General features: G+C 37.2%; 56 protein-coding genes, 2 tRNA genes and 1 riboswitch (2 of these 59 cut by a window edge). Of the genes, 32 read left to right on the forward strand and 26 right to left on the reverse strand.

The features are described from left to right. The 5 genes in view from DCS32_RS05140 to msrA are tightly spaced (at most 37 nt apart) and all read left to right on the forward strand, a layout consistent with a single transcriptional unit that may run on beyond the window. Positions 1-258: the 3' end of a cryptochrome/photolyase family protein gene (locus DCS32_RS05140; protein ID WP_108877292.1), read on the forward strand. The gene continues 1278 nt to the left of window position 1, outside the view; the window shows 258 of its 1536 coding nt (coding positions 1279-1536); the start codon falls outside the window, past its left edge; its stop codon occupies positions 256-258. Further along, a complete protein-coding gene (locus DCS32_RS05145; RefSeq protein ID WP_108877293.1) occupies positions 212-1753 on the forward strand; it encodes a cryptochrome/deoxyribodipyrimidine photo-lyase family protein in 1542 nt (513 codons plus the stop codon). Before DCS32_RS05140 ends, DCS32_RS05145 begins: the two co-directional genes overlap by 47 nt. Before the next feature lie 6 nt (positions 1754-1759). Next, positions 1760-2059: a TIGR03643 family protein gene (locus tag DCS32_RS05150; protein WP_108877294.1), complete on the forward strand. Its 300-nt coding sequence runs from the start codon at positions 1760-1762 to the stop codon at positions 2057-2059. A 37-nt stretch (positions 2060-2096) separates the two neighbouring features. Then, a complete protein-coding gene (locus DCS32_RS05155; protein WP_108877295.1) occupies positions 2097-2531 on the forward strand; it encodes a DUF2452 domain-containing protein in 435 nt (144 codons plus the stop codon). After that, on the forward strand, positions 2521-3060 hold the full coding sequence (gene msrA / locus DCS32_RS05160) for a peptide-methionine (S)-S-oxide reductase MsrA (RefSeq protein WP_108877296.1): 540 nt from the start codon (positions 2521-2523) through the stop codon (positions 3058-3060). Before DCS32_RS05155 ends, msrA begins: the two co-directional genes overlap by 11 nt. A 105-nt stretch (positions 3061-3165) precedes the next feature. Here msrA and DCS32_RS05165 read toward each other — a convergent pair whose 3' ends face one another. After that, the gene (locus DCS32_RS05165; protein WP_108877297.1) at positions 3166-4497 is read right to left on the reverse strand and encodes a M20/M25/M40 family metallo-hydrolase; all 1332 of its coding nucleotides are present in this window, start codon (positions 4495-4497) and stop codon (positions 3166-3168) included. Positions 4498-4943: 446 nt separating this feature from the next. Between DCS32_RS05165 and DCS32_RS05170 the strand changes: the two genes are divergently transcribed. Continuing rightward, positions 4944-5017 (forward strand) — tRNA-Asn (locus DCS32_RS05170). 493 nt (positions 5018-5510) lie between these two features. Here DCS32_RS05170 and DCS32_RS05175 read toward each other — a convergent pair. The 9 genes from DCS32_RS05175 to DCS32_RS05215 all read right to left on the reverse strand — a co-directional run bounded on the left by DCS32_RS05175 (position 5511) and on the right by DCS32_RS05215 (position 15006). After that, a tRNA-Asp gene (locus tag DCS32_RS05175) sits at positions 5511-5584 on the reverse strand. Positions 5585-5736: 152 nt separating this feature from the next. Beyond that, positions 5737-6672 (reverse strand): DUF58 domain-containing protein, encoded by a 936-nt coding sequence (locus DCS32_RS05180; protein WP_108877298.1) that lies wholly within the window; start codon positions 6670-6672, stop codon positions 5737-5739. Between the two features lie 103 nt (positions 6673-6775). Next, positions 6776-7324, reverse strand: coding sequence for a ClpP family protease (locus DCS32_RS05185; protein WP_035338043.1), 549 nt, complete (start codon positions 7322-7324; stop codon positions 6776-6778). A gap of 200 nt (positions 7325-7524) precedes the next feature. Continuing rightward, positions 7525-7842, reverse strand: coding sequence for a thioredoxin (gene trxA, locus DCS32_RS05190; RefSeq protein WP_013750844.1), 318 nt, complete (start codon positions 7840-7842; stop codon positions 7525-7527). A gap of 146 nt (positions 7843-7988) precedes the next feature. Continuing rightward, on the reverse strand, positions 7989-8690 hold the full coding sequence (locus tag DCS32_RS05195; RefSeq protein ID WP_013750843.1) for a zinc metallopeptidase: 702 nt from the start codon (positions 8688-8690) through the stop codon (positions 7989-7991). A gap of 190 nt (positions 8691-8880) precedes the next feature. Continuing rightward, a complete protein-coding gene (gene ald, locus DCS32_RS05200) occupies positions 8881-9987 on the reverse strand; it encodes an alanine dehydrogenase (RefSeq protein WP_108877299.1) in 1107 nt (368 codons plus the stop codon). A 125-nt stretch (positions 9988-10112) separates the two neighbouring features. After that, positions 10113-10382, reverse strand: a complete 270-nt coding sequence (locus tag DCS32_RS05205) for a SemiSWEET family sugar transporter (protein WP_204161802.1) — start codon at positions 10380-10382, stop codon at positions 10113-10115. Between the two features lie 89 nt (positions 10383-10471). Further along, a complete protein-coding gene (locus DCS32_RS05210; RefSeq protein ID WP_108877300.1) occupies positions 10472-13900 on the reverse strand; it encodes a leucine--tRNA ligase in 3429 nt (1142 codons plus the stop codon). A 182-nt stretch (positions 13901-14082) separates the two neighbouring features. Beyond that, a complete protein-coding gene (locus DCS32_RS05215; protein ID WP_108877301.1) occupies positions 14083-15006 on the reverse strand; it encodes a ketopantoate reductase family protein in 924 nt (307 codons plus the stop codon). A gap of 111 nt (positions 15007-15117) precedes the next feature. Beyond that, a riboswitch (TPP riboswitch) is annotated at positions 15118-15209 on the forward strand. Positions 15210-15367: 158 nt separating this feature from the next. Between DCS32_RS05215 and DCS32_RS05220 the strand changes: the two genes are divergently transcribed. Further along, positions 15368-17545, forward strand: a complete 2178-nt coding sequence (locus DCS32_RS05220) for a TonB-dependent receptor (protein WP_239057567.1) — start codon at positions 15368-15370, stop codon at positions 17543-17545. Positions 17546-17681: 136 nt separating this feature from the next. Here DCS32_RS05220 and DCS32_RS05225 read toward each other — a convergent pair whose 3' ends face one another. Continuing rightward, positions 17682-18104, reverse strand: coding sequence for a hypothetical protein (locus tag DCS32_RS05225; protein WP_162533596.1), 423 nt, complete (start codon positions 18102-18104; stop codon positions 17682-17684). Between the two features lie 190 nt (positions 18105-18294). Here DCS32_RS05225 and greA point away from each other — a divergent pair, with 190 nt between their 5' ends. From greA to DCS32_RS05275, 10 genes are all read left to right on the forward strand, one after another. Beyond that, a complete protein-coding gene (gene greA / locus DCS32_RS05230; RefSeq protein ID WP_013750836.1) occupies positions 18295-18771 on the forward strand; it encodes a transcription elongation factor GreA in 477 nt (158 codons plus the stop codon). A 145-nt stretch (positions 18772-18916) separates the two neighbouring features. Further along, positions 18917-19306, forward strand: coding sequence for an HIT family protein (locus DCS32_RS05235; RefSeq protein ID WP_108877303.1), 390 nt, complete (start codon positions 18917-18919; stop codon positions 19304-19306). A gap of 438 nt (positions 19307-19744) precedes the next feature. Continuing rightward, positions 19745-20464, forward strand: coding sequence for a GLPGLI family protein (locus tag DCS32_RS05240; RefSeq protein WP_108877304.1), 720 nt, complete (start codon positions 19745-19747; stop codon positions 20462-20464). 433 nt (positions 20465-20897) lie between these two features. Next, the gene (locus DCS32_RS05245; protein WP_108877305.1) at positions 20898-21629 is read left to right on the forward strand and encodes a GLPGLI family protein; all 732 of its coding nucleotides are present in this window, start codon (positions 20898-20900) and stop codon (positions 21627-21629) included. Between the two features lie 368 nt (positions 21630-21997). Continuing rightward, a complete protein-coding gene (locus DCS32_RS05250; protein ID WP_108877306.1) occupies positions 21998-22729 on the forward strand; it encodes a GLPGLI family protein in 732 nt (243 codons plus the stop codon). Positions 22730-22993: 264 nt separating this feature from the next. After that, positions 22994-23185 (forward strand): hypothetical protein, encoded by a 192-nt coding sequence (locus DCS32_RS05255; RefSeq protein WP_108877307.1) that lies wholly within the window; start codon positions 22994-22996, stop codon positions 23183-23185. Between the two features lie 72 nt (positions 23186-23257). Beyond that, the gene (locus DCS32_RS05260; RefSeq protein ID WP_108877308.1) at positions 23258-24004 is read left to right on the forward strand and encodes a GLPGLI family protein; all 747 of its coding nucleotides are present in this window, start codon (positions 23258-23260) and stop codon (positions 24002-24004) included. A 550-nt stretch (positions 24005-24554) separates the two neighbouring features. Next, positions 24555-24776, forward strand: coding sequence for a hypothetical protein (locus DCS32_RS05265; RefSeq protein WP_108877309.1), 222 nt, complete (start codon positions 24555-24557; stop codon positions 24774-24776). After that, the gene (locus DCS32_RS05270; protein ID WP_108877310.1) at positions 24777-25520 is read left to right on the forward strand and encodes a GLPGLI family protein; all 744 of its coding nucleotides are present in this window, start codon (positions 24777-24779) and stop codon (positions 25518-25520) included. 88 nt (positions 25521-25608) lie between these two features. After that, positions 25609-28302, forward strand: coding sequence for an outer membrane beta-barrel protein (locus DCS32_RS05275; protein ID WP_108877311.1), 2694 nt, complete (start codon positions 25609-25611; stop codon positions 28300-28302). Between the two features lie 2 nt (positions 28303-28304). On the opposite strand, the gene DCS32_RS05280 is transcribed toward DCS32_RS05275, so the two are convergent. From DCS32_RS05280 to DCS32_RS05310, 7 genes are all read right to left on the reverse strand, one after another. Beyond that, on the reverse strand, positions 28305-28649 hold the full coding sequence (locus DCS32_RS05280) for a hypothetical protein (protein ID WP_108877312.1): 345 nt from the start codon (positions 28647-28649) through the stop codon (positions 28305-28307). A 22-nt stretch (positions 28650-28671) separates the two neighbouring features. After that, a complete protein-coding gene (locus tag DCS32_RS05285; RefSeq protein WP_108877313.1) occupies positions 28672-29259 on the reverse strand; it encodes an NUDIX domain-containing protein in 588 nt (195 codons plus the stop codon). Beyond that, positions 29256-30449, reverse strand: coding sequence for a sensor histidine kinase (locus DCS32_RS05290; RefSeq protein WP_108877314.1), 1194 nt, complete (start codon positions 30447-30449; stop codon positions 29256-29258). Before DCS32_RS05290 ends, DCS32_RS05285 begins: the two co-directional genes overlap by 4 nt. Before the next feature lie 81 nt (positions 30450-30530). Beyond that, positions 30531-31259 (reverse strand): metallophosphoesterase, encoded by a 729-nt coding sequence (locus DCS32_RS05295; RefSeq protein WP_108877315.1) that lies wholly within the window; start codon positions 31257-31259, stop codon positions 30531-30533. Between the two features lie 18 nt (positions 31260-31277). Continuing rightward, positions 31278-32414, reverse strand: coding sequence for an ATP-binding protein (locus DCS32_RS05300; RefSeq protein ID WP_108877316.1), 1137 nt, complete (start codon positions 32412-32414; stop codon positions 31278-31280). Positions 32415-32441: 27 nt separating this feature from the next. Continuing rightward, entirely contained in the window at positions 32442-33191 is a 750-nt protein-coding gene (locus tag DCS32_RS05305) for an SDR family NAD(P)-dependent oxidoreductase (RefSeq protein ID WP_108877317.1), read from the reverse strand. Between the two features lie 26 nt (positions 33192-33217). Next, a complete protein-coding gene (locus tag DCS32_RS05310) occupies positions 33218-34084 on the reverse strand; it encodes an aldo/keto reductase family oxidoreductase (protein ID WP_108877318.1) in 867 nt (288 codons plus the stop codon). Between the two features lie 168 nt (positions 34085-34252). Between DCS32_RS05310 and DCS32_RS05315 the strand changes: the two genes are divergently transcribed. The 12 genes from DCS32_RS05315 (at position 34253) to DCS32_RS05370 (ending at position 48384) form a co-directional block, all read left to right on the forward strand. Then, positions 34253-35257, forward strand: coding sequence for an AAA family ATPase (locus DCS32_RS05315; protein WP_108877319.1), 1005 nt, complete (start codon positions 34253-34255; stop codon positions 35255-35257). A 62-nt stretch (positions 35258-35319) separates the two neighbouring features. Beyond that, positions 35320-36186 (forward strand): DUF58 domain-containing protein, encoded by an 867-nt coding sequence (locus DCS32_RS05320; RefSeq protein ID WP_108877320.1) that lies wholly within the window; start codon positions 35320-35322, stop codon positions 36184-36186. Between the two features lie 32 nt (positions 36187-36218). Next, positions 36219-37883: a hypothetical protein gene (locus tag DCS32_RS05325; RefSeq protein WP_108877321.1), complete on the forward strand. Its 1665-nt coding sequence runs from the start codon at positions 36219-36221 to the stop codon at positions 37881-37883. Next, complete coding sequence (locus tag DCS32_RS05330; RefSeq protein ID WP_108877322.1) at positions 37883-38887, forward strand: vWA domain-containing protein; 1005 nt, start codon at positions 37883-37885, stop codon at positions 38885-38887. The genes DCS32_RS05325 and DCS32_RS05330 overlap by 1 nt, the downstream gene beginning before the upstream one ends. 28 nt (positions 38888-38915) lie before the next feature. Continuing rightward, positions 38916-39950, forward strand: coding sequence for a vWA domain-containing protein (locus tag DCS32_RS05335; RefSeq protein WP_108877323.1), 1035 nt, complete (start codon positions 38916-38918; stop codon positions 39948-39950). An 89-nt stretch (positions 39951-40039) separates the two neighbouring features. Beyond that, on the forward strand, positions 40040-40942 hold the full coding sequence (locus DCS32_RS05340; RefSeq protein ID WP_239057568.1) for a tetratricopeptide repeat protein: 903 nt from the start codon (positions 40040-40042) through the stop codon (positions 40940-40942). After that, positions 40942-42705 carry a BatD family protein gene (locus DCS32_RS05345; protein WP_108877325.1) on the forward strand — a complete coding sequence of 588 codons (1764 nt, stop codon included), beginning with the start codon at positions 40942-40944 and terminating at the stop codon, positions 42703-42705. The genes DCS32_RS05340 and DCS32_RS05345 overlap by 1 nt, the downstream gene beginning before the upstream one ends. A 1-nt stretch (position 42706) precedes the next feature. Beyond that, positions 42707-43471: a tetratricopeptide repeat protein gene (locus DCS32_RS05350; RefSeq protein WP_108877326.1), complete on the forward strand. Its 765-nt coding sequence runs from the start codon at positions 42707-42709 to the stop codon at positions 43469-43471. A gap of 257 nt (positions 43472-43728) precedes the next feature. Continuing rightward, positions 43729-44028, forward strand: coding sequence for a hypothetical protein (locus DCS32_RS05355; protein ID WP_108877327.1), 300 nt, complete (start codon positions 43729-43731; stop codon positions 44026-44028). A 124-nt stretch (positions 44029-44152) separates the two neighbouring features. Further along, positions 44153-45730 (forward strand): SulP family inorganic anion transporter, encoded by a 1578-nt coding sequence (locus DCS32_RS05360; RefSeq protein WP_108877328.1) that lies wholly within the window; start codon positions 44153-44155, stop codon positions 45728-45730. Between the two features lie 3 nt (positions 45731-45733). After that, complete coding sequence (locus DCS32_RS05365) at positions 45734-46360, forward strand: carbonic anhydrase family protein (protein WP_108877329.1); 627 nt, start codon at positions 45734-45736, stop codon at positions 46358-46360. A gap of 146 nt (positions 46361-46506) precedes the next feature. Further along, entirely contained in the window at positions 46507-48384 is a 1878-nt protein-coding gene (locus DCS32_RS05370; protein ID WP_108877330.1) for a SulP family inorganic anion transporter, read from the forward strand. Between the two features lie 54 nt (positions 48385-48438). Here the strand turns inward: DCS32_RS05370 and DCS32_RS05375 are convergent, their stop codons facing one another. Further along, on the reverse strand, positions 48439-48993 hold the full coding sequence (locus tag DCS32_RS05375) for a CvpA family protein (RefSeq protein WP_108877331.1): 555 nt from the start codon (positions 48991-48993) through the stop codon (positions 48439-48441). Between the two features lie 142 nt (positions 48994-49135). Between DCS32_RS05375 and DCS32_RS05380 the strand changes: the two genes are divergently transcribed. The 3 genes from DCS32_RS05380 to DCS32_RS05390 all read left to right on the forward strand — a co-directional run bounded on the left by DCS32_RS05380 (position 49136) and on the right by DCS32_RS05390 (position 51114). Continuing rightward, positions 49136-49498: a hypothetical protein gene (locus tag DCS32_RS05380; RefSeq protein WP_013750813.1), complete on the forward strand. Its 363-nt coding sequence runs from the start codon at positions 49136-49138 to the stop codon at positions 49496-49498. 117 nt (positions 49499-49615) lie between these two features. Continuing rightward, positions 49616-50632 (forward strand): phenylalanine--tRNA ligase subunit alpha, encoded by a 1017-nt coding sequence (gene pheS, locus DCS32_RS05385; RefSeq protein ID WP_013750812.1) that lies wholly within the window; start codon positions 49616-49618, stop codon positions 50630-50632. A gap of 86 nt (positions 50633-50718) precedes the next feature. Next, positions 50719-51114: a hypothetical protein gene (locus DCS32_RS05390; protein ID WP_108877332.1), complete on the forward strand. Its 396-nt coding sequence runs from the start codon at positions 50719-50721 to the stop codon at positions 51112-51114. 44 nt (positions 51115-51158) lie between these two features. Here the strand turns inward: DCS32_RS05390 and DCS32_RS05395 are convergent, their stop codons facing one another. The 7 genes from DCS32_RS05395 to mscL all read right to left on the reverse strand — a co-directional run. Continuing rightward, positions 51159-51962, reverse strand: a complete 804-nt coding sequence (locus DCS32_RS05395) for a DUF3667 domain-containing protein (protein ID WP_108877333.1) — start codon at positions 51960-51962, stop codon at positions 51159-51161. A 3-nt stretch (positions 51963-51965) separates the two neighbouring features. Further along, a complete protein-coding gene (locus DCS32_RS05400; protein ID WP_108877334.1) occupies positions 51966-52964 on the reverse strand; it encodes an NAD(P)H-dependent glycerol-3-phosphate dehydrogenase in 999 nt (332 codons plus the stop codon). Between the two features lie 21 nt (positions 52965-52985). Further along, positions 52986-55154 (reverse strand): prolyl oligopeptidase family serine peptidase, encoded by a 2169-nt coding sequence (locus DCS32_RS05405; RefSeq protein WP_108877335.1) that lies wholly within the window; start codon positions 55152-55154, stop codon positions 52986-52988. 109 nt (positions 55155-55263) lie between these two features. Then, on the reverse strand, positions 55264-55641 hold the full coding sequence (locus DCS32_RS05410) for a DoxX family membrane protein (RefSeq protein ID WP_108877336.1): 378 nt from the start codon (positions 55639-55641) through the stop codon (positions 55264-55266). A gap of 58 nt (positions 55642-55699) precedes the next feature. Continuing rightward, positions 55700-56332: a CatA-like O-acetyltransferase gene (locus DCS32_RS05415; RefSeq protein ID WP_162533597.1), complete on the reverse strand. Its 633-nt coding sequence runs from the start codon at positions 56330-56332 to the stop codon at positions 55700-55702. A gap of 90 nt (positions 56333-56422) precedes the next feature. Beyond that, a complete protein-coding gene (locus DCS32_RS05420; protein ID WP_108877338.1) occupies positions 56423-57412 on the reverse strand; it encodes an aspartate-semialdehyde dehydrogenase in 990 nt (329 codons plus the stop codon). A 230-nt stretch (positions 57413-57642) separates the two neighbouring features. Further along, positions 57643-57671 carry the 3' portion of a large conductance mechanosensitive channel protein MscL gene (gene mscL, locus DCS32_RS05425; protein WP_108877339.1) on the reverse strand. 376 nt of this gene lie beyond the right edge of the window, so only the last 29 of its 405 coding nucleotides appear in the window; its start codon lies off the right edge, out of view — the gene reads right to left on this strand; its stop codon occupies positions 57643-57645.

Consider the following 57671-nt stretch of genomic DNA (forward strand, 5'->3'; position numbering starts at 1 on the left):
GTTTCTAGCGGAAGTTACATCAACAAGATGTCTAATTACTGTAAAGGATGTCACTATAAGGTGAGTAAAAAGACAGGCGAAGATGCATGTCCTTTCAACTCATTATATTGGAATTTCTTGAATGAAAAACAAGAATATTTTAAAGGAAACAATCGCATGAGTATGATGCTAAGTCTTTTAAATAAAATGGATAAGAAGACATTACAAGCACATCAAGAACGCGCAGAAGACATCATTAAAAATCCATCAAATTATTAAAAGAGAGGTAAACATAGTATGGTTTAAAAGGGACTTGCGCTTGCATGACCACCTACCCTTGTACAATGCTTTGCAAGAGGGTAAGCCGCTGCTTTTACTTTACATTTTAGAACCTTCACTAGAAGCAGATCCTCACTATAGTAACCGTCACTTTAACTTTATTAAAGAGTCATTGCAAGATTTACAGCGTGAATTACAAGCATTTAATTCTAAGATTTTGATTGTTCATGATGAAGTGGTTTCTGCATTCAAAGAACTCATTAAACATTATAAAATCCACACCGTTTTCTCACATCAAGAAACAGGCTTGCGTATAACTTATGATAGAGATCTTGTTCTAGAGGCATATGCAAATGATCTAAAAATAGTGTCACTAGAAAATAAGTTTGGATGGGTAGAATTTGCAAATAATGGAGTGCAACGCAAACTTAAAAATCGTGTAGGATGGAGCGAAGACTGGGAGTGGTTTATGAAACAACCGCAGATTCCTTTTCAGCCCAAAAACAATCAATTACTATCAATAGATGATATTAATGATCTAGAAGATAATTTTAAAAAAGTCTCTTTACAAACACCTGCATCTAGTCCTTTTCAAAAGGGAGGGACGACGACAGCGATGCGTTATCTGGCGTCATTTTTGCATGATAATCGATACCTCAATTATGCAAAACATATTTCAAAGCCTAGCTTAGCTCGAAAGAGCTGTTCTAGGTTATCACCTTACATCGCTTGGGGAAATGTGAGTATACGCCAAGTGTATCAGGAGGCAAAACATTTTCGCGAAAGCTGTAAAAACAAACGCGCCATAGATGGATTTACTTCACGATTGCGATGGCAAGCACATTTCGTCCAAAAGTTTGAAATGGAGGATTCTATGGAATTTGTAAGTGTAAACAAAGGATACCATAACCTCTCAAAAAGTGTGAATGTTGAGTTTCAAAAAGCTTGGAAACAAGGTAAAACGGGATATCCACTAGTAGACGCATGTATGCGATGTCTATGTGAGACCGGCTACCTCAATTTTAGAATGCGTGCTATGACGCTATCTTTTTTTACACATAACTTATGGCAACCTTGGCAAGATGCAACCTATCACCTAGCCCAGCAGTTTCTAGATTTTGAACCAGGTATTCACTACCCTCAAATACAAATGCAAGCGGGTGAAACAGGTATAAATATGCTGCGCATATACAACCCGGTTAAGAATAGTTACGAGCATGACGAAAATGGTGAGTTTATAAAAAAATGGATTCCAGAATTGGTAAACGTACCCGTCGCATACATCCATGAACCGTGGACGATGAGTGTTCTTGAACAGCAATTTTGTAATACAGTGATAGGTGAAGATTATCCTGCACCTATAATTGACATTAAGAAAACAGCAAAGTATGCAGGAGACATATTGTGGAAGCTTAAGGATGATAATATTGTAAAGCGAGATGCGTATCGTATCTTAAGACGACACACGCTCGCAAACAGAAATAATTTTGATTAAAAGACTATGAAAAAGCAAGAAATACCAGAATTTACAGAACGCGAACTAGACCGTATTATAGAAATGGCTTGGGAAGATAGAACTACCTTTGACGCTATAGAAATGCAGTTCGGCATCAAGGAACAACTTGTAATCGAAGTGATGCGTCGTGAGATGAAGGAAAGTAGTTTCCGCATGTGGCGTAAGCGAGTACAAGGACGTAAGACCAAACATGAAGCAAAACGTGCTTATGGCATGGATGATGCCCGCTTTAAATGCAGTCGTCAAAAACAGATTACACATAACAAAATTTCAAAAAGGAGGTAATATTATACTAATTACTTTTAGGTAAGAAATCACCACTATGACAAAGAAAAAACCAGACCAGGTTGTTTATAATGAGGAGAAAGGCAAGTATGATGCTGCACTTACTCCTTATGCAACAAACTTAGGAGCGCCAGCTATTGTGACTGATGATGTAACTACATGGAAAAACTCAAACATCAGTAAGGTTAACCATCAATTTAAGACTGAATATGAGGAGTTAAAGGCGCAGTATGAGGTGATGATGAAAAAGTTTGAATATAATAATCTCATTTATGCTGCAAAGTTCTCTTTCGAACCGATTGTAGGTGCCATTTATCATCTATATCGTTCTAAAAGTGGAGAACCTTTCTTGTCTCTAATTTCGCCAGATGAATGTAATTGGGATTTTGCCGGAACCTTCGAATTAAAGGCCGATAAAATCTGGAACCGACTAGACACTCCTAAAGAGGAAGAAGAAGAAAATGAAAAATAATTTACAACAAGCAACCATAGGTGGAGGATGTTTCTGGTGTGTAGAAGCCGTTATACAACGCTTAAAAGGTATTTCTAATGTGGTTTCTGGATATGCTGGAGGGCAAGTTCCTGGACACCCTACCTATAGAGAAATTTGCTCCGGACTTACGGGACATGCAGAGGTGATACAATTTGATTTTGACCCTGCAATAATTACGTATGCAGAGATACTCACCGTATTTCTCACTACTCATGACCCTACGACCCTCAATAGACAAGGAGCAGATCGTGGGACGCAATATCGATCTGTGATTTTTTATCACAATGAAGAACAAAAAGCGCAAGCAGAACAAGTGATTCAGGTAGTACAAGAATATTATGAGGATCCTATAGTTACTGAGGTTTCAGAGCTACCTACATTTTATGATGCTACGCAGGAGCATCAAGATTACTATAATGAAAACAGACAGCAAGGATATTGCCGTGTTGTCATAGACCCCAAAGTAGCTAAGCTCAAAAAGTTTTATGAGCACTTGCTCGCTTCTTAGTACTGCTATAACAGATTAAAAAAAGCCACATTACTCATAAACATAGAGCAATGTGGCTTTTTAAGTTGTGGAGTGATTAGTGCGCTTTCGCGAAAGCGTACCTCATTATCTTTCCATATTAATCAATCTGTAAATAAGAATTGCCGTACGCTTTGTGAGCATCTCTATAGTTTTAATATTTACCGTCTCACTAGGAGTATGCGCTCCCGTTCCCATAGTCCCTAGACCATCTAGGCAAGCCACATACGCCGCTACAAACGAAGTATCTGCAGCACCGCGCTTTCCTGGATCATAAGCTGCTACAGCAGGACCTCCCATATCTTGACTCACTTGGCTTAAAATTTCTAATACCTCATAATTTTGAGGAGTAGGCTGCATTGCTGGATAACTATCTTCAAACTCAACTACGGCACTTGTATGCGGCAGATTATTTGCTACTATCTGACGCATTTTTGTACGTGCTTCCTCCTTCTGTTCTTCGGAGATAAAGCGGAGTCCTCCTTGCACATATGCTGTTTGTGCAACTACATTTCCTTTTCCAAAAATGCTTCCTTTGCTCTCCTCTGGGTTGAGCTCCATTGTGGTACCTCCCAGCATCATCCCTGGATTAAAAGATAATAATTCTGGACCTCTTACTTCATTATAGAAACCGTTGAGAATACGTGCAAGTTCAAAATTTGCTCCTGCTCCTACGCTTTCGCGAAAAATACCGCTAGAGTGCGCTCTCTTTCCAGTAACTGTTACTTTCCAGTTAGAGGATCCTCGTCTTGCCACGGTAGCATTATCAAAACCTGTAGAGGTTTCGAAACCTAAAGCGATATCTGAGTTTTTTGCTGCATCTATCAAATCTTTCCTGCTTATTGTAAGCGGCTTTCCGGTGCTTTCTTCATCTCCTGTAAAGGCTACGGTGATTTGCGCATCATCAAGTAATCCTGCTTCTCTAAGAGCCTTAAGTGCATATAGCACTACTACGTTACCACCTTTCATATCATTTGCGCCAGGACCTTTTGCAATAGAATCATTCACCATTTCAAATTGCTGAAACTCGCTATCGTCCTCAAAAACGGTATCTAGGTGTCCTATAAGAAGCAATCGCTTGCCTTTTTTTCCTTCTGTATTAGCAAATAGATGCCCTGCTCTATTCATCTCGGCAGGCATATCAATCCAATTTGTAGTAAAACCTATATCTGTAAATGACGCAGAGAATACATCGCCCACTTCTTTCACGCCTTTTGTATTGAGGGTACCACTATTAATATTTACCACGTTTTCGAGAAATTCAATACTTTCCTCTGTATGTGTTTCTACAAGGCTTATAATTTGTAGCTCCTCTTTTGACAATTGTTGTGTAGAAGATTGCGCATGGAGTGTTCCAGTTTTTGCGCAAGCAATCATTAAACTGATTACAATTAGAAATAATATCTGATGGCTCTTCATAGGTTTTTATAATTAAGAGGTGATTATCTCAAAGATAATCAATGCTCAATAATTGAATTCTTGCGTTATTTTTCTTTTTTTTCAAATGGAGGGTAGGAGTTTTTATAATTGGACGGTTATATAACAAAGAATTGATCCTACTAAAAACAATGTTCCCCCACTTTTTTGGATTAGTGAAAACTACATTTGAGTACAATTTCAAAAAAAAGTTGAAAAAACCTTGAGAAATAATTTTCTTGAGGTTTTCTCTTTTTAATTGCTCTTTTGTTTGAAAACACTTGATTCTGAACACATAAGAATCACGACGATTTTATAAGCTCAAGAAAAGCATTACTCATAGTGACGCATGATGAAAAAAAAGTCAAAAAAAAGTCAAAAAAATGCTTGATTTTTTTGGACGAGTGTAAAAAAGTTTTATATTTGCATCCGCTTACAAAAAGTAACACTCCTCAATAGCTCAGTTGGTTAGAGCATCTGACTGTTAATCAGAGGGTCCTAAGTTCGAGTCTTAGTTGAGGAGCTAGTAAGTAAAAGCCATACAGTCCGTATGGCTTTTTTTTGTGCCCTATTTTAAATTTGTTAAATGACAAGTATTAATAAATGCTCACTATATTAATTCCGCAAAAGAACTAGCTTGCAGCATAGCACATCCAACCTCTCAAGGAAATTAGAGCGGTTTTACCGCATCATCCGCCCTGCCGAAAGCAGCTTACTAGAAATATTAAAAAAGATAACCAAGAGCTCTTGTAATTGCTAACACAATACTCACCCAAATACTTAAAGAGTATATCAAGAGTTGTCGTGAAAATCGGGAAACTATAAAGAGAGTTTTATTTCTAGTCTAAGCATCTAAGATTGCTCTAAAACAAAAAAAGCCTTTCCTACAGGAAAAGCTCTTCATCGGATTCAACTACAAATCCTACCACATGTGATGTGGCCAACACAACATCGTTAAAAGTAATCAATTACTTCTATAAACCAAAAAAAGCCCACGGACTGTGAGCTTTTTGTTGCGGTCTGGACGGGACTCGAACCCGCGACCCCCTGCGTGACAGGCAGATATTCTAACCAGCTGAACTACCAGACCGTTACTCCACTTTTTGAGACTTTGAGTATGTCTTAAATTTTTCAGTTTTTCAATCTCTAACTTTTTAATTAGAGAAGCAACATTGCTTTTGCTTCGTTGCGGGTGCAAATATACACTCGTTTTTTGATTACACAAACAAAAAATTAAAATTTTTAAATAAATTTTTGACGCTCCACTAAAAACGTGGTGAGTATAGGTGCAAAACCTTTTTCAATCACCGCTGGAATATACTTGATACGATACTGAGCACAACGTAGTTGCAAGTTTTTAAAGTACGTTTCTACCGCGCTTGTATAAATATCTCTAATATTATCTGCATATAAATTAATTGATGATCCACTCTCTACATCTACAAATTTACGCGGGCTATTATCAAATTTAAAGTCATATTCCTTCTCTTGGCTATACGTATGAAAAAGAATCACCTCGTGTTTATTGTATTTAAGATGTTGCAACGCTTCAAATAATTGTTCTTGCTCTACATCATCTTGTAACATGTCTGAAAATAAAAACACCAAAGATCTACGTTTTAGCTTTTCGGCAATGAGATGTAAGTGTTTGTATGTGGCTGTTTTCTTTTCTGCCTTTGCAAGAGCTGGATCTAGCACACCATTTAATTGATCTAATAACATGTGGTGATGCCTATCACTTCCCTTCTCTCCCGTGTAGAATTCATAGTCGTCACTGTAAATACTCATTCCCACAGCATCACGCTGCTTTTTCATAAGATTCATAATCGCGGCACTCGCAAGTGTAGAGAAGCTTATCTTATTAAGATTTAAAACGCTGTGCTCCTTTACAGCGGGATAATGCATAGAACTACTATTGTCTAATATAAGATGGCAGCGTAGATTAGTTTCTTCCTCATAGCGCTTTGCATACAGTCTATCAGTCTTGGCATAAAGTTTCCAGTCTATATGTTTTGTGCTCTCTCCAGGATTATAGATTTTATGCTCTGCAAACTCTGCCGAAAATCCATGAAACGGACTTTTATGCATCCCAGAAATAAAACCTTCTACTACCTGACGCGCCAGCAACTCTAAGTTACCGAAGCCCGAAGTTTTGTTAAGTTCTGATTTGATATCCATTATGGGTACAATTTAAGGAGGTAAGATATATGTTTTGATACATTAAACACAAAGTGCGGAATAAATTCCGCACTTTGTGTTACTCATAAAATTATAAAGGAAATTATCCTTCATAAACACCATCTGCAATCCCGTAAGCTACAGACTCCTCTGCACCCATCCAGTGATCACGCTGGAAATCTTTCATTATTTTTTCAAAAGTTTGACCACAATTATCCGCAAGGATTTGCGCGCTCAATTCTTTTGTTTTTACGATTTCTTGTGCTGTAATCTCAATATCAGAAGCTTGACCACGTGCTCCACCAGATGGCTGGTGTATCATTACACGTGCGTGTGGCTGTATAAAACGACGCCCTTTCTCACCTACAGATAGTAGTAATGAACCCATACTTGCCGCTAGACCTGTACAGATAGTAGAAACTGGACTTTTAATCATTTTAATAGTGTCATACATTGCAAAACCAGATGTTACATAACCTCCTGGGCTATTAATAAACAGTTGGATCTCACCATGACCTTGTGCATCTAGGTATAAAAGACGATCTATTACGTGCTTTGCACTTTTATCATCTACCATTCCCCAGAGGAATATCTTTCTATCATCAAGCAACTGACTGTCAATTGCGTCTTGTACTTTCATTTTCTTTTCCATAAACATATGCCGCGATTACGGCTATTTATCGTTCCTACCTAAACAGAAACCTCATCATTTTTTTCTTATTGTACTCTTGACTGCTACATGGAGCATTATTTTGCTTTCGCGAAAGAGTACTCTAGTAACAGCGCTCTAAAAATACAAAAAGGCTTGGCACAGTGCCAAACCTTTCTGATAATCTTATAAAAAGCTTGGGCTTATAAAAGTCCGTCGATAGCTTCTGTGTAAGTTGCCTTAGGGGCAACGCCTACTTGACGCCCTACTACCTCACCGTTCTTAAACATAAGAACTGTAGGGATGTTACGTACTCCGTATTTTGCTGCAAATTCTTGGTTTGCATCTACGTCTACTTTACCTATTACGGCTTTACCTTCGTATTCTCCTGCGATCTCCTCGATAACTGGTCCTACCATACGGCAAGGTCCACACCAAGCAGCCCAAAAGTCTACTAATACAGGCTTATCGCTGTTTAATACTTGCTCTTCAAATGTCGCATCTGTGATTTCTAATGCCATAACTATATATTTTAATTGTAATTCTATTTAATTGAACTATGCAAACTTAGTCAATAATTAATCCAAACCTTACAACGCTTATATCAGCTTTGATTATAGCGTCATTGTGACAGTTTATCATGAGCTACTTGACAGTATAACACATCCTATCGCCTGTTACCAAAAACTTGCAAAGCAAAGTATAACAAGGTTGCTAGTGATCCTATAGCGGCAACAAGATATGTTCTTGCAGCCCACTTTAACGCATCTTCTGCTCCATCATACTCTTGTGGTGTTACCATATTTTCTGCCTTAAGCCATGCTAAAGCACGGTTACTTGCGTCATACTCTACTGGCAAAGTGATGAGACTAAATATAGTTCCCATTGCGTATAGTGCAAGACCTATAATTGCCACAGTACCACCTATTGCGGTAGAAGCCATTAATGCGACACCACCCATAATAACCCACATACTCATTTTTGAAGCTATGTTTACTATAGGTACAAGCTTAGATCTCATTTGCAACCAACTATAAGCCGTAGCGTGCTGTACAGCATGACCTACTTCATGTGCAGCAACCGCTGCTGCCGAAGCATTACGTTGTCCATAAACTACATCACTAAGATTTACCGTCTTATCTCTAGGGTTATAGTGATCTGTAAGTTGGCCAGCTACAGAAATTACTTTTACATCTGTAATTCCATTATCGGCTAGCATTTTTTCGGCAATCTCTGCTCCAGACATCCCGTTGCGCAGCTGCACTTCTGAATAATGTTTAAATTTACTCTTGAGCTTGTTGCTTACTAGCATACTCACAAGCCCGATAGCTCCTACAATAATATAGTAGCCCATATATCCTCCTAACATAGTCGTTTATTTTAAAGTTGTTTTAGGTTTCTAAAGTTACAAAAGTATTGTGCACAAATTAAGCCAAGATTACAATTCATCTATTTACCATCAAGAACCCTAAATACTCGTTGTAATAACAACTACATAAGATTATGGAATACATATGTTGTTTTTAAAAGTTCGCTTTCGCGAAAGCGTAACCCACAACCTATATCGCTAGCGGAACATATGGCACGTCAAAAACCTCCGAAATTTCTTGATACACGACATCACCTCCTACGATATTAACTCCTTTTTTAAGAGTAGTATCTTTAAGACATGCAGCTTTCCAACCTTGATCTGCAATCTTTAATACATAAGGAAGGGTGACATTGGTAAGTGCTACGGTGGAAGTATAAGGCACTGCACCAGGCATATTTGCCACGCAATAATGCACCACATCATCTATAATAAAGACTGGGTCTTCGTGCGTAGTAGGTTTTGAGGTTTCCACGCAGCCACCTTGATCTACAGCAACATCTACAATTACGGTACCTGGACGCATCTCCTTGAGCATGTCTCGAGTAATAAGTTTTGGCGCTTTTGCGCCAGGAATAAGAACACCACCTATAACAAGGTCGTGCGTTTTTATATGTTTACGGATATTAAATTCATTTGAAAACTCTGTCACCACGTGTGGCGGCATGATGTCATTTACATGACGTAGTCGCTTCATGCTAATATCAAGAATGGTTACATGAGCACCTAGTCCCGCAGCCATTTTTGCTGCTTGAATTCCTACCACTCCTGCTCCTAAGACTAACACCTTACCAGGACTCACTCCAGGAACTCCACCTAGAAGTACGCCTCGCCCTTTTACAGGCTTCTCAAGATATCGCGCTCCCTGCTGTATAGACATACGACCAGCTACTTCGCTCATAGGAGTAAGCAACGGGAGCGATCGGTCTTCTTCTTCAACCGTTTCGTAAGCTATACATATAGATTTACTCGCAATCATCGCTCTGGTGAGCGGCTCACTAGAGGCAAAGTGAAAATAAGTAAATACGATTTGATCTTTCTTAATGAGCTTATATTCTGGCTCGATAGGCTCTTTTACCTTCACAATCATCTCTGCGCTTGCATAGATTTCCTCAATCGTATCAAGGATTGTTGCACCCGCATCTATATAATGTTGATCTATAAAACCGCTATTGAAACCAGCTCCTTTTTGAAGATGTACACTATGACCTCTCTTTACGAGTTCATAGACTCCGCCAGGTGTGATACCCACCCTGTTTTCATTGTTTTTAATCTCTGTAGGAACACCTATTACCATTGCTTAAATTTTGGCTTGAAGGTAACAGAAACATCAAAAACTGCTGATTATAAAATATTAAAAATCAGGGGCTCTCATAATGATATCATTAAAAATACCTGTGGATTTCTAGCAATCTGAAAATGCTATTTTTTGTCGTATTTGATTTTAAAATAGAGTAGTAAGAAAGAAGAGACCACAGTAATAGCATTTGCTAATATGATGGCGAGACTTTCTTTAAGAACACCATAAACGAGCCAGAATACAATCCCTATAAAAAACATACTAAACATAGGAAGACTCAAACCAGAGACATCCTTAGTTTTCCAGGTTTGATACACCTGAGGCAAGAAAGCCGCCGTAGTAAGTGTGGCTGCAACCAGACCTATAATTTCTATGTTATCAATTCCTGCCATAGCAACAACGTATTATTAATGTAATTACAAAACAAAAGCCTGCTCGTGAGCTATTAGAACACAAGCAAGCTTTATATTTTAACTAGGTGTTACCCCACTATATTTACAATCTTACCTGGCACGATAATCACCTTCTTAGGTGTGCGACCATCTAGATACATTTGAGTTTTCTCATTTGCCATGACTACTTTTTCTATCTCATCTTTAGATAGATCAAGTGGTAATTCTAAGGTAAACTTCATCTTCCCATTAAAGGAAATAGGATAGTTCTTTGCACTCTCTACTAGATGACTTGCATCAAAAATTGGAAAAGCAGCCTCAGAAATGCTTTCTGAGTGACCAAGCTTGTTCCATAATTCCTCTGCGATATGCGGAGCATAAGGAGCGATGAGTATTACCAGAGACTCAAGCACTTCACGAGAAGTACACTTTTGAGCTCCTAGCTCATTTACAGCAATCATAAATGTAGATACAGACGTGTTGAAACTAAAGTTCTCTATATCTTCTTCTACCTTTTTAATTGTTTTGTGAAGTGTTTTAAGGCTGTCTTTACTTGGCGCCTCATCAGTTATATTAAAAGCTTCGTCTACTCCATTATGGTAAAGCTTCCAGAATTTCTTTAAAAAGTTATGTACTCCCGTAATTCCTGCCGTGTTCCAAGGTTTTGCTTGCTCAAGCGGCCCTAAGAACATCTCGTACATACGTAATGTGTCTGCTCCGTACTGCTCACAGATTTGATCTGGATTTACGACGTTGTATTTAGACTTGGACATTTTTTCAACCTCGCGACCTACTTTGTAAACGCCATCTTCTAAGATAAACTCAGCGTTTTTAAATTCTGGTCGCCAGTTTTTAAAAGCTTCTACATCTAACTCATCTGATGCGTTAACAAATTCCACGGGTGCATGTACCAAATGAACATGATTTAAACTAGGATTGAAATTAACTAGCTTATTTCCAAATATCTTCTTTAATTCTTCGAGTTGGTTTTTCTTGAAATTCTCAAAAGCAGACTTATCTTCCTTGAGAGAATCTAATGTACTCTTAGAAATAAAAAGAGGATGATTTTTAACTAAATCAATAAAATCTTCACCCTTTCCATCAAAACCTAATAAGCCAGTCGCGTCTAATCTATACACAAAAGCACTCGTCCCCAAAATCATCCCTTGATTGATCATTTTTTGGAACGGCTCATCTACACCTACGTGTCCTCTATCTTTTAAGAACTTCACCCAGAAACGTGAGTACAATAAGTGCCCAGTTCCATGCTCAGATCCTCCTATATATAAATCTACATTACCCCAGTAATCCATTGCTTTCTTTGAAGCAAAGACTTCATCACGCTGTGCTTTCTCCATATATCTAAAGAAATACCAGCTACTTCCTGCCCATCCTGGCATGGTGTTGAGTTCTAGCGGGTAAATTCCATTATCCTCGGAGTTCTCGACTGCGCTCGAACGGACAAGGTCGTTAGATACTACTTTGTTATTCTTGGTATCCCATGCCCATACATCTGCACGGCCTAATGGTGGTTCACCTTCTTCTGTAGGTAGGTATTTTTCTACTTCTGGAAGTTTGATAGGTAAATGAGCAACGTCAATCATCTTTGGGATTCCGTTCTCATAATACACTGGAAAAGGCTCTCCCCAATAACGTTGACGGCTAAAGACCGCATCACGCAATCTATAATTTGTTTTACCAGCTCCTGCGCCTATTTTTTCTAACTCGTAAATCGCAAGTTTAACGGCTTTCTTATATTTTAATCCGTTTAAGAAATCTGAATTTGTGATGACCGTAGTTGCCTTGTCTGAAAAAGCTTCTTCTGAGATATCTACGCCTTCAAAAACATTAGGAATTGCTATGTCAAATTTCTTAGCAAAGTCATAATCACGTTGATCACCACAAGGAACTGCCATCACGGCTCCTGTTCCATAACCAGCAAGCACATAATCACCTATCCATACTGGGATAGGTTCCTTTGTAAAAGGATGCTCTGCATAAGCTCCAGTAAATACACCAGAGATGGTTTTTACATCTGCCATACGCTCACGCTCAGAACGCTTTGCTGTTTTTTCAATGTATGCTTCTACTGCTTCTTTTTGTTCTGGAGTTGTGATCTGAGCCACTAACTCATGCTCTGGAGCCAATGTCATGAAGGACACTCCAAAAATAGTATCAGGGCGTGTCGTAAAGACATCAATCCCCCTAGCCCCCGAAGGGGGAACAATTTTATTATTCAATTCGGTTGTAATCGTCTCAAGAACCTGTTCCAGATTTGCTAAAACTTCCTCATTTCTAAATCTCAATACGGTATACCCTAAGTCTTCTAAAATAGCCGTTCTTTCTTCATCTTGATCTACTTGTGTATCATGAATACCTCCATCAACCTCAATGATTAACTTTTTTGAAAGACACACAAAATCAGGGATAAATGCATCAATAGGATGCTGTCTTCTAAATTTATCACCAAGATTCTTACTTTTTAATGATTCCCATAAGGCTGCTTCTGCAGGAGTGGGATTCTCTCTCATCTCCTTTGCTCTCTCTAAGAGTAACGCCGCATTATTCCCTCCGGTCAAGTATCCCGCTCGAGTTCCCCCTTTGGGGGCTAGGGGGAATGTAACCATCGCTCCAACAGATTTCCCTATCCAGTTGCGCTGTGTTTCTTTTATTGATTCGCTCCAGTCTATTCCTTCAAGTCCTTGTATTAAACGCTCTGCATAAGCAGAGATTCGCATAGACCACTGTGTCATTTTCTTACGTATCACCGTGTGACCACCACGCTCAGAAACGCCGTTTACAATCTCATCATTTGCAAGTACGGTTCCAAGTGCTGGACACCAGTTTACTTCCGTTTCGGCAAGATAGGTCAGGCGATATTGTAATAATATATCTTGTTGTTCTTTTTCTGTAAACGCATTCCACTGCTCTGCAGTGAATGGTGTGATATTATCATCACAAGCAGCGTTTACCTCTGCATTTCCAGTTTTCGCGAAAGCGGAAACCAACGTTTCTATCGCCTCTGCTTTATCTGTATCCTTATTATACCATGAGTTAAAAAGCTCTGTAAAAATCCACTGCGTCCATTTATAGTACTCAGGATTTGAGGTACGCACCTCACGACTCCAATCAAAAGAAAAGCCAATTTTATCCAGCTGTTTTCTATAACCGGCAATCACATTACCTTGGTTATCTACACCACCCTCAATATTGACCTTTGTAGTCACAGCAGGATGCTGCCCTGTCTGGATTGCATATTGCTCTGCAGGCAATCCAAAAGAATCATATCCCTGTGGATGCAGCACATTAAACCCCTTTAAACGCTTGTAACGCGAGTACACATCACTAGCAATATACCCAAGCGGGTGTCCCACATGAAGCCCTGCACCAGAAGGATAAGGAAACATATCAAGCACATAATATTTAGGCTTGTCACTGCTATTTGACGCGTGAAAAGTGCCTTTATCTGCCCAGTATTGTTGCCATCTGGCTTCTATCTCGTTAAAGTGGTATTTCATGGTATATGTATTATTTATACGCTTTCGCGAAAGCGTGCTCATCCTAATTTAAGGGGGCAAATTTACAATTAATTATGGGGAATTAGATAGTAGCCAATGACATGCTTTGGTTATCATTATAATGCGCACTCTAGCGTGCTTACTGCAATGTGATTTCTCGTCGCTACGCGCTGTCGAAATGACTATTGTCTTGCCTGTTGTTCTTGCGGCAATAACAACTCATAAATCATCTCGTTTATTGGTGTAGGCACTCCGAGTCTTTTGCCTTCCTTCACGATATAACCATTAAAGTTTTCTAGTTCGCTAGGTTTTCCTGCCATGATATCGCGTTGTGTCGAAGCTGTGGTCTCATGCGCTTGCTTGCTAATGGCTTCAAACATATTTTCAATTGTTTTCTCTGGGAGTATAATTCCTTTTGCTTTTGCCACCTCAAATACTTCTTGCGCGGTTTTGCGCATCAATTCTTTTATATATGGCTGCTCTCTCATCACTCCTATAGGAACTCTTGTTAGTCCGCCTATAGCACTTATGGTTGTTATAAAAAGGAATTTTTGCCAGATGGCTACTTGAATATTATCTGGTACAGCTGCGTTAATTCCTGCATCTGTAAATACAGACAACATCCTTTCTAAACGTTCCGTCTTACTATTATCCTGCTCACCAAATAATATTGCGGGTGCTATATCTGGATTAGAAATCACTCCTGGTGCTTCTATAAAACTTATCATACGGCAAAGTCCTGCCAGTACTTGTGACTTAGGCACCACCGCATTAAGGACCTCCACATTGCTTGCTCCGTTTTGTAAAGGCAGATATAATGTATTTTCATCACAATATTGCAATATGTCTTTTACAGTCCTCTCTATTTGATATGACTTCACTCCAAAGATGACTAGGTCTGGCGTTTCAATCTTACTAAGATCATCTGTTGCCAGATACGGAGTCGCTTTAAAGTTTCCTGTTATGCTTTTTACCTCAATACCGTTTTCTTGTATGGCTGTAAGGTGTGCTCCTCTAGCAATCATGGTCACTTTATTTCCAGTAAGTGCGAGTTTCCCTCCAAAGAATCCTCCCACGCCACCGGCTCCGTAAATCAAAATATGCATCGTTTTTATAATTTTATAAGAACTAGAAAATGCTAGTCAGCTTAAAAGTACAGTAAGTTGATTTATTTTTTCTTTATAATATCTTAATTAAAAACTCTAGTATATCTTTGCAAAATCTCAAAGGGGTGCTTTTTACGAAGCTGAGATTATACCCATTGAACCTAGAACAGGTAATGCTGTTTAGGAATGAGGAACATGTCTTTCCAGATAACGCTATACAAATTAGCTTTTCTAGTGTCACCATATTTCTCTTGAGAAGCACCACGGTGCACCCTCTTCAATATGTGCTTATCGCACAGGTATATTAATGATAACTTATCGGAATATTTGCCCTTTGTATTCGTAACTAAACCATATACGGATGAAAAAGATCCTATTGAGTATGATTGCGCTTGCAGGAATTACAGCTAGTGCACAAGAGAAAACAGTGGTAGACACTACAAAAGTAGAATCCCTAGATGAAGTTTTAGTACGCTCTGTAAGAGTAAAAGCCGACTCACCAATTACGCATTCCAACCTTACAAAAAAACAAATTGCAGAGCGCAACTTAGGACAAGACATTGCCACGCAGCTCAACTTTTTACCAAGTGTAGTTACAACCTCAGATGCCGGTGCGGGAATAGGTTACACAGGTTTTAGAGTGCGCGGTACGGGTAATCAAGGTATCAATGTTACTATAAATGGAATCCCATATAATGATGCAGAGAGTGCAACTACATTCTTTGTAAACCTACAAGATTTTAGCTCTTCTGTTGAGAGTTTACAGTTACAACGTGGTGTAGGATCTTCTACTAATGGACCTGGAGCTTTTGGAGCAAGTCTTAATATTCTTACTGATGCAATTTCTAATGAAGCATATGGTGAGATTTCTAACTCTTTTGGGTCTTTTGGGACGCGACGTCACAATGTGAAATTTAGTACAGGTTTGCTTAATGATCACATAGAGATATCTGGTCGTTTATCACAGATTAAATCTGACGGTTACATCGACCGTGCGTCATCTGATCTTAAATCGTATTTTTTACAAGCAGCATACAAGGATGATAATACACTTATCAAACTTATCAACTTTGCAGGATCTGAGGTTACATACCAATCTTGGTTTGGGATAGATGCAGAGACACTTGAGGAAGATAGAACCTTTAACCCTGCTGGACAGTTTACAGATGAGAATGGTGAGACACGCTTTCACGAGAATCAAGTAGATGATTACAAGCAAGATCATTACCAACTGCATTGGAACCAGCGTTATGACAATAACTGGAGCACACAGCTTAGTTTAAACTACACCTACGGGAGAGGATTTTTTGAAGAATATAAAGAGGATGAAGATCTTGCATTTTACAGTATTGCCCCTGTAGTTATAGGTAGTGAGACCATAGAAACATCAGATATTATAAGACGTCGCTGGCTAGACAATGACTTCTATGTGGCAAGTGCAACGGCAAATTACAAGGACAACAAAATCGACTTTGTAGGTGGTGCTTACGGTAGTATTTATGATGGAGACCATTTTGGCGAAGTGATTTGGGCGCGTTTTGCTAGTGATAGTGAGACTGGTGACAACTACTACTTCGGGACTGGAAAGAAAAAAGAATTTTCTGCTTTCGCGAAAGCGAACTACCGCTTCAATTCAAAATGGAGTGGATACTTAGACCTACAGCAGCGCTTTATCTCATACACTACAGACGGAATCAACTCTGACGTTGCCGAATTTATTGTAGATGAAGACTATAGTTTCTTTAACCCAAAAGCAGGTCTTTCTTATAAAATAGACAGCGAAAACCAATTATATGCATCTTTTGCAAGAGCAAATCGCGAACCTAACCGTACAGATTTTGAAAACGGAGCTCCGCGTCCAGAGCGTCTTAATGATTGGGAATTAGGATGGAGATACAATACAAGCCGCGTGTCGCTTAATGTAAATGGATATTATATGGGATATCGTGACCAGCTAGTTCTCACTGGAGCGCTAGATGACGTAGGGGCACCTATACGTGCAAATAGTGGTGAGAGTTATAGAGCAGGTATCGAAATAGATGCTGCAATTGCTATTACTGATAAGTTGATGATACAACCTAACCTAGCACTAAGCACAAATAAAAACAAAGACTTCGTTTTTGAAAGAGATGGTGTGTTAACAAATCTAGGCAATACAAATATCTCTTATTCTCCAGATGTAGTAGTGGGTAACACCATAAGCTACAAACCTGCAGAAAATCTAAGGTTAAGCTTCCTGTCTAAATACGTGGGAGAGCAATATCTAGGGAACATCGATAGCGACTTTTCAAAGCTAGATAGCTACTTTACAAATGACCTCAACATAAGTTATGAGATAAAGGATGTGTCTGTTTTTAAATCTATTATCCTTAACGGATTAGTAAACAACATCTTTGATATAGACTATGTGTCAAATGGATATTTCTTTACCTATGATGATGATTTTTCAGTACCAAATGAGATCACTACCATTGAAGGAGCGGGCTATTATCCGCAGGCGGGAATTAACTTCTTAGTAGGTGCTACGCTTAAATTTTAAGGGATAAAACGCCTTATTATTTAATTTTCGCTATATTTAAGTCGCTAAAAATAAACAATGTGTAATCAGTTGGGGGACTGAACTACAAATTGTAAGTGAGAAGCCGCCTCTTTTGAGTCGGCTTCTTTTTTTTCTTTTAGTTAAATACGGTGATGCTATTACCAGAAGCATTTACTCGGTAATTAAGCATTGTGTATTCTAGCACCTCATTATTAGACTGCCCAGTAAAAAGATTGTAACTATTATCATCATCACACTGACATTTTACATTAATACCGTCTATAACCATGAGCGAGCAATCATTGGGTGCATGGTTAGGGTCTGATGCTTCCCACGCAACAATGCTGCTGCCTGTATTAATAACAAAAAGACCACGTAAACCACCATTCTGAACATAGATAGGATTACTTGGAATTTCTAAATCTAATACCTGGATAGCACTCAACTGTGTAGAAAAGTTCACATCTAGTAAGAAAGGATTACGCTGGTTTCCATCATCACTATTTGTGCATGAAAAGCAAAGAGTAGTAAGAAGGACAAAGGTCAATATCTGACGCATAGAAATATTTTTTTTTACGCTTTCGCGAAAGCGTGATTTCAATAATTTAGGCTCGCAAGGTACCATAAAACGGTAAAGGATTTAAAATATTTTGTATATTCGTGAGACACGTCCCGAAGAGGGACTTTTTTTATGTGTATGCATAAAATGACACCATTTTTAAACTAATTATACTTAAACCGGATCTATTATGAGTAAGGTAAATTATTATACACCAGAGGGCTTAAAAAAGCTCAAGGATGAACTCAATCACCTACGCGATGTGGAGCGCCCTAAGGCATCACAAGATATTGCAGATGCTCGTGACAAAGGAGATTTAAGTGAGAACGCTGAATATGATGCTGCAAAGGAAGCACAAGGTATGCTTGAAATGCGTATTGCAAAATTAGAAAACCTAGCCTCAAATGCACGTATCATTGACGAGTCACAACTAGACACTTCTAAAGTGCTTGTGCACTCTACAGTAAAGATTAAAAATCAAATTAATGGCGCAACCATGACCTACAAACTTGTAGCTCAAAATGAAGCCGACATTAAAAAAGGTCTTATCTCTGTAGACTCACCTATAGGTAAAGGACTGCTAGGTAAGGAAGTAGGTGAAGTAGCTGAAATTCAAGTGCCAAGTGGCGTGATGAAATTTGACGTTGTTTCTATCTCAAGAGACTAAGTTGAACTCGAAATTGAAGTTGAAATTGAAGTTGAAATTGAAAGCTCTATGCTTCTTTAACTACATTAAAAGACTAAAAGTTACCATGTAATTTTTAGTCTTTTTACTTAATAGATTTACCTATCCATTTCATAAACACATTCATATGCCAAGCATTTTTACCAAGATTATAAATAAAGAAATTCCAGGACACATCGTTGCAGAAGATGATAAGCACATCGCCATTCTAGATGTAAATCCTAATGCAAAAGGACATACACTCTGTATCCCTAAAAAGGAGGTAAATAAAGTATTTGATCTTGAGGAACAAGAATACCTCGACCTGATGCTATTCTCTCGCAAGGTTGCAATTGCTCTAGAAAAAGCAGTGCCTTGTAAACGCGTAGGCGTTTCTGTAATAGGTCTTGAAGTTCCTCACGTACATGTACATCTTGTACCGCTACAAACTATGGAAGATATCCAGTTTAAGAAAAAAGTGACACTTACCGATGGAGAGTTTAAAGAGCTTGTAGAGGTTATAAAAAGTGAGTTTTAGAAACATAAACACCTGCTATTCAATCAAAAATATTTCTAACTTCGTAAACTATTTGTAAGATTTTTCTTTGTTGGTTTGTTTTTTTAGGTTTGAACTTATTGATCTAAAAACTAACAAATTATAATAAAATCATCAGCTCATCATTTGTTGCATTACTTATAGTAGCTTCTACTAATTTAAACGCTAATATTGTTAGTGAGGAGTTTTTTGATGCAGATTGTTTTACTGTTGCATCTCAAACAGAACAAGATTTCCTTGATAATATGGCAAATCAACATGCAATACCCTCTGCTGAAATTTCTTTTCGTGTTTTCGCAGCTGCATTTGACGCCTGTTATGAAACTCAAAACTAATACTTGAGACTTTACATTTTTCAAAACCAGATACTAACATTACTATTAGTTCTGACAGTATCTGGTTTATTAAACATTGACAGCTATGAAATCAAAGTGCCTTATAGGACTTCTATTCTTTTGTGTAACATCCTTAACTGCCCAATCTGGCAAAGCTATCTATAGTAAAGAATTAACATCGCTCAACAACGATATATCAAATCTTAGCCTTAAACAAAAATCATATAGAAAACAGATTTTGAAGAATCTTCAAAATTGGAATTATCAATTAGATTTTAATGATAAAAAAGCTAGCTACGCAAAACAAGAATCCCTCAATATAAAAACTAATCCGGTAATAGATGCTATGACCTTGGGTTTTGCTAATTTTTCAGGTAGTATTTATTTCGACACCGCACAGGACATTGTATTAAACATTAAAGAATTTGATGGAGAAAAATATATTATAAAAAAAAATAAAATCAATTGGACACTGTCAAAAGATACTCTTCAAATTGACAATTACCTTTGTTATAAGGCCACAACTATTGAAAACATATCTTATTTAGGAAAGGAGCAACAAATAAAGATTATTGCATGGTATTCTCCTGAAATATCATTGTCATTTGGACCCGACGGTTATGGAGGATTGCCTGGAATCATTATGAAATTAGAAAAAAATGGCACTACAACCACACTAAAAGAAATCCTGTTTTCTAAAAAAAATACCGAAGCAATAATTAAACCATCTAATGGAAAAGTGGTTACTGAGGATGAATTTAACAAAATAACTTCTTTAGCTTATAATAACATAAAAAACAAGTAACACTTGACAAATAAAACACGTACACACCTGTACTTCAATCAATAATATTTCTAACTTCGTAAACTATTTGTAAGATTTTTCTTTGTTGGTTTGTTTTTTTTTTAGGTTTGAACTTATTGATCTAAAAACTAAACAATTAAGAGAAAATCACTGTCAATTTTAAGTTTTGCATTTATATTTACAAATGCTCTTGCCAAAGAAAATCCGAACTATATAATAGAGCCTGATTGTGTTGGAGCTGCCATTGCTGCTGGTGATTTAGCCGAAAGCCTTGGAAGCTCTTATGAAGATGCTTATAATACAGCTAATGACGTTTACGACGCTTGTATGTCTGGACGGGCAATTACATTAACAACTGCAATGGAATAGACAAAAGTAATTTTAAGTGAAGATGGATTTTATTTAAGGTCCATCTTTTTTAATCAAGAAAAAAATGAAATTATTACTTTTAATATATACTCTATTATTCTACACCTCTGCAAATGCACAACATCTTAAGGTAACTTATAATATTAAAGATTTTAATACTCAAATACCAGATTCTTTTAAGTCAAACCCTGCTTATGCATATTTAATTAAAAGAAACGAAAACATTAAAAAGCATATTGATCAAGTTCATTTTGAATTGAAGGCAACATCTAATGAATCTATTTTTACTTACATAGATATACTCGACCCTCCAAAAGATATAGGAAAATCAATCAAATCAGGTATTATAGCAACTGGAATGAATGGTATATTTTACAGTAATAATAAGACAGAAGAACTTAGTATAAAAAAAAACATAGGAGGACAAATTTTTACAATATTAACCAAATCAAACAATAGAATTTGGCACCTAGAAAATGACCGTAAGTTTATATTGAATAAACACTGTCTTAAGGCCACAACTACAGATACTATTAGAAATTCTAAGGGTAAATTTTTAAAAAAAATTACGGCTTGGTATGATCCAAGCATGCCTTATAATATTGGACCAGGAACTTACAGAGGTCTTCCTGGAATAATATTATCTATTGAAGTCCAAGAAACTAATAAACATTACAAAATAGAAGCTATCTCCATTAAAAATGGAGAAAAATTCATCCCTAGGTTTAGGGTAGAAAATCCAATAACTCAAGCAGCACTGGATAGTTTATTTGTTAGTAAGAAAGGTGGTTTTTAAAAAAATAAAACACGCAAACACCTGTACTTCAACCAATAATATGTCAAACTTTCTAAACTATTTGTAGGATTTTTCTTTGCTGGATTGCTTTTTCTTTTTATGTTTGACATTCATCAATGTAAAGATCAATATATTATGAAGGAATCATTACTTGCCTCAACAATCTATCTAGCATAAGAAGTTTCGCAACAATAAGCCACAATGAGGATATATCAAATGAACGACCTCAAATGCCGGATTCAATCTGCTTTGAGGGAGCTCATAGTTTATTCACATATTTTTATGGAGGTGTTAACATAAGTAATGTAGGTGATTTTAATCGCTTAGTTGCCTACTGTGAAGCTCAACAACAGTAACCAACATCAGATATGAAAAAAAATATAATATTTTTTATCTTAGTTATGTTTACAATGCCCATCTTTTCTCAAGATGGGTATAAAGTTTCTTACTTTATCTCCAAGACGATACCTCATGGGTCTATTGACAACTTAAGCATGCAAGCAAAACAAATGTCACAAAAACTTCTAGATGCTGCAAAAAGCGTACGTTATACACTTACCATAAATGAGAAAAGCTCCTATTTTAGCGCAGATGATTTCTTTAGCATAGGAGAGAGTACAAGTCTTGACCAAATCTATTTTGATTTAGCTAAAAAAACTACCTCATTTAACAAAGAGATTTATAGTAACTATTCAAATAAGCAAATGACTTTTGTTAAAGACTTGGTTGATAAAGACTTTATTGTCAAAACAAATTTTATTGATTTTAAATGGAAATTAATTAATGAAGAGAAAACTATAGCAAACCTTAATGCCTATAAAGCAGTTGGAACCTATTTTGACCCAATTAAAAACAAGGAAGTCACAGTAATAGCATGGTATGTACCTTCAATTCCAATTTCTGGAGGGCCAGACATATTTATGGGTTTACCTGGTCTCATTGCCGAGGTAGAATTAAAAGGAGCTATAGTAACTATTGAAAAATTAGAAGATATAAAAAACCCTGATATAAATAAGATAGATGATTCTAAGGCTATGACGTCAAATGAGTATCATAATTTAATCAAGGATTTAACTGGTAAGTTTATAGATAATAATTAAGATTTTAATTTGCTGCTTCTCATCTTGTAGTAGTATAAGCAAAATCTTTTTTCTTTTATTTAGAAAAGAAATATTAAAAAATTCCAATAATACTTGATGGTACCTCTCTCAATAATAAAAGGACTTCACAAGTACAAAAACACGCAAACAGCTGTATTCCAATCAATAATATATCAAACTTCCTAAACTATTTGTAAGATTTTTCTTTGTTGGTTCGTTTTTTTTTTTAGGTTTGAAACTCATTAATCTAAAAACCAATATATTATGAAGAAATTAATTTTACCGTTAGCTGTGATTTTTATTACTATGAGTTCTTTCGCATTAGCTCCAGTTGTGAATTGTGGACAAGCTTGTGCTGATTTCGCTACAATTGGTGCAAACGCATCAGGAGGAGATTTCGAATATGAAGCTGATCTATTTTATGCTTGCGTTGGAAAATATTGTAACCAACAATAGTCTAATTTTAAACAAAAAGTTTGACATGTAGGGTGTTTTAATAAAATACCCTACATATTCAAAGAAAGAATTATGAAGAAACTTGTAATTATTTATTGCCTCCTATTTTTTTGTTTTTTTATATCTAATACGATGTATAGTCAGATGACTAGCGGTATGGTAGAATATATAGTTGTTGCAGATAACTCTTCTATCTTAGAAAAGTTAAATACTATAAATACGACTAGAAGCAACAAAAAAATGATAGAAGATAGCTTTAAAAAAGGAGATGAATTTAGATTTATTGTAACTTTTAACGAAGAACATTCTGTGTCTAAAGGAATTACAACTCTAGAAAACGAAAAAAATAGTTTAAGTTTAAATTCTTTAAAGCTTTTATCTAAAGGGAATGATATTGTTTACACAAAACTATATAAAGATTCTCTTCTTATACAAAGACCAGGGTATAGTAATGTACTAATACTAGCGTCACCATTAAAGTGGAAACTATTTAGTGAATCAAAGTTAATTAATAATAGAATTTGCTTTAAAGCTACCTCGTCGAAAATTGTAGAAAATAGCTCTGGAAAACAAGAAGTTCCTATCACTGCGTGGTATACAAAAGAAATCTCTTTACCTATAGGACCATCAACTTACAACGGATTGCCTGGTCTCATTATTGAACTAACTACTAATAACGGTTTTTTAAATTACAAAGCTGAAAAAATATCTCTAAAAAAAGGAGCCAACAAGAAAATAAAAATACCTTCGAAGACTATTCTTCTAGAAGAGGAAGCCTCTAGAATAGCCAAGAAAAATTATTTAAACAGGAAAGGTTAACTTACATACAATCCCAACTATCAAGTATTTTGTAGGCTTAGTGCTTACTCATTGAAACGCTTTACTGCTTGCTAAAGTTAAATCAAGTGCAATATTAGATTCTTCATTAGAAGACAAACACACCACCTACAATTACGTGGTTTACTTCTCAATTAAACTTTAGAGGTGGACCAACAGCTTATGCCACATTGCCTGGAATCATCTTAGAATTAGAAAGTCAAAAAGTAAAATTTACAGCGGTAAGTATTAAACATAAAAAAGAAAGTTCATTAATACTTCCCGATTATGACTCTAAAGACATCTTATCTCACAAAGAATGGAATGCCTATTTTAGTGCTAATAATCCAATATCTCGATTGAAAAATTAAATTAAAAATAGTTTGTCAGCATATTTCTCAATAAGAGAAGGACTTTAGATGCATAAAAACACGCAAACACCTGTACTTCAATCAATAATATTTCTAACTTTCTAAACTATTTGTAAGATTTTTCTTTGTTGGTTCGTTTTTTTTTTAGGTTTGAAACTCATTAATCTAAAAACCAATATATTATGAAAAAATTGATTTTACCATTAGCTGTAATTTTTATTACTATGAGTTCATTTACTGCTGCAGATAACGGAGACTGTGACGGTCTTGCTGAATGGTCGTATTATTCAGCGCTATATTGGGGGTTCAGCGAAGAATTCGCTACAAATGCGTATGCTGATACTTTTGAAACATGCACCTATGAAAATGGAGGAACTAGTGCTTTTACTGCAAATGTTGAATAAATGACATACAGACGTATATTAAATCTAATTTGCATAGGCTTCAACTTAGTTTGGAGCCTTAATCTTTCAAGTCAGCATACCATTATTAATTATAGAGGAACTGCAATATTTAAATCAGCTACTGATTCGGAGTATAGTAATAATATGACTTTACTTACCAAACGTATAAACAACAGCTTAAAAAACATTGATATTCAAGTAAAAACAAATGGTGTTTTAAATATCGTTTCTTATGTAGAAAAATTGGAAAATGATTTTAATGGAGGCACTCTAAAAAATCTAACGCTATCGATGGCTTTAAATGGAAAACTAATCTTCACAGATTATAGCCGGCAAACATCCTATTATGAGTCATTAAGTTATAATATGTTGAGAAGTGTTTCAACAAGTAATATAGAATGGGAGATTCTTGATGACGTTAAATATATCCTTGGATATAAATGCTATAAAGCACTAGGTAAAATAGTGTCCCTAGATGAAGAATATAAACTCGCAGTACCCACAATTGCCTGGTTCTGTCCTGAATTATCCTTGAAAGGTGGTCCAACCGCATATGCTACTTTGCCTGGACTTTTATTAGAGCTAGAAAATAAGAAAATGAAATTCACCGCGATTAGTATAGAAGAAAATAAAAACACACTAAGAGAGATAAACCTAAAAAACAAAAAAATAAAATCACACAAAGAATTTGTCGCCTATTTTAGTGCTAATAATCCTTTATCTCGCTTGAATAATAAAAAATAGTTTATTAGCATATTGCTCAATAAAAGAGAAGCTTTCAATGAATCAGCTAATTAGGATATATTAACAATCAATAAAATTAAAATCTAATTTGCTCAATCAAGTTTTAAAGAACTCCTCAGTTACGGTCCTACTTTTACTAGTGGGACTTTCTTCATTTGCTCAAACAGTTGTATTAAATGGTAAAACACTAGACACCTTGCAAAGTCCTTTACCTAATACAAACATCCTCTTCTTCCCTACTATTCAAAACGAAGATAAAGTACGTTTCTCCATCACAGATCAAGAGGGTTTTTATCAAGTTACTCTTAAGGAGAACATATCGTATATAATGGAGATAAGCTATCTGGGATTTAATACTTATAAAGACACTATAAAACTATCACAAGATACCACAAGAAACATCATCTTAACCCCATCTACCCAAAGCCTTGAAGAGATTATTCTCACAGAGCGCACACCCATTAAAATACGGGAAGACACCATCACGTACCGCCCAGAAAAATTCTTAACGGGTGAAGAACGTAAGCTACGTGACGTACTTAAAAAATTACCAGGCCTAGACGTAGACCGCGCCGGTAATGTTACTGTAAATGGGAAAGAAGTAACTAAACTTCTTGTAGACGGCAAAGAATTTTTTACAGGTGATGAAAAACTGGGAGTTAACAATATTCCCGCTGGAGTCATAGATGAGATAGAGGCGCTAGATAATTATAATGAGGTGTCATTTTTAAAAGGGTTAAGTGATAGCGAGCAACTAGCTCTTAATATTAAACTTAAAGATGGTAAAAAGAAATTTGCCTTTGGAGAATTAGAGACAGGTGGCGGTATAGAAGACCGCTATCTATTGCACCCTACCTTATTTTATTATAGTCCAAAAACGAGCGTAAATGTTATAGGTGACTTTAATAATATAGGTAAGAAGTCATTCACCACTAAAGATTATATAGACTTTGAGGGAGGCTTTTCTCGCCTAGCAGAAGATCCTAGTGCCTATTTTAAATTATATAATGATGAGTTTGCAAGATTCTTATCACAACGTGATTTTACATTTAATAGAAATAACTTTGGCGCGTTATCTATAAACCAGACCTTAACTCCTCAACTTGACCTTAGTGGTTATACCATCCTATCTGGTGGCGACTTAAAAACGCGTCAAGAAAATAGTATTACCTATTTATCTGGTCAAAACATAGATGAGCAACGTACCACAATGCAAAATAACAAGTTGTTCTTTAGTCTTACTAAAGCTTCTTTACGCTACATAGGAGAAGAAAACCTTGATATGAACTATGAAGTATTCTTAAAAACTAATAGTGGTGAGGGAAACTCTTCTTTGGATTCATTTACAGCTACAGAGAGTACCTTTTTAAATCAAAAAAACATTCCAAGCTCCTCAGATATTACGCAAAAATTAAGTGTTAATAAACAATTTACTCCCAAGCACACTACATCTATACATCTAAGTCATAAATATGTAGATACTGATACTCGAGGAGATTGGAAATTTAATAGACCTATATTTACAGGTATCATTCCTATAGAAAATACTGGGGATGCTATCCTGCTTGACCAAGTGCGCAAAAACAAGGGGCATGACCTCAACTTTAATGTAAAGCACTACTGGGTGTTACACCGTTTTCACCACATCTACCCAGAAGCTGGCATACGCTACATTGACCAGCAATATGATACTAGCGATTCTCAAGAGCTAGAAAATAGTACTAATAACTTTACCGCTGCTGGATTTAATAACGACCTAGACTATCGCCTTTCTGACACCTATGCAGGGATGCAGTACAAAGCAAAAGCAGGTAAATTTATATTTAAACCTGGTATCTTCTATCACTATTATGATTGGAAAATAAAGCAGCTGGACACCGAGCTTCGTCAAACTGGAAAAACTGTAGTACTTCCAGAGCTCAGCGTAGACTGGGAACTTAACAGCTCACATAAAGTGAAGCTGCGCTATAATCTCAACTCACGTTTTGGAGAAGCAAGCCAGTTTGCAAATAGATTGAGGCTTAGCACCTTTAATCAAGTATTTACAGGTAATGAGCGGCTAGAAAATGAGTTATATCATAGCGCCAGGATTACCTATAGTAAGTTTAGTCTATTTAAGGGAACCTTCTTAAATGCTGGTTTTAATTATACAAACAGGCTACAATCCATTAGAAACAATACTGTGATAGAAGGTATCGATCAAATTAATACACTTGTCTATACTTCGCTACCAGAAAATAGCTATCGCGGTAATTTTCAATACACAAAACTACTAGGAGACTATAAGGTAAAGGTAGGAAGCACCGCATCCTTATCAGATTATTCGCGTGTGATAAACACGGTACTTCAAGATTTTGAATCGCAAAGCTATTCGTATTCTTTAGGCTTAGAAACCCGCTTTAAAAATGCACCAAACGTTGAATTCAATTGGAACCAGCGTTTTAATATATTTGAGTCTGCAACTACGAGCACAAACTTTACTCAGATCAATCCATCCGTACATCTAGAGTATCGATTTTTTAAGGACTTTGTGATTGATGCAGATTATAACTTTACATACTACGAGAATAAAACACTTAGTCAGATTAATAGGTTTTCACTAGGAAATACATCTCTGCTATATGCTCAAGAAGACAGCCCCTGGACGTTTACTATCGATGTAGATAATATATTTGACACTCGCTTTAAAAACGAAAATAGCTTTAATCAATTTCTTGTAAGTGACACTCGTACATTTATACAAGAACGTACGGTACTGTTTAAAATAGCCTACGGATTTTAAAATTACAAACTACTAATCAACGCAAAAACCACAATAGCGATAACTGCTACAGCTATTGCCCCTATCACATAGGTTTGTGATTTTACTTTAAAGAAGGTTTCTTTTTCGGCGCGTTTTAGGTTGTACTCATAGAGACGCTCGATATCTTCGGTCCATTTTACGGGATAAATAGGAAACTCACAGTGCTTGCAGTATATCTCTTCACGCACCACATCTGTCGCTTTTTTGACCCAGAAAGTATCTTTCCACTCTTGCTTGAAGCTCAACTCTAGCCCACTATTACTGTAGCATTCTGGGCAGTTGCACTGTAAAATAGTCGTTTGTATGGTCTTTAATTCGGTTGTCATAAAAGAAGTACGATGTATTTGGCTAGTTAGATCTTTCCATGATTCCAGAAAGCGCCAAATGTTGCAGCAAGATTACGGTTTTTGCATCTCTAATCTCTCCATTTTTTAATGCTTTTAACGCTTTCGCGAAAGCGTACTCAATCACAGTGATATCTTCATGTTCTGTTGTCAAACCACCGCCATTACTAACTTTTTGCTCTTCCTCATATGACGCAAGAAACATATGAATGCGCTCTGTGCTTGAGCCAGGAGTCATAAAAAAATCACCCGCCTTTGTAATGTTATCAATGCGATACCCCATCTCCTCTTCTATCTCCCTAATAATCGTTTGTTCTGGGATCTCATCTTCTATCATCCCTGCACATGCCTCAACGAGAAAACCATCGTGCTCATTAAGATAAGCTGGCAGTCTAAATTGTTTGATGAGCAATACCGTTTGCCTTTTTACATTATAAAGCAGCGCGCAAGCTCCATCACCACGATCATAAACCTCGCGGCGCACCTGATCCCAAGAGCCATCTTCATTCTGATAGTCAAAATGGACTTTTTTAAGCGTTGCCCACTGATCACTTATAATTTCTTCCTTTATATTTTTTACACGTGTATTCATTCGGCGAGTCGTAGGGAGATTTGCATTGTGGTTCCTTTGTTCAATTCTGATTCTAGTACTCTTATGCGTCCGTCATGATACTCCTCAACAATACGTCTTGCGAGGGAAAGTCCAAGACCCCAGCCACGTCTTTTTGTAGTAAAACCTGGTTCAAAAATATTATTAAACTTAGATTTTGGGATTCCTTTACCTGTATCTGTAATTAGAATTTTGGCAAATCTCGTGTCACGTGAAATTGCGATGGTCAATGCTCCCTTACCTTTCATGGCATCAATCGCATTTTTAATGAGGTTTTCAAAAGTCCACCCGTACAGCTCCTTATTGAGCATTACAGGCAACTCCCCTTGAGGAACGTCTAAAGTAAAGTTTATGAGTTTTGAACTTCTCTTACTCAAATAATCATAGGCTTCTTGTGTTTCTGCTATGATATCTACTTCTTCTAGATCTGGGACAGAGCCTATTTTACTAAAACGATTTGTAATGGTCTCTAGCCTATTGATATCCTTAGTCATCTCTGCAATATAATCTGGATCTACATTTTCTGTTTTGAGAATTTCTGTCCAGCCTACAAGGGATGAAAGCGGCGTGCCTATTTGATGTGCAGTTTCCTTTGCCATACCAGCCCAAAGTAGATTTTGAGCTCCTGCTTTTGAGGTTAAGTAATAGAAGTAAATCAATGCCACAAAAAGAATGACAATCACAATAAGCGCAATAGGAAAATACTTAAGCTGATTGATAACAGATGAGTTTCCGTAATATAAAATCTGACTATCAACTCCGTCATACCCTATTACAATAGGCTCATTAATGAGCGCATACTCTTCTGCAAGTCGTTTAAAATCTTCTTGCGAGAGTTTATCTTCTTTATTAATGTTTCTAGGTGTGTAGTGATTTTCTTCTATGCTGTATAAAAGTATAGGGATCGTTCTGTTATCACCTATTATAAATTGCTGTAGAGATATAAGCTCATCAGAAATAATACGGGTATCTCTGTTTCTAGTTTCTAGATTAACATCGCTCGTATTTGCAAACGCTCTGTAAGCTGCAGCATAAATCTCTACTTTAGAACGCTCTGCATCTTTGAGCTGATCAAAAAACAGCGACACATTCCACAAGATGAGTGTGGTAATGATAAGCGAAGCGATGATAATAAACCATCTCGCAATGTGCGGCTGGGCGCTGAAGTTCATAAAGTATTCTTTGTGTTAAAGATACGGGAGAAAATAAAAACGCCGGACCTCCTTATTAATTGCTTCTTGCAATACTAACTATTAATTTCTACCAGTTTCATCTGGATATAATGATGGAAGTGGATCACTTTGCCAAAACTCCTTTGTATCCACATCCATTACCGTAAGCGACCCCTTAAAAGCTGCTCCAGTATCAAGATTCCAGATGTTTGCTTTATTTACAGGCACTAAGGAATTAATGCGCGTTGTAGGTGTGTGGCCTATATAAATCTCTTCAAATAGCTGTAAACGTTTAGGGTATAACGGATCTTCCTTTTTAAGATCTTCTCTCATTGCACAAGCCATTTCCCAAAGTGTACGATCCCAATAAAATGCAGTACTATGCCACTCGTATTCTGGACCGTTTAAATTTTGAAAACCCGCATGACAGAAAAACCGATTTTTATCATCTAGATAGTAATCCTCAAAAGTCTTATAAAATTCAATATGCTCTTTAATTTCTTGGGCAGATCTCTTCCCATAGCAATCTATTGTGCTTTGCCCGCCATGCTGTAACCACTTAGGAGACATTGTTTTTCCTTCTAGCCATTGCTGCACAAGATCATCATGGTTACCGCGTATTAAAGTGACTTTTTTGTGTTCTTTTTTAAGGCGCATTAACTCATCTATCACTGCATCACTCTCACTCCAACCATCTACATAATCACCCAAAAAAATGAGGTAGTCATCTTGAGTGACTTTTGCTCTCTCCATTACCTGCACTAAGGCTCTATAACCTCCATGTATATCTCCGAAAACTAATGTTCTCATATTCTTTTTCTTTCTTTTTTATTCATAACGCACCTTTCTTAAAATACGCATCGACTCTTTGTATCTCCCGTACACAGCACCATCTAAAACTTTTAAATAAGGTTTTAAATCTACTAACTTCTGTATCGCAGTTTCAAAACCATTAAAATAACAAATCAAGTAGGTATTAGCTAGATTATATAAATCATTCCACTCCCCTTGATTTAGGTTTATCCCGCGTTTCAGCTTATAGAAAATAACATTGTTGTTATTAAAAATGTGATACAATGTCTTTTTATCAATCACTGGTGGCTCAAAAATAAGCTTGGTATCGATTGTATAAGTACCGCTTTCGCGAAAGCGTATCACCACCTCCTCTAGTGGATAATATTTAAATTGGTCTTGTACTCCCAAGTGCACAAACTCTTGAATTTTAAAACAATCCTCATCATAAGTAATAGTTACCTCATCTAGCGCTGAGTAAAATAGCTTTACTTGTTCATTAATGAGTTCTATATCCACCCGAGAGTAATACGTCTGACCTTTAACCACTTTTTTATTTCCAGCCCAGCATAGCACAAACTGTTCTTTAAACACCTTGTAAGTGCTCTCCATGTCCTTATGACGATGATTTACAAAGTCCATTACACCATCTAGCGTGAGACCTATGCTGTTTTTTGCGTGATTTTCTATTGCCGCAACAATCTCACTATTTACATCTACAATATCCGACTTGAACGTCTTAGGCATAGACATGCTACCATCTCTAAAAAAGACCGTGCCGCCCCAGTATTTCCAGATATTACGCCGTAATGCGGTAAGCTTATCTTGTGCTCGTATGGTAACAAGTCCCACTACTTTATCCTGCGGCAACGTAGGAAAAGGGATATTCTCATAAGATATTATAGGAGGATTATCTAAGTATGCATTTATGAGATTCTGCAACTTGCTGTCATCAAAAAATGGAACACCTATAATAGTATTTTCACCATCATCTACGCCTATTACTATAAAAGAATTGTTCTTTGGGTTACTATTGGAAAGCGCACAAATATGCTTTAAAAATTTTGCTTTCCCTTCCTTGTTACTGATGTCAATCTTACGCTTTTTGTCATAAAAACTATTCTCGTCGTGATGAGCGAGTAAGTTCTTTACGAGAAGGCGTTTATTGATCATCACATTATTTTATTAGTCAGCTTGCAATCAACTTTTATTCACAATAGTACTAGATGCTTGTGCCGTACTAAGCACTACGAGATCTGCAATATTTACATGATAAGGTCTTGATACTACAAAGTGAATAATATCTGCAATGTCTTCTGGCTGTAGGCAATCAAAACCTTGATACACCTTATCTGCTCGCTCGTTATCATTTTTAAAGCGAACTTTACTAAAGTCTGTTTCGACCATTCCAGGATGCACCGCTCCTACTCTAATGTTGTGTTTGTTCAAATCAATGCGCATCCCTTGATTAATAGCATCTACGGCATGCTTACTTGCGCAATACACATTACCATTAGGGTACACTTCTTTTGCTGCGGTAGACCCTATGTTGATTATATGTCCGCTTTTACGTGCTGTCATCTGTGGGATGATCGCCTTGCTCACATAAAGCAATCCTTTTACATTAATGTCAAGCATCGCGTCCCAATCCTCTATAGAACCTGTTTGTATAGGGTCTAGTCCGTGAGCATTACCCGCATTATTGATAAGAATATCTATGTGTTTAAAATCTTCTGGCAGATTAGATATGGCTTTTTGCACATTCTCATTACTTCGCACGTCAAAGTTGAGTGTATGTACCTTGACTAGCTTTCCTAATTCATTTTTGAGCGTGTCAAGTTCTTCTTGACGTCGCCCGCAGAGAATAAGGTTTATATTTTCATTTGCAAAGCGTACTGCTGTGGCTCTACCTATCCCGCTGGTTGCGCCTGTTATAAGTGCTGTTTTCATTTCTTTTGAGAATTTTTATTTATAATCTACGCAACTTCTTCTCCTGTACTAGCTTCCAGCAGTTCAAACCAATCTTTTCTTTCAAGATTTATAGCCACTGCTTGTACAGCATTTGTGATGCGGTCTTTACTAGTAGTGCCTATAACCGGATGAATATTTGCAGGGTGTTTGAGTAACCATGCAAGTAATAATTGGTCATCTGTAGCGTCATATTTAGCACCTAATTCTTTCAGTTTATTCTTGATACGAATATTCTGCGGAGTGTCTTCTCTAAAAACAGAACCTAGCGGACTCCAACTCATGGGCGTGATTTGATGTGCCATTATATAATCTAGCGTTCCGTCTGTAAGTGAAGAACGCTCAGTGATAGAAATCTCAATTTGATTTGCGCTTACCTTACTTTTTGTTGCCACTAAGTCTATGCCTCTCGGTGTGAAATTAGATACCCCAAAATCCTTAATCTTGCCTTGGTGTTGTAATTGGCTCACTGCCTCGTGCACTTCATCTGGCTCAAGTAGCGGACTAGGTCTGTGTAATAAAAATAAATCTAGGTATTCAGTACGCAGCTCTTTCAGTGACCTTTCGGCACTTGAGATGATGTACTCTTTATCGTATTGGTAATGCTTGATGGTATTTTCTGCTCGTGCATCGCCTTTCATTTGGATACCGCATTTGCTTATGATTTGTATATGGTCTCTGGAGATATTCGCTTTCGCGAAAGCGTTACCCCATTCACCCTCAGTCGTGTAATCACCATAAATATCTGCATGATCAAAAGTGGTAACACCTTGATCAATACAATGATTCATGGTCTCAATCATTTGCTGCTCGTTGAATTGCTTACCCCACACGCCCCACGTCATGCAACCTTGAATTATTCTTGAAAATTTCATTATCGTTTTTTAATTTGCGTTCTGAATAAAATTACTACTTCTAAAACTAGCTAAATGTGTGCGAAGCCCTTTATTTTCCTTTATTTTTAACCAAATGTTAACAAGCTTTATTGGAATAAAATGTGATTTTGCGACGTTAGAAGTATCTGCTTAATAGAATTTGAAATTATGGAAGAAAATACTACTGCTATTGATATACAGGCTATCAATGAGAAGATAGAAAGAGAGAGTGCCTTTGTAGACATTCTCGCAATGGAAATGAACAAGGTAATCGTAGGTCAAAAACACATGATCGAGCGTTTACTCATAGGTCTTTTAGGTCGTGGTCATATCCTTCTAGAAGGAGTGCCAGGACTTGCAAAAACACTAGCCATAAACACGCTTGCACAAGCGGTAGACGGGTCTTTCTCTCGTATACAGTTTACTCCAGATTTACTTCCAGCAGATGTAGTGGGAACACTTATCTATAACATGAAGCTTGCAGACTTTAGCATCAAGAAGGGTCCTATTTTTGCCAACTTTGTGCTTGCAGATGAGATTAACCGTGCTCCTGCCAAAGTACAATCTGCACTCCTAGAGGCAATGCAAGAAAAGCAGGTAACCATAGGTGATGAAACCTTTATTCTTGATAAACCATTCTTAGTAATGGCAACTCAAAACCCTGTAGAGCAAGAAGGTACGTACCCACTTCCAGAAGCACAAATTGACCGTTTTATGCTTAAAACGGTAATTGATTACCCAACAATAGCAGACGAACAACTCATTATACGCCAAAATTTAAAGGGCTCTTACGAAAAAGTAAATCCTGTAGTTACAGTCGCGCAAATACTACGAGCACAAGAAGCCGTAAAAGAAGTATACATGGATGAAAAAATTGAGAAGTACATTCTTGATATCATCTTTGCAACTCGCTACCCAGAAAATTATGGATTAGCAGATCTTAAACCTCTTATTAATTTTGGAGCATCTCCTCGTGGTAGTATTAACCTTGCAACTGCTGCAAAGTGTTATGCTTTTATAAAGCGTAGAGGATATGTAATTCCAGAAGATGTAAGAGCCGTAGTACACGATATCTTACGCCACCGTATAGGAATCACTTATGAGGCAGAAGCAGAAAATATCACCTCTGTAGATATCATTAACAAGATTGTAAATCAGATTGAAGTACCATAGTCTTTAGATTTAAAGATCATTTGTAAACCTCATATTTATTACATAAAAGGCAACAAGAACCATTGGATACTAAGGAACTCTTAAAGAAAGTACGCAAGATTGAGATAAAGACACGTAGACTGTCTGATCATATCTTTGGTGGCGAGTACCACTCAACGTTTAAAGGACGTGGTATGACTTTTTCTGAGGTGAGACAATATCAATTTGGTGATGATGTGCGTAATATAGATTGGAATGTAACCGCTCGCTATAGCGAGCCTTACATTAAAGTCTTTGAAGAAGAGCGCGAACTCACCATGATGCTCGTGGCAGATGTTTCTGGGTCAGAATTTTTTGGTACAGATAAGCAATTCAAAAACGAGATTGTTACAGAAGTTGCTGCGACGCTAGCCTTTAGCGCCATGCAGAATAACGATAAAATAGGTCTCATCCTTTTTACAGATGAGATAGAATTATTTATACCTCCTAAAAAAGGAAAGTCGCACGTACTCCGAATCATACGCGAACTACTAGAGTTTAAGCCAAAATCTAAGAAAACAGATCTTTCTCAAGCTATTAAGTACTTGAGTAATGTAATGAAGAAGAAAGCAATTGTTTTTGTGCTTTCAGATTTTATAACAGATGGCTATGAGCAAACGATGAAAATCGCTGCAAATAAACATGATATTACAGGCATACGCATTTACGATCAGCGTGAAGAAAGCATTCCAAGTCTAGGTATTGTACAGATGGAAGATGAAGAAACTGGTGAGCTCATGCTTGTAAATACAAGTTCAAAAAAGGTGCGTAACGATTACACTAATTATTACCGAGAACGTGTAGATTATTTTAAAGAAACCTTTAAACGTAGTGGTGCAGGAGTGATAGACGTAAGGACAGATGAGAGCTATGTAAAGAAGTTACTAGGCTATTTTAAGAGAAGAGGATAAGGTTAAAATAAAAAGTTAGATTACAACAATTAATGAATAACAACTTAACATACATAACAACTCCTAAGAATGCGATTCTTCGTGCGTTATCGTTATTCTTATTGCTATTTATTTCTTCACTTCAAGTTCAGGCGCAAGATGATGTGCGTGCAACCATAGATTCTACAAGTATTCTCATAGGTCAGCAAATCAATTATACGATTGAGGCGCTAGCAAATGATGGTGAAGCTGTTATTTTTCCAGAAGGGCAGACGTTTAGTCCGCTGGAGGTTATTGAGAGTTATGCGATTGATACAGCAAGTTCTACATCTGCTAGAATGAAGCTTATAAAAAAATATGGCTTGACACAGTTTGACAGTGGTCGCTATGTAATCCCAAAACAAAAAGTTATCATAGGTACAAGAACGGTCGAGACAGATACCTTTCTTATAGAAGTAAATAATGTAATTCTTGACACCGTAAATCAGGGGTTATATGACATTAAACCTATTATAGACCTACCCAGAGATTATAGCAACTGGTGGAAGTATCTATTATGGATTATCCCAGTAGTGGTAGCGATTTCATTGTTTTTATGGTGGTTATTACGTCGCAACAAGAAACAAAAAGAAGCAGAGCAATACATCCCTCCTTTTGAACAGGCAATGGCTACGCTTACAGCATTAGATAGTAAAAACCTCATAGCCGAAGCAAAATACAAAGAATACTACTCTGTACTCACAGATGCGATACGCCGCTATTATGAGGAAAAGGTGTATGATCGCTCTATGGAAAGCACCACAGACGAGCTTATTGCACGTCTTGAGATGGAACGTGCTAGTGGTCATATAGATTTTAGCAAGCATACTATCGCTAGTATAAAAGATATTTTTAAACGTGCAGACCTTGTAAAATTTGCGCGTGTGAATCCGCCAGAAGGAAAGGCACAAGCAGATAGACTTGCTGTAGAAGATATTGTAAAACAAACAAGAGAAGCATTACCACCTCCTACTGTTGAGGAATTAATGATGCAGGAGGATTATAGAGAGGCGCTTTCGCGAAAGCGTAAAAGGAAACTTTGGCTTTCTGGAATAGGCGGTATCCTCGCAATTTTATTACTCGCTACAGGTATAGGAATCGCTATTAAAGGATATAGTGAAGTGAAGGATTTTGTTTTTGGAAACATGACAAGAGAGCTCGCCGAAGGTAACTGGATCACGAGTGAATACGGCATCCCTTCTATGGTTGTAAGTACTCCAAAGGTTCTTACACGTCAAGAAGTTCCATTACCACCAGAGGCTCAAGGAAAGATTGAAGCAACGGCATTTGGATGGCAAACGTTTCCTGCAAATGTGACTATTGGTGTGTACCAATTCAAGTTCCCAAAAGGAGCCGATGTAAAAGTGGAACAATTGATATCTAGCCAACTTGCTATGTTTGAAGCAAACGGATTCTCTGCAGATATTCTTAAGAGTGAGAAGTTTGCTACACCAAATGGTGCAGAAGGAATAAAAACTTTTGGTAGCGGCTCGCAGGTTATTGATCAAGAAAAAGGAACAGTAGATGCTGGAGAGTATGCATTCATAACGTTTCAAGCAGAAAATGTGATTCAGCAACTATTTATTAGTTGGCACGATGAAGACCCTTACGGAAAAGAAATCGCAGAGCGCGTGATGCAAAGTATCGAACTCCAGGCTAAAGAAAAAGAAGAGAACTAATGCTAAGCAATTTTGAATTTACTAATCCTGAGTTTTTCTGGCTATTTCTAGCACTGCCAGTTGCCATTGCTTGGTATATATGGAAACGCAAGAAGCAAACTCCAGCAGTAAAGCTTTCAAGCATTAAAGGTTTTAAAACTGGAAGCAGCTTACTGCCTAAGCTAAGACCATTATTATTCATATTACGCCTTGCTGCATTAAGCTTAATAATCGTTGCATTAGCGAGACCTCGTAATGTGGAGGTATCTACAAAGACAAAAACTACAAAGGGTATTGATATTGTAATTGCGATAGACGTATCTGCAAGTATGCTAGCAAAAGATTTACGCCCTAATAGACTAGAAGCGCTTAAAAAAGTAGCGGCTAGTTTTATAAATGGACGTCCTAATGATCGTATAGGTCTTATAGAATATGCAGGGGAAAGTTTTACAAAAACACCGATTACCAGCGATAAGAGTATTGTACTAAGTGCGCTAAAAAGCATTCAATATAACAATATTATAGAAGGAGGAACTGCCATAGGTATGGGACTTGCTACGGGTGTAAACCGTCTTAAAGACAGCAAGGCACTAAGCAAGGTGATTATTTTAATGACAGACGGTGAGAATAACGCAGGACAAATAGATCCTCGTATCGCTGCAGAGCTTGCTCAAGAGTTTGGCATTAAAGTATACACCATTGGGATGGGAACAAACGGGATGGCGTTATCGCCGTACGCTCGGAATGCAAATGGAACTTTTGTGTATGAAAACATCCAAGTAACCATTGATGAGGAGCTACTAGAAGAAATTGCAGCCACCACGGGTGGGCAATATTTTAGAGCAACTAATAATGAGAAACTACAAGAAATCTATGATGAGATAGATAAGCTTGAACGTACAGATGTAGAGGAGTTTAAATACACAAACTACGAAGAAAAATATCGCCCGCTTGTGTTACTCGCTGGGTTACTATTACTCATAGAATTACTGTTGAAGTATACAGTATTCAAGAGTTTTGTTTAAAAATAAATAGCGCTTCAAGAAAGCAACTATGTATCTATTAGAAGAAAAAATATGGTTTTGGTTACTGCTCGCTATTCCAGCGGTAATACTCTTGTACCTTGGTGTAATAATCTGGCAACGCAGTGCACAGATGAAATTTGCCAATGCTAAGTTACTTAAGAAACTAAGTCCCAACAGATCTTACTTTAAGACTGGTCTCAAAGTATTAGTAGTATGTTTTGCCATATTATTTCTAGTTGTAGGGCTTGTAAATCCTAAAATAGGGACTAAACTAGAAACGGTAAAAAGAGAAGGTGTAGATGTAGTGTTTGCCATAGATGTATCAAAATCTATGCTTGCAGAGGATATCGCTCCTAATCGAATAGAAAAATCAAAACAGCTCGTAACTCAGATTATTAATAATCTAGGCAGTGACCGCATAGGCATCATCGCATATGCTGGTAGTGCTTATCCGCAGCTTCCTATAACTACAGATTATAGTAGTGCAAAGCTCTTCTTGAGCCAGATGAACACAGATATGTTATCTAGTCAAGGAACAGCAATAGGGGAAGCAATCGAACTTGCCAAAACCTACTATAACGACGAAGAACAAACAAATAGAGTATTGTTCATTATTTCTGACGGAGAAGACCACGTAGGGGAATCTTCTAATATAGCAGAGCAAGCAAATGATGAAGGCATCCGTATTTTTACTATTGGGGTAGGGAAAACAGAAGGTGGACCTATTCCTCTTAAACGTAATGGTATCGTACAGTCTTACAAGAAAGATCAAAATGGTGAGACCGTAATTACGCGTCTGGATGATACTACATTAAAAGCGATAGCCGATGGTGCAAATGGAGAATACATTGACGGAAGCAACACTGCCACGGTAGTAGAAACGGTACAGAATTTGCTTAACGGAATGGATAAGAAAGAGTTTGAAGCAAAGCAATTTGCAGATTTTGAAGATCAGTTTCAATGGTTTTTGGGAGCTGGATTATTACTATTGTTTTTAGACATCTTTTTACTAGACCGTAAGACTAGTTGGCTTAAAAAACTAAACCTATTCAACGATAATTAAACATCCTCACCAAACCACTCCCTCACCAGAGTGAAGTAATAGTGAAATGTACAATGAAACAGTTTATAACTAACATATCACATATAACGATGGCTCCCTTACAAGGTGCTAAGGACATACTATTCATAGTTGCCTTGCTCCTTTCATTTACCATCACAGCACAAGATAAAAAAGCGACACCTCCAGAAAATCCTTATGCAGATCAAGCTCGAGAGCTCATTGTAGAAGGGACAGAAGCTATGGTTAATCAAGAAGGTGGTGTTGTTGATTTTAACGCTTTCGCGAAAGCGGAATCAAATTTAAGGGCAGCAATCTCATTGACACCAGAGAGTGTTCCTGCAAAGTATAATGCGGGTAACAATTACTACAAGAACAAAAGATGGGAAGAAAGTACAGATGCGCTGGTTAAAGCCACTGCAGTTGCTCAAACTAAGAAAGAGAAACATAAAGCGTTTCACAATCTTGGGAATGCTTTATTCCAACAAGAGCAATGGGATGGCGCAGTAGAAGCTTATAAAAATGCCTTGCGTGCAGATCCTACAGACGAAGAAACTCGCTATAACCTACAACTAGCAAAAAAAGAGAAAGAAAACGATGGTGGTGGCGGTAGTGATAACGACGATAAAGAAGATCAAAACGAAGATAAAAAAGAAGACGAAAAGAAAAAAAACGAAGAAGGCGACGGAGATAAGAAAGAAGGAGAAGATGGTGACAAAGATGAAACCGATGATAAAGGAGAGGAAAAAGAGGATGATGGAGAAAAGAAGGAAGATGATAATGGAAAGCCTGAAGACAAGGATAAAAAGCAAGATGGTGGCGAGGGTGAAGAAGATAAAAAGCAACCTCCACCACAGCCTAGACAAGGACAGTTATCTCCTCAACAAGTGCAAAGCTTATTAAAAGCTATGCAAGATCAAGAGAAGAAAACGCAAGAAAAGATGAACGCACAGAAAGTGAAAGGTGCAAAAGTCAAAACAGAGAAAGACTGGTAATGAAGATGAAATTAAACATACTAATTCTATTCTTACTCGCAACAATAACAACCGTTGCACAAGATGTACAGTTTAATGCAAAACTGAGTAAAAACAGACTAGGTGTAAATGAACGTTTACGTGTAGATTTTACCATGAATCAAGATGGTGACAACTTTAAGTCGCCAGATTTTGATGGCTTTACTGTGGTGGGTGGTCCTAGTCAAACTACGAGCAGACAGTGGATTAATGGAAAAGGTAGTTTTTCGAAAACATTTTCTTATTTCTTAACCCCTACAAGACAGGGAAACTTAGAAATAGGGCAGGCCGAAATAACAGTGGGTGGCCAGGTGTATAAATCACCAGCAATGCCTGTAGTAGTTACTGGCGCTGTAGAAATACCTAAAGACCCAAACGACCCAACTTACCTAGCTAAAGAAAATGTACATCTTGTGGCCGAGGTTTCAAAAACAAGTCCTTACCTCAATGAAGCTTTTACAGTAGTATATAAACTTTACGTATCTGAAACTACCTCTGTAAATAATTGGCGCGAGATTGAGTCACCAAAATTTGCAGATTTCTGGAATCAAAGTGCAGATGAAAAGCAGTTTAAAATATATGATGGCACCTATCAAGGGAAACCATATAGATACGTCATTTTAAGACGCACGGTACTTTACCCTCAAAAGACGGGTAAATTAGAGATAGAACCTCTTAGCCTAAGTGTAGCTGTGAGCGTACCTACTAATCGTAGAGATATTTTTGGCAGGCCACTCAGTAAAAGTGCAAATATTACCGTAAGCGCTGCCAAAAGAACAGTAAACGTAAAGCCGCTCCCAGAAGCTGGCAAGCCTGAGTATTTCTCTGGAGCGGTAGGAGAATTTGAATTTGCCGTAACTACAGATAAAGACTCCCTCGATGCTGGTGAAGCATTCCAGATGAGTGTTGAGGTAAAAGGAAAAGGAAATTTAAAACTTTTTGAACTTCCTGAACCTACACTTCCTAGTTCGCTAGAAGTATATGAGCCAGAAAATGGTGACCAGATACGCACTAACCTTGCAGGTATGAGCGGTATGAAAAAGAACTCTTACACGGTAGTTCCTCAATATAAGGGAACCTACCCTATACCGCCGCTCTCTTTTTCTTATTTCAACCCTAAGACAAAAACCTATGAGCGTCTTAAATCTGATGATATAGTCGTTACTGTAAACAATGGACCTTTAGAAAATCCAGTGACTACAGATAGTAAAGCTCCAAGTGGTGAAGAAGTGGCTGTTGCTCAAAATCAGTTTCAATATATCAAGACCAAAGCAAATTTAACTCCTGTCTTAAAAGAACAGTTTTTTAAAAGTAATACGTTCTGGGCCTTAGTGATTGTTCCTTTTCTTTTGATTCCCCTTGCGATGATTATTCGTAAAAAGCGAGATGCTTATGCAAGTGATGTCACAGGTAATAGAATTAGAAAAGCAGATAAGCTCGCTCGTAAATTTCTAAGTACTGCAAAGAAAAATCTAGGCAACCAGAAGGAATTTTATATCGCAATGGAGCGAGCACTTCATAACTATCTTAAAGCAAAGCTTAATATTACCACTAGTGAGATGTCTAAAGATCGTATCACAAGACTCCTAGAAGAAAGAAATGTAGACACTGCTACTAATATTGAGTTTATAAGCTTATTAGAAAGCTGTGAATTTGCAAGATACACTCCTACAGGAGATGTAGCGATGCAGCAAGATTATGACAAGGCTGTACGAGTAATAAGCACTTTAGATAAACAACTGTAACATGAGAAACTTAATCAATTATCTCGTAGTGACCGTTTTTATGCTAGCGGCCATTTTTACCACTGCACAAACACCAGAACAACTTTTTGAGCAAGGCAATAGCCATTATGCAAATGGTCAGTTTCAAGAAGCTATTGATGCTTACAAAAAGGTACTAGATACTAATCAAGAAAGCGCTGCTATCTATTATAATCTAGCAAACGCACATTTTAAACTCAACAATGTTGCTCCAAGCATCTATTATTATGAGAAAGCAAAACAACTAGCTCCTGCAGATCAAGAGATAAAAAACAATGCCTTTTTTGCTGAGAAGATGACCATAGATGCCATCACACCATTACCAGAAAATACATTTAAAAAGTGGTACAATAGTGTACTTACCTTACTCACTACAGACGGATGGGCGTATGCAACGATACTATTTGTTGTGTTGTGTACACTGCTATTTTTAGGATATTACTTTACCGCTAGTTCTACTAAGAAACGTGCATTGTTTGTGTCGTCATTAGTTAGTCTCGTGCTTGCTATATGTTCATTGTTATTTGCTTATTCAGCTTTCGCGAAAATATCCAAGGATAACCCAGCAATCGTGTTTGCAAAAGAATCTCAAGTAAAAGGAGAGCCTACTTTAGCTAGTCGAGAAGCATTTTTATTACATGAAGGTGCAAAAGTAATGGTGCTAGAAGCTGTAGATAATTGGAAAAAGATACTTCTTGCAGATGGAAGAACAGGCTGGATTCCCACGACAGATATAAGAGAGTTGTAAAGACAACTCTTCTTGCCTTAACTCCATAACAGGAGCAATTAATGTATCTACTCCCGACAAAAAGAGTAACACTAGCGATACTACAACTACATTTTGCACAAGGCTATTAGAGATAATAGATCTAATTGTTATGTAATTAACTCAAGTAACGCATATTCGAAACCATATTTATAAAAGCTAGTCAGAATCACAAAACCATTCTATGATTTCTGAGAGGTATTAAATTTATTTATCTTTATCATTAATTAAATTAAACAATGCTCAAGGCTTTCACTTTGTATTCACTAGCGCTTATGCTGTCCTTCTCTATACTAGGTCCAGCATTCCTTGCGTTACTTGAAAATGAAGCAGATATTGAGGTTGTACAAGATATTGAGGAGGAGAAAAACGAGACAAAAAAAGAACTTGAAGAGTATGAGAAATTCTTTAACGACCTTGTTTTTTACTCAATTGAAGTAGATGAAACTACTGAGCTATCTAGCTATTACTACTTTATGAGTACTTATGATTATACTCAGGATATTAATATTCCACCTCCAGACTATAGATTATCTTAACCCTGACTCTTAATCAGGTATATGTAGAGGCGTAATCTTACGTTTCGTTTTCGCGTAAGCAAATCCACAATTATTATTTAAAAACTGCACCTCTACTTTAATAGAAGTGTTCAAATCACGAATTATGTTCAAATATTTAAAAAACGACTTACCCGCAAGTGTCGTTGTATTTTTTGTTGCACTACCCTTATGTCTTGGTATTGCTCTTGCCAGTGGCGCTCCATTATTTTCCGGTTTAATCGCAGGTATTATAGGTGGTATTGTAGTGGGTGCCTTAAGTGGATCTAAAATAGGGGTAAGTGGCCCAGCTGCAGGACTTGCAGCAATTGTTCTTACAGCAATAGGTGCTTTAGGTGGTTATGAAAACTTTCTTGTTGCCGTAGTCTTAGGAGGAATTATACAGTTAGTTTTTGGATTTTTAAAAGCTGGAATAATAGGTTACTACTTCCCTTCATCCGTAATTAAAGGGATGCTTACAGGTATAGGAATCATTATTATTTTTAAACAAATTCCACACTTTTTTGGTTATGATGCAGATCCAGAAGGAGACTTTGCTTTCTTCCAGATGGATGGAGAAAACACACTTTCTGAGTTAGGAAATATTATTGGATCCATAAGTATAGGAGCAACGTTAGTAGGAGTTCTTGCCTTAGGAATACTCATATTATGGAGTAATGTTTTATCAAAAAAAGGAAGAATTTTCCAACTTATACAAGGACCTCTTGTCGCAGTTGCCGTTGGTATTATTTATTTTATAAGCACACAAGGATCTGAGTATGGAATAAGTGCAGAGCACTTAGTAAGTGTACCAGTACCGGATAGTGTAGACAGTTTTATAGGTCAGTTTGCTTTTCCAAACTTTGGGGCAATAACAAATCCAGCAATCTGGGTAACGGCATTTACGATAGCTCTTGTAGCAAGTTTAGAAACGTTATTATGTGTTGAGGCTACAGATAAGCTAGATCCAGATAAAAATGTAACTCCTACAAATAGAGAACTTCTAGCACAGGGAACAGGTAATATTCTTTCTGGTTTAGTAGGAGGGTTACCAGTTACACAAGTAATTGTAAGATCATCTGCAAACATACAATCAGGTGGGAAGACTAAAATGTCAGCAATCATTCACGGTTTTTTATTATTAATATCTGTAATACTTATACCTACGCTACTTAATAAAATACCGTTATCCGTACTAGCAGCTATATTACTTGTTGTAGGATACAAACTAGCAAAGCCTTCTACTTTTAAGGCAATGTGGAGTGCTGGATGGAAACAATTTGTGCCATTTATAGTAACTGTGGTAGGTATCTTCTTTATCGACCTTTTATGGGGAATAGGGCTTGGTCTTGCAGTAGGTATCGTGGTAGTACTTTACAAGAGTTACAAGAACTCACACTTTTTACATAAAGAGGATAGAAGTAATGGAGCGCAGCAAATGAAAATGACACTTGCCGAAGAGGTTACTTTCTTCAATAAAGGTGCTATTCTCAAAGAACTAGACAATTTACCTGAAAACTCGTATCTTGAATTAGACGTGCGTAAAACGCGCTTTTTAGACAATGATATTATTGAAATTTTAGAAGACTTTGCTGTCAAAGCAAAAGCAAGAAATATAGATATTAAATTAATCTCAGAAAAAGGCGAAGTGGAGAACCCACCTAGCTATATAGAGTTCTTTAAATTAAGACCAAAAACAGCATAAATTATGAAAGCACACACAAAGATTACACAGGCAAAAATGACGCCTGATACCGCATTAGAATTTTTACAAGAAGGTAATGAGCGCTTTTTGAAAAATTTAAAAGCTAATCGTAATTTATTAGAGCAGGTAAACGATACTTCTGATGGGCAATATCCATTTGCAACCATCTTAAGCTGTATAGATTCTAGAGTATCTGCAGAGTTAGTTTTTGATCAAGGACTTGGAGATGTATTTAGCGTGCGTATCGCAGGAAACTTCATTAATGAAGATATCTTAGGAAGTATGGAGTTTGCTTGTAAAGTAGCAGGAACTAAACTTCTTGTAGTTTTAGGACACACAAGCTGTGGGGCTATTAAAGGAGCTTGTGATCACGTGAGATTAGGTAATCTTACTGCTCTTATCAATAAAATAGAGCCAGCCGTAGCAGCTGTAAAAGAGCCTAAAGATGAAGCTTTAAGAACTTCGGCAAATTTAGATTTTGTGGATGAAGTATCTCGTGAGAATGTAAAAATCGCCATCGACAATATAAGATCTAGAAGTGTGGTACTGAACGACATGGAGAAGGATGGTGAAATCAAAATTGTAGGCGCCATGTATGATATAACTGACGGGAAAGTTACTTTTATGTAGTAAATATGCTTTCGCGAAAGCGTAACTCACAACAGTATACGCTTTATACAAACTAAAATGTTAAATTAGTAGGGTGGTTCCGTTAAGAAGCCACCCTATTTTTATGCAACGAATTAACTTTCTATTTTGACACCAACCTAACCATTATGAAAAACTTCTTTAAACATCTTAAAGGCGATGCCTTTGGAGGAATTACTGCAGGTATTGTAGCATTACCACTAGCACTAGCGTTTGGAGTGTCTTCTGGCCTTGGACCAAGTGCCGGACTATATGGTGCTATTTTTATAGCATTTTTTGCTGCACTGTTTGGAGGTACATCTACGCAAATATCAGGACCTACGGCTCCTATGACAGCGGTAAGTATGGTGGTTATTGCAGGTATTATTGCAACTTTTGATGGTGATGTAGAGAAAGCACTACCAGCGATACTCACAGTTTTCTTACTAGCTGGGCTTTTTCAGATTGTACTGGGTGTAATGGGTATAGGTAAATACATTAAGTACATTCCCTATCCTGTAGTTTCTGGTTTTATGACTGCTATAGGCGTTATGATTCTTATTACACAGCTTTTGCCTGCAGTGGGGTATTATCCTAATCAAGATGAGAGTTATGTAGATAGTTTTAAACCGCAAGCACAAGAGATTGTTCTAGATAAGATTTTACAAGATGAAGCAGGCGAAGGCCTCCTAGTTTTAGAAAACTTTGAAGAAACTATACGTAGAGCAAAACTTACAGACGATACCGATGTATACAAAGAAGCGGTAACGCTTGCAAAAGCATCATCTTCTGGAGTAGTTGGCACCTTTAAGGTAATGGGACGCGCAATACAAAACATAAACTGGATAGAGCTAGCTCTGGCACTTGCTACCATATTTATTATTTATGGCTTTAAACGCATCACAACCGCAGTGCCTAGTACACTTGTTGCACTATTGGTCGTGTCTGGAGTAGCCTATTTTGCACCCTTTGAATACAGAGCTATTCAAGAAATTCCTAGCGGTTTTCCTGTGCCTAAGCTTTCCATAATTACAGATTTTGAGTTTAGCATTATATCGCCATATATCCTTACCGCACTGTCACTTTCATTTCTAGGAGCAATAGACTCGCTCCTCACCTCTGTGGTTGCAGATAATATGACAAAGACTAGACATAAGCCTAACAAAGAACTCATAGGTCAAGGTATAGGTAATGCCATCGCTTCATTTTTTGGTGGGATTCCGGGTGCTGGAGCAACGATAAGAACAGTAGTAAATATTAACTCGGGTGGTAAGACTAAACTATCAGGTATGATTGCTGGTGTATTGTTACTATTCATTCTACTTGCATTAGGCCCTATTGCTTCACAAATACCAGCCGCTGTGCTTGCAGGTATTCTTATTACCGTAGGTCTTGGTGTTATGGATTACAAAGGATTAAAAGCAATACCTAATCTTCCTAAGGACATAAAACTTGGTCCTATCAAGCTAAGTTCTGAAGTTATTATAATGATTGTGGTACTCGTGCTATCTGTAGTATGGGATCTCGTTGCAGCAGTAGGAATTGGATTAGTATTATCGTGTCTTATGTTTATGAAGAAGATGGGTGACTTTACTACTAGGCAATCTAAAGTTTTTGACCTACGCGCCGCCGAAAAGAATAAGGTTTTATGGAGTGATGAACTTATTTTTCCAGATCATCTCAAGGAGGAGGTATTTATTAAACACCTTCGTGGTCCATTATTTTTTGGATATACATCCGAATTTTCTGCACTTACCAAGCAAATTCCTGCTACGGCATCAGATGTAATATTACGTATGGAGCGTGTGCCTTATGTAGATCAGTCTGGTGTATATGCGATAGAAGACACGATACTCCAACTTAACCAAGGTGGGATTAATGTGCACATTGTAGGCTTAAGAAAACAACCTAAGTATATGCTAGAACGCATTAAAATCATTCCTGAATTAATACCAGAAACAGAGGTTTACGATACGTTCAAGGAGTGTATTAACTCCCTTAACAAACAAGTAAAAGATAGATATTAAATAGATGTTGTGGGGTGTAATTACGCTTTCGCGAAAGCGTAACTATCAACATTCCTAAATACTAGAAGAGTCGTCTGTTTCAGTCGGCTCTTTTTCTTTATCTGGGTTATAGATATCCTCATCCTTTGCTTTTTTAAGGATAGAAGGAAGAAGTGCAGGTGCCAAAGGCTGAATGATGGGATACAACACCGATTGCTCTTTTTTATCGTCACCTATAAATGATATCTGACGGTCTGCAGCATCTATAAACATAAGCACCACACTTATCAAAAAACCAAATTTGAGTACAGCAAAGGCTGCTCCTACTATCTTGTTTACTATACCAAGCATCGCAAAATTTGCCACTTTGGTAAGTAATTTTCCTGCTAGAGAGACCACAAGTACAATAATGATAAAGGTCGCAGCAAAGGCTGTAAGATTTATAATTTGCTCACTCCACGCTGTTTTTTCTACAAGCCAGTCCCCTACGTAATGAGAAAAGTGGATTGCTCCATAAATTCCAGCAACGAGACCTACAAGTGATGCTAGCTCTACAAATAGTCCTTTGCGCAATCCTTGAATAGCACCTAAAATTAAAATAATACCAAAAATGATGTCAATAGTGTTCATGCGCTAAAGATAGTAATTTCAGTTAATGGTGGTATTTTTGCAGCTTAAAATTGGTATAGATGCTATTTTATGGCATTAACCGAAAGCTTTCATCTATTGAAGCTTAACCGCGTGAATAAATTCACGTACAGAAGAGAAATATATGGCTAGAGACGAACAACTCAAAGAACGATATGCGGCGGTAGTTGATAAACTATCTACCCGTTTTGCAGATGGTGATAAAGGCGCTATGGATTTAGATAGCATTATCTACCTCATAGGTATACAAGAATTAGGACAGCTGGATAAAACTTTTAAAAAAGACGAGAAAATGAACTTGATGCATATTGCCATCTGTCGTTTGCTTGAACCTTTTGGGTATTATCAATATGATTATGACGATCCTGAGGGATGGCCTCACTATAAAGTGCTAGAAGCACTACCACCACTTAAGGCTGGCGAACAACAAATACTCATGAAAGATGCGATTGTACAATACTTTCTTGAAAAGGGCTTAATCTCTTAAAAACTAAACACGATAGCGACTATATAATCTTACTGCTTTTACGGCTTGGTTATACTGCTACACCCCAATTTTATTCTTAAATTTGCCATTTCCTTTTAGACGGTAAAAAGACGTATTATGTTAGATAAAATCAAAGAACACATTGAAAAAGTAAAGGCCTTTAAAGCCGAAACTTTAGAAGAAGTTGAAGCATTCAGAATCAAGTATTCTGGAAAGAAAGGACTTGTGAATGATTTTATGGCAGACTTCCGTAATGTGCCTAATGAGATGAAGCGCGAGTATGGACAGGTAATTAACACTCTTAAAGCAAGTGCCCTTGAAAAGGTAAACGAGCTTAAAGAAAAACTAGAAGGAGCAGAAGAAGCTACGGCTACTGGTGATTTATCACGCCCAGGTGAACCTATTGAAATAGGAGCACGCCACCCTATCTCTATTGTAAAAAATCAGATTATTGATATTTTTTCTCGCATAGGATTCAACGTTTCTGAAGGACCAGAAATAGAAGATGACTGGCATAACTTTACTGCCTTAAACCTTCCAGAATATCATCCAGCACGTGATATGCAGGATACCTTTTTTATACAAACAGATCCAGACGTATTACTACGTACTCACACCTCATCTGTACAGGTGAGATATATGGAAAATAACAAGCCACCTATACGTACGATCTCTCCGGGTAGAGTATACCGTAACGAGGCTATAAGCGGTCGTTCACACTGTTTCTTCCACCAAGTAGAAGGATTATACATAGATAAAGACGTCTCTTTTGCAGATCTTAAACAGACGCTGCAACACTTTACTACAGAAATGTTTGGCAAAAGTAAGATACGCTTACGTCCATCATACTTCCCATTTACAGAACCTAGTGCCGAAGTGGATGTATACTGGGGTCTTGAGACAGAGACAGATTATAAAATGACTAAAGGAACCGGATGGCTCGAGATTATGGGCTGTGGCATGGTAGATCCTAATGTACTTGAAAACTGCGGTATTGACTCAAAAGAGTACAGTGGTTTTGCATTTGGGATGGGAATAGATCGTATTGCATTATTATTACACCAAATCTCAGACATTAGAATGCTTAGCGAGAATGATGCTCGTTTCTTAGAGCAGTTTAAATCTGCTTTTTAGAGTCTCACTGTCCCCTCGAGCGCAGTCGAGAGGCAAATTATTTCTAAATTAAATAGGTCATTACTGCGTCTGACCAGATTATAAATATGCGTAAAGACATTATCATACCCGAAGTTAAAAACGTCTACGTAGCCGCTGTAAAGGAGCTACACGAGGAGTTTAAAACAGAAGATTGGAATGCTTATATCGTAAACGATAATCTTGAGCCTCTAGAAATGGTACTTCTTACCGTACAAGGCTATAATGAGAAGCAAATGACTACGCATATGCGTCACACAATCAAGCTACTTCCTGCAAAGGGATTTGCAAAGATTGAGTTCATGCAAGAAGATATCTTTACACTTGATAACTTCTACTCTGTCACTTATTTTCTAGACAACAAGATGTATGAAAGACGTTTTGAGTTTCCTGCAAACTCAATACAAGAAGTCAATACCGTTAAAGTACCAGTAATGGGTAAGGATGGTGTACTAGCGGTGTAGGTTTTTACGCTTTCGCGAAAGCGTACTTAAAAGAAAAACATATCTTATTTACTTATGTAATAGTAACCAGTTATTACCACAGCTCCTGAAACCATTATTAAATTAAACAAGATATAGTAGAGCATATAACTTAATACTAGTCGCAAAATGGTGGTTATTGTTTTACTCTCTTTAAAAAATTGCACAAATGTCCATCCTGCAAATATTAATGGAATAATAAACAAGGCTCCTTCTAAAAAATACGCCATATCCTCGTTGCTGTTGATAAGAAGTAAGGGTGTACAGATAAGATAAATAATCAACTTTTGCCCTTCCACAAAAAGATTAACAATTAGGTGCTCAAAGTAATTATATCCTTTCCCTAAAAAGGATATATAAGTAGTTAATGCAGTAAACGGCAAAAGTATTATAGTTGCATAGGCATAATTGTCTTTTACAATTTCTAGAAAAGAAATAATAGCTGGCGAAGCCTCTCTTTCAATATGTGAAGCGTTTCCATTCTTTAAAACATCTTTTAACGCTTGGATAAACCCAGAAATGGCTTCTCCCATCACTGTATTTTTATCCAGTAGCAGAGATGAAAACACGTATATAGTTGCCAGTAACAGTACAAAGGAAATCGGCTTAAAATGATTTACACGCTTTCCTTCAATATATTCTCTAATGGTATGACCTGGGCGAGTAAAAAGCTGCTTTATGGTGTAAAGAAAACCTCTGTCAACTTGGAGTACACTATTAGGTATCTCTTGCAGCACATATGTGCCGTTTATTCTATCAGTATGGGATTTTTGCCCACAATTACTGCAAAAATCTCCTTCTAATGTTGTGCCACAGTTCTTACAATTCATACCCTAATTAAGCTTCTCTGTCAACTTAATAAACACTTTCTTAGGATCTTTGCCCTTATAAAGAATACTGTGTACCGACTCTATAATAGGCACACGTGCTTTCTTATCACGTGATTCGTTGAGTTCTAGAGCACTTTTTGCAGCATAGTAACCTTCAGCTACCATAGACATTTCCATCTGTGCGCTTTTTACTGTGTAGCCCTTCCCTATCATGTTACCAAACATTCTATTTCTACTAAAAACAGAATATCCCGTCACCAGTAAATCTCCTAAATAAGCAGACCCATTAATGTCACGCTTCATCTTGTGGGCGCGCTTTACATAGCGTTTTATCTCACGTATAGCATTACTCATTAATAACGCCTGAAAGTTATCTCCATAGCCTAGACCGTGCGCAATACCTGCTGCAATGGCATAGATATTTTTAAGCGTAGCAGCATATTCAATCCCTATAATATCATCACTCGTGGTGCATTTTATATAATCACTAGACAAGTGCTTTGCAATTACTTTTGCATTTTGCTTTTCGGCACATGCAATCGTGAGGTAAGAAAGTCGCTCTAGCGCAACCTCTTCTGCATGACAAGGTCCTGCTATAACCGCTATATTCTCAATAGCAACATTGTGCTCTTCATTAAAGTGAGAGCCAACGAGTTTACCACTCTCAGGCATAATCCCTTTTATGGCAGAGACTATGACTTTATCTTTTAGCGACACCGTAAGATTCTTAAGCTCACCTCCTATAAAGGCAGATGGAACAGCAAAAATCACATAATCTGAGTATGCTACAATCTCGTTAATATCATTACTTAACTTAAGCTGCTCAGGTTTAAACTCTACAGAGCTTAAATAGCTTGGGTTATGCTCTTCTCTCTTAATATGCTCTAGTGCATAATCACTACGCATATACCAGCCTACAGTATCTAGGTTTTCACACAGCATTTTTACAATAGCGGTTGCCCAACTACCTCCTCCTATAACTCCAAATGTGGGTTTACTCATAATCCTAGTGATTATTACTAATTAACCTTTTACTTTCTTTGCTACTTTTTCTGGCAACACCTCATAACCCATGTTATAAAGGGTAAATCCAAAAATATCTGCATACTGCTCGATAGTTTTTGCTACCGGCGTACCAGCCCCGTGACCAGCATCTGTCTCAATACGTATAAGTACTGGGGCATCTCCTGCTTGTTTTTCTTGAAGCTCTGCAGCAAATTTGAATGAGTGCGCTGGCACTACACGATCATCATGATCTCCTGTAGTTACCATAGTTGCTGGATATGAAGTTCCTGCTTTTACGTTATGAACTGGCGAGTATCCTTTAAGATACTCAAACATCTCTTTACTGTCTTCTGCTGTACCATAATCGTAAGCCCATCCAGCACCTGCTGTAAATGTATGGTAACGCAACATATCCATCACGCCAACTGCTGGTAATGCTACCTGCATAAGATCTGGACGTTGTGTCATTGTTGCTCCTACAAGCAAACCTCCGTTAGAACCACCGCGTATTGCTAAGTATTCTTTTGAAGTATATTTATTATCTATTAGATACTCGGCAGCTGCAATAAAATCATCAAAAACGTTTTGCTTTTGCATTTTTGTTCCAGCATCATGCCATTTTTTACCATACTCACCGCCTCCTCTTAAGTTAGGCACTGCATATACTCCTCCTTGCTCCATCCACACCGCATTTGCAATGCTAAAGCTAGGTGTTAGACTTATATTAAATCCTCCATAAGCATAAAGGATAGTAGGGTTCTTACCGTTAAGCTCTGTTCCCTTTTTATAAGTGATAATCATCGGTACTTTTGTACCATCTTTTGAGCTATAAAAAACTTGCTTGCTCTCATATGCTTCTGGATCAAAATCTATGTCTGGTTTGATAAATAGCTCAGAAGTTCCAGATGCGATGTCATATTTATAAATACTACCTGGCGTCTTGTAATTTGAAAAGCTAAAATATAACTCCTTCTCATCTTTCTCTGCTCCAAAACCTCCTACAGTACCTACTCCCGGAAGTTCTACATCACGTACAAGCTTACCGTCATAATCATACTGCTTTACTTTTGAAACTGCATCTACCATATAACTAGCAAAGAAAGAACCTCCACCAGTACTTGGACTCAATACATTCTCTGTTTCTGGTATAAAATCTACCCAGTTTTCTGGAGTTGGGTTTGAAGCATCTACCGTTACTACACGCATATTAGGCGCATCAAGATTAGTCGCTATAAATAGTTTACTACCTATATTTTCCATCACATAACTATCAGAATCTTCGTGATCTAATACAGTCACAAAAGGACTATTAGTCTTCTCGAGATCTTTCATAAACATCTTCCCTCCAGAAGTAGAGTTACGCGCACTTACTAGTAAATAGCGGTTATCTTTTGTAACTCCACCTCCTACATAACGATGCTTCTCTGCAGCTGTACCGCCAAATATTAGCTTATCTGTAGCCTGTGCAGTACCTAACTTATGGTAATATAATTTATGCTGATCTGTCTTTGCCGATAGTTCGCTGCCCTTAGGTTTATCATAACTAGAATAGTAAAAACCTTCGTTTTTATACCAAGACATTCCAGAGAACTTTACATCTACCAGCGTGTCTTCTATAATTTCTTTTTTCTCGGTATCCATAACGAGAATCTTACGCCAGTCACTTCCTCCTTCAGAAATAGCGTAGGCTAGTATAGAGCCATCTTCAGAGAAACTTGCTCCTCCTAAAGAGATAGTACCATCTTCTGCAAAGGTGTTTGGGTCTAAAAATACAGAAGCAGTACTTGGATCTTCACCAGTTTTATAACGGTAAATAACGTACTGATTTTGAAGTCCGTCGTTTTTATAGAAGTACGTATAATCACCTTCTTTAAATGGCGAACCTACTTTTTCATAATTCCACAATGTGGATAAGCGCTCCTTGAGCTCCTCACGAAAGGGAATATTCTTTAAGTAGTCTTGGGTGGTATTGTTCTCACGTACAACCCAGTCCATCGTCTCCTCACTACGATCATCTTCTAGCCATCTGTAAGGATCTTGTACTTCTGTGCCAAAATAGGTATCTACAGTATCTACTTTTTTAGTTTCGGTATAGTTCACAGCAATAGTGTTTTTAGGTGTCGCCGGCTTATCATCACAGCTTATAATAGCAGTTGTAGCAAGAGCGAGAAGAATCAATTTTTTCATAATACGGGTTGTGTTTGATTGCGTATTCAAGATACGGGTTATTACGCTTTCGCGAAAGCATAAAAAAACCCACTCAAAAGAGCGGGTTAAATATAGTGTTAAGCATTTTCTAAGAAAACAAATGTCTATAATTATTCCAATTACGGTATATAAAATACCCATTGAGAACTGCTACTAAAAGCGCAGGCACAATATTAGGTGGATCTAATACGGCGTGAAAAAGAACAATATTTACAGATATAGGAATCAATGCGAGTAACGCCACAGGAAAAATCTTCTTAGTTATAAAGAGAAGTCCTACAATCACTTCTAGTCCTCCTACTAGCGGCCACATATAACCACTATCTGTAAATGCTTGAAAAAGATGTGCTGCGCCTACATTATCACCAAATTCAAAATCTGGCATAAACCAGAAAAATTTATTGAGTCCAAAGACAAGAAGCATTAAGCCTAGCCCTATGCGAATAATTGTGTGTACTAATTTCATAATGGTTGTTTTTTAATTACAACCTTAGACGATAGACAAAGTACTTAATTACAAAGACCTACTCTTTACCGTCTAGAAGTTGCTGAAACATATCCTTATATCGAGATACATGTAAGCCATCTATGAGTCCATGATGCACGTACAGTGCAACAGGCATTGTAAAGGTTCCAGATGATTTTTCTGTTATCTGCCCGTAAGAGATTTTAGGAACGCTATCCTTTGCCTTAAAGAGTCGGGAGTGTGTAATGGATGAAAAATCCATCCAAGGTATGGCAGAACAATGCATCACATCATCTGTATTAATAGGCGGAAAAAGATCGTCTGAATTTTTTATGCGCTCCACCTCACTCTGCACGGACTTTGTGAAAACCGTTATATCTGCATCATATGGAATATAACTAAAACCAAAGGTTTCATTATCTCTCATGAGCGTCGCACTAGCGCTTATAGTATCAAGTAAAACCACATCATTATCTGGTGTGATCCGGTATTTAAAGTTCTCAATAGCCATCGCAGCTTCTAGCGACTTGTGTAGATAATAGATAAATAAAGACACTCCTTGCTCTTTTGCTCGCTGCTTTGCAAGTGTCATATCTACTTGCCAAGTGATCCCGAAATAAGGCTCCTCAAATTGTGAGAAAAACTCAAAATGTGCGCGGCGCTTCCAGCTAGAGATATCTATTTTATTCAATGTAGTTGTGTTTTGTACAAATATAAAAAGTCCCTCACGAGGAGGGACTTTTTATAGTACTAAATAAAGATATTTTTAATAGTGTAGGAGTTACACTAAGCCATTAGCTACTAGATATTCTCCTATCTGTACCGCATTTGTTGCAGCACCTTTACGTAAGTTGTCTGATACAATCCACATGTTAAGCGTGTTCTCTTGTGAGTAATCACGACGTATTCTACCTACATAAACATCGTCCTTACCTTCTGCATAAATAGGCATAGGGTATGTATTTGTATCCGGATTATCTTGTACCGTTACTCCAGAAGTTTCATTAAGAACCTTACGAATGTCATTCTCTTCAAAAGGCGCACGGAGCTCAACATTTACAGATTCACTATGACCACCTACCACTGGAATACGCACAGCAGTTGCTGTTACCGCAATAGATCTGTCATTTAAAATTTTCTGAGTTTCATTTACAAGCTTCAACTCTTCTTTGGTGTAACCGTTATCATCAAAAACGTCACAAGCCGGTATTGCATTACGGTGTATAGGGTAAGGGTAAGCCATTTCTCCCTTCTCACCAGTATATTCATTTTCTAATTGCTGCACCGCTTTTACTCCAGTACCTGTAATAGATTGATAAGTAGAAATCACTAACCTTTTGATACCGTAATCTCTATGTAACGGTGACATTGCAAGTACCATTTGTATCGTAGAGCAATTAGGGTTTGCTATAATTTTATCTTCTTTAGTAAGAGAAGTTGCGTTAATTTCTGGAACAATAAGTTTCTTAGTAGGGTCCATTCTCCATGCAGAACTATTGTCTATCACGGTTGTTCCCACTTCAGCAAACTTAGGCGCAAATTCCTTTGAGGTATCTCCACCTGCCGAGAATATAGCAATATCGGGTCTAGCTGCAATTGCATCTTCCATAGAGTGGATGGTGTATTCCTTCTCTTTATATAGTACCTTCTTACCCACAGATCGCTCTGAGGCTACAGGTATTAATTCCGTTATAGGGAAATTACGTTCTGCAAGAACTTTTAACATCACTTGGCCTACCATCCCGGTGGCTCCTACTACCGCTACTTTCATAGTATCGTTTTAAAGAGGTTGTTTTAAAAATGAGCTTCGCTTTCGCGAAAACTTTATAAAACGTCAAAGTTAGTACGCATTAACGATTTATAAGCCGTTGAAACCTTAAAAGTTAGTTAGATATATAACAATACGTCAAACTTTGTTTTAATTACATAAAAAAACCACCCTGTTAGATAAACAAGGTGGTTTGAGTTAGAATATAATAGTGTAGCGGTTGCTACGAGTAATTATTTCTTAAGAGAATCTCTGATTTCTT

This window comes from Dokdonia sp. Dokd-P16 (assembly GCF_003095655.1).
Taxonomy (GTDB): domain Bacteria; phylum Bacteroidota; class Bacteroidia; order Flavobacteriales; family Flavobacteriaceae; genus Dokdonia.

Bases quoted from the DNA above. Each gene is read 5' to 3' on its own strand.
- DCS32_RS05300 (WP_108877316.1), bottom strand. From the start codon at position 32,414: ATGATCAATAAACGCCTTCTCGTAAAGAACTTACTCGCTCATCACGAC.
- DCS32_RS05265 (WP_108877309.1), top strand. From the start codon at position 24,555: ATGAAAAAATTGATTTTACCATTAGCTGTAATTTTTATTACTATGAGT.
- DCS32_RS05325 (WP_108877321.1), top strand. From the start codon at position 36,219: ATGAATAACAACTTAACATACATAACAACTCCTAAGAATGCGATTCTT.
- DCS32_RS05260 (WP_108877308.1), top strand. From the start codon at position 23,258: ATGAAGAAACTTGTAATTATTTATTGCCTCCTATTTTTTTGTTTTTTT.
- greA (WP_013750836.1), top strand. From the start codon at position 18,295: ATGAGTAAGGTAAATTATTATACACCAGAGGGCTTAAAAAAGCTCAAG.
- DCS32_RS05270 (WP_108877310.1), top strand. From the start codon at position 24,777: ATGACATACAGACGTATATTAAATCTAATTTGCATAGGCTTCAACTTA.
- trxA (WP_013750844.1), bottom strand. From the start codon at position 7,842: ATGGCATTAGAAATCACAGATGCGACATTTGAAGAGCAAGTATTAAAC.
- DCS32_RS05250 (WP_108877306.1), top strand. From the start codon at position 21,998: ATGAAAAAAAATATAATATTTTTTATCTTAGTTATGTTTACAATGCCC.
- DCS32_RS05355 (WP_108877327.1), top strand. From the start codon at position 43,729: ATGCTCAAGGCTTTCACTTTGTATTCACTAGCGCTTATGCTGTCCTTC.
- DCS32_RS05295 (WP_108877315.1), bottom strand. From the start codon at position 31,259: ATGAGAACATTAGTTTTCGGAGATATACATGGAGGTTATAGAGCCTTA.
- DCS32_RS05255 (WP_108877307.1), top strand. From the start codon at position 22,994: ATGAAGAAATTAATTTTACCGTTAGCTGTGATTTTTATTACTATGAGT.
- DCS32_RS05305 (WP_108877317.1), bottom strand. From the start codon at position 33,191: ATGAAAACAGCACTTATAACAGGCGCAACCAGCGGGATAGGTAGAGCC.
- DCS32_RS05280 (WP_108877312.1), bottom strand. From the start codon at position 28,649: ATGACAACCGAATTAAAGACCATACAAACGACTATTTTACAGTGCAAC.
- DCS32_RS05215 (WP_108877301.1), bottom strand. From the start codon at position 15,006: ATGCATATTTTGATTTACGGAGCCGGTGGCGTGGGAGGATTCTTTGGA.
- DCS32_RS05315 (WP_108877319.1), top strand. From the start codon at position 34,253: ATGGAAGAAAATACTACTGCTATTGATATACAGGCTATCAATGAGAAG.
- DCS32_RS05420 (WP_108877338.1), bottom strand. From the start codon at position 57,412: ATGAAAGTAGCGGTAGTAGGAGCCACCGGGATGGTAGGCCAAGTGATG.
- DCS32_RS05165 (WP_108877297.1), bottom strand. From the start codon at position 4,497: ATGAAGAGCCATCAGATATTATTTCTAATTGTAATCAGTTTAATGATT.
- DCS32_RS05285 (WP_108877313.1), bottom strand. From the start codon at position 29,259: ATGAATACACGTGTAAAAAATATAAAGGAAGAAATTATAAGTGATCAG.
- DCS32_RS05240 (WP_108877304.1), top strand. From the start codon at position 19,745: ATGAAATCAAAGTGCCTTATAGGACTTCTATTCTTTTGTGTAACATCC.
- DCS32_RS05330 (WP_108877322.1), top strand. From the start codon at position 37,883: ATGCTAAGCAATTTTGAATTTACTAATCCTGAGTTTTTCTGGCTATTT.
- DCS32_RS05235 (WP_108877303.1), top strand. From the start codon at position 18,917: ATGCCAAGCATTTTTACCAAGATTATAAATAAAGAAATTCCAGGACAC.
- DCS32_RS05195 (WP_013750843.1), bottom strand. From the start codon at position 8,690: ATGTTAGGAGGATATATGGGCTACTATATTATTGTAGGAGCTATCGGG.
- DCS32_RS05410 (WP_108877336.1), bottom strand. From the start codon at position 55,641: ATGAAATTAGTACACACAATTATTCGCATAGGGCTAGGCTTAATGCTT.
- DCS32_RS05390 (WP_108877332.1), top strand. From the start codon at position 50,719: ATGCGTAAAGACATTATCATACCCGAAGTTAAAAACGTCTACGTAGCC.
- DCS32_RS05395 (WP_108877333.1), bottom strand. From the start codon at position 51,962: ATGAATTGTAAGAACTGTGGCACAACATTAGAAGGAGATTTTTGCAGT.
- DCS32_RS05310 (WP_108877318.1), bottom strand. From the start codon at position 34,084: ATGAAATTTTCAAGAATAATTCAAGGTTGCATGACGTGGGGCGTGTGG.
- DCS32_RS05345 (WP_108877325.1), top strand. From the start codon at position 40,942: ATGAAGATGAAATTAAACATACTAATTCTATTCTTACTCGCAACAATA.
- DCS32_RS05365 (WP_108877329.1), top strand. From the start codon at position 45,734: ATGAAAGCACACACAAAGATTACACAGGCAAAAATGACGCCTGATACC.
- DCS32_RS05360 (WP_108877328.1), top strand. From the start codon at position 44,153: ATGTTCAAATATTTAAAAAACGACTTACCCGCAAGTGTCGTTGTATTT.
- DCS32_RS05185 (WP_035338043.1), bottom strand. From the start codon at position 7,324: ATGGAAAAGAAAATGAAAGTACAAGACGCAATTGACAGTCAGTTGCTT.
- DCS32_RS05220 (WP_239057567.1), top strand. From the start codon at position 15,368: ATGAAAAAGATCCTATTGAGTATGATTGCGCTTGCAGGAATTACAGCT.
- DCS32_RS05155 (WP_108877295.1), top strand. From the start codon at position 2,097: ATGACAAAGAAAAAACCAGACCAGGTTGTTTATAATGAGGAGAAAGGC.
- ald (WP_108877299.1), bottom strand. From the start codon at position 9,987: ATGGTAATAGGTGTTCCTACAGAGATTAAAAACAATGAAAACAGGGTG.
- DCS32_RS05180 (WP_108877298.1), bottom strand. From the start codon at position 6,672: ATGGATATCAAATCAGAACTTAACAAAACTTCGGGCTTCGGTAACTTA.
- DCS32_RS05225 (WP_162533596.1), bottom strand. From the start codon at position 18,104: ATGCGTCAGATATTGACCTTTGTCCTTCTTACTACTCTTTGCTTTTCA.
- msrA (WP_108877296.1), top strand. From the start codon at position 2,521: ATGAAAAATAATTTACAACAAGCAACCATAGGTGGAGGATGTTTCTGG.
- DCS32_RS05150 (WP_108877294.1), top strand. From the start codon at position 1,760: ATGAAAAAGCAAGAAATACCAGAATTTACAGAACGCGAACTAGACCGT.
- DCS32_RS05350 (WP_108877326.1), top strand. From the start codon at position 42,707: ATGAGAAACTTAATCAATTATCTCGTAGTGACCGTTTTTATGCTAGCG.
- DCS32_RS05290 (WP_108877314.1), bottom strand. From the start codon at position 30,449: ATGAACTTCAGCGCCCAGCCGCACATTGCGAGATGGTTTATTATCATC.
- DCS32_RS05210 (WP_108877300.1), bottom strand. From the start codon at position 13,900: ATGAAATACCACTTTAACGAGATAGAAGCCAGATGGCAACAATACTGG.
- DCS32_RS05340 (WP_239057568.1), top strand. From the start codon at position 40,040: ATGGCTCCCTTACAAGGTGCTAAGGACATACTATTCATAGTTGCCTTG.
- DCS32_RS05405 (WP_108877335.1), bottom strand. From the start codon at position 55,154: ATGAAAAAATTGATTCTTCTCGCTCTTGCTACAACTGCTATTATAAGC.
- DCS32_RS05205 (WP_204161802.1), bottom strand. From the start codon at position 10,382: ATGGCAGGAATTGATAACATAGAAATTATAGGTCTGGTTGCAGCCACA.
- pheS (WP_013750812.1), top strand. From the start codon at position 49,616: ATGTTAGATAAAATCAAAGAACACATTGAAAAAGTAAAGGCCTTTAAA.
- DCS32_RS05375 (WP_108877331.1), bottom strand. From the start codon at position 48,993: ATGAACACTATTGACATCATTTTTGGTATTATTTTAATTTTAGGTGCT.
- DCS32_RS05370 (WP_108877330.1), top strand. From the start codon at position 46,507: ATGAAAAACTTCTTTAAACATCTTAAAGGCGATGCCTTTGGAGGAATT.
- DCS32_RS05335 (WP_108877323.1), top strand. From the start codon at position 38,916: ATGTATCTATTAGAAGAAAAAATATGGTTTTGGTTACTGCTCGCTATT.
- DCS32_RS05380 (WP_013750813.1), top strand. From the start codon at position 49,136: ATGGCTAGAGACGAACAACTCAAAGAACGATATGCGGCGGTAGTTGAT.
- DCS32_RS05245 (WP_108877305.1), top strand. From the start codon at position 20,898: ATGAAATTATTACTTTTAATATATACTCTATTATTCTACACCTCTGCA.
- DCS32_RS05400 (WP_108877334.1), bottom strand. From the start codon at position 52,964: ATGAGTAAACCCACATTTGGAGTTATAGGAGGAGGTAGTTGGGCAACC.